Here is a 55,418-nt window from a genome sequence, read left to right on the forward strand (position 1 = left end):
CCCTGATCGACAATTCCGCCGGCCTGATCCGCATGGCCCGCCGCGAGCCGGCCCTGGCCCCGCGCTACGCCGAGCTGCAGCGCGCGGCGGCCGTCCGGGCCCTGGGCGGCGCGCGGCACGGCGGTTCGCGCCTGGAGGGCCAGGCCCTGACCGATTTCCTGGACCGCCAGGGCCAGCGCTTCGGCGCGGCCGACAGCGCCTCGGCCCTGGACGAGGAAACCCGGACGGTCCGTTCCTTGGGCGACCTGATGAAGGTCGCCGTCAAATGGCATCAGTGGAGACTGGAGATGACCCGTGAACGTCGCTGAGGTGCAGGCGCTCGCCGGCAGGATCCGCGCCCAGACGGCCAAGGCCGTCGTGGGCCAGAACGACACCATCGACCTGATGCTGACGGCCCTGTTCGCCGGCGGTCACGTGCTGCTGGAAGGCCCGCCCGGCACGGCCAAGACCTTCCTGGCCCAGTGCTTCGCCCAGGCGGTGAACCTGGCGTTCGGCCGCATCCAGTTCACGCCCGACCTGATGCCGGGCGACATCCTGGGCGCCAACCTGTTCAACTTCCAGACCAGCGCCTTCACCCTGGTCAAGGGGCCGATCTTCTGCGAGCTGCTGCTGGCCGACGAGATCAACCGCACCCCGCCAAAGACCCAGGCGGCCCTGCTGGAAGCCATGCAGGAGCGCAACGTCACCCTGGACGGCGAGCGCCACGCGCTCAGCGACCGGTTCATGGTGGTGGCCACCCAGAACCCCCTGGAGCAGCAGGGCACCTATCCGCTGCCCGAGGCCCAGCTGGACCGCTTCCTGTTCAAGCACGTGCTGGCCTATCCCAGCCTGGCCGAGGAGACCGCCATCGTCGCCAGCCACGGCGGCCGCACCGGCCAGCCGTCGCCCGAAGCGTTCGGCGTCGAGACGGCCGGCGACACGGCCACGATCGGCGAAGCCGTGGCCGCGGTGGCCTCCGTGCGCCTGACCGACGACATCGTCCGCTACATCGTCGGCGTGGTGCGGGCCACCCGCGACACCGGCGAGCTGTCGGGCGGGGCCTCGCCGCGCTGCGCGGCCATGCTGGCCGTCGCCGCCCGGGCCCGCGCCGCCCTGGAAGGCCGCGACTACGTGATCCCCGACGACGTCAAGGCGCTGGCCCTGCCGGCCCTGCGCCACCGGGTGATCCTGTCGCCGGCCGCCGAGATCGAGGGCCGCAAGGTCGACGACGTGGTGCGCGGCCTGGTCGACCAGGTCGAGGCCCCGCGATGAACCCCGTGGCGAACTGGGCGGGCTAGGGGCGGAACGTGCGGATCTATCCCACGGCCAGAGCGATCTTCCTGATGGTCCTGGGCGCGCCCCTGGCCCTGGCGGCGGCGCTCGTCTCGGCGCGGCTGTGGCTGGTGGGGCCGGCCTGGATCGCCCTGGTCGCGGCCCTGCTGTTCGTCGACGCCCTGCTGGCGCCCGGCCGCCGCCGGATGCAGCTGAGCCTGACAGCCCCCGGCTCGATGGCCAGCGGCGCGACCAAACCGGCCCTGCTGCAGGCCTCGTTCCCGCGCGGCGTCGCGCCGGGGAGCGTGGAGTTCGCCATCGACCTGGACGACCGGCTGTCGGCCGAGCCGGCCCATGGCCGCGCTCGCACCCGCGAGCGCCAGGCCGCCCTGCCGCTGAGTCTGACCGCCGTCCGGCGCGGGGAGGGCAGGGTGCACCGCGTCTCGGCCCGCTGGCGCGGTCCGCTGGGCCTGACCTGGAAGCAGCGCGACGACGCCCTGGACAAGGTGATCCCCGTCACCTTGGACATCGCCGCCGTCAAGGAGGAGGCCCTGCGGCTGTTCTCGCGCGACCCGTCGGTCGGCCATCGCCTGCAGCTGGACATTGGGGGCGGCAGCGACTTCCACGCCCTGACCGATTTCCGCCCCGGCATGAACCGCCGGGCCATCGACTGGAAGCAGTCGGCCCGCCACGGCGCGCTGCTGGCCAAGGAGTTCCACGTCGAGCGCAACCACCACATCGTGGCGGCCATCGACACCGGCCGGCTGATGAGCCAGTCGCTGCTGGGCCGGCCGCGCCTGGACCACGCCTTGAACGCCACCCTGCTGCTGGCCTATGTGGGCCTGAAGATGGGCGACAAGGTCGGGCTGTTCGGCTTCGACGCCCGCCCCAATGTCTCCAGCGGCGTCACCTCGGGCCCCAACGCCTTCGGCGCCCTGCAGCGCCTGGCCTCGAAGATCGACTATTCGACCGAGGAGACTAACTACACCCTGGGCCTGACCCAGCTGTCGGGCCAGCTGTCGCGGCGCTCGCTGATCGTGGTGTTCACCGACATCGCCGACTCCACCAGCGCCGAGCTGATGCTCGAGAACGTCGGCCGCCTGCTGCGCCAGCACCTGGTGCTGTTCGTGATGATGCGCGACGAGGAGCTGGAGGCCATCGAGCGCAAGGCCCCCGAGAGCGCCGACGACGTCTCGCGCGCCGTGGTCGCCGCCTCGCTGCTGCGCGAGCGCGACGTGGTGGTGACCCGCCTGCGCCGCATGGGCGTGGAGATCGTCGAGGCGCCGGCCGACCAGGTCGGGCCGGCCCTGCTGGCGAGCTATCTGGACCTCAAGCGCCGGGACCTGCTCTGATGGCCGAGCTGCACCTGAAGAGCTACCGCTTCCGGGCCGAGCGCGAGGACGACTGGCGGCGGCTGGAGAAGCTGCTGACCAAGGTCGGCAAGGGCTCGGCCAAGGCGCTCAGCGACGAGGAACTGCTGGCCCTGCCGGTGCTGTACCGCCAGGCCCTGTCCTCGCTGTCGGTGGCCCGCGCCACCTCGCTGGACCAGGGGCTGGTCGACTATCTGGAGAGCCTGAGCACCCGGGCCTATTTCCTGGTCTACGGCACGCGGTCCAACTTCGTCGAGCGGTTGGGCGGCTTCTTCGGCCATGCCTGGCCGGACGCCGCCAAGGCGCTGTGGCGCGAGACCCTGGCCAGCTTCCTGCTGACCCTGGTCGGGGTGCTGGCGGCCTATTTCCTGACCCTGCACGATCCCGACTGGTTCAGCGCCTTCGTGCCGGGCGACCTGGCGGGCGGGCGCGGGCCGACGGCCTCTGTCGAGGCCATGCGGGCCACGCTCTACGACCACGGCGAGCACAAGGGCCTGTCGGTGTTCGCCGCCTTCCTGTTCACCCACAATTCCGGCGTGGCGATCTTCGCCTTCGCCCTGGGCTTCGCCTTCTGCCTGCCGACCTCGATGCTGATGGCCTACAACGGCGCGATGCTGGGGGCCTTCCTGGCGGCGTTCGGCATGAAGGGCCTGGGTTTCGAGGCTGGCGGCTGGCTGGCGATCCACGGGGTGACCGAGATCTCGGCGGTGATCCTGGCCGGGGCGGCGGGCCTGCGGATCGGCTGGACCCTGGCCTTCCCGGGCGACCTCAGCCGGCCGGCGGCCATGGCCCAGGCGGGACTGCAGTCGGCCACCCTGATGGGCGGGGTCGTGGTCATGCTGTTCTGCGCCGGGATTCTGGAGGGCGTCGGACGGCAGGTGATCCAGAACGACTTCGCCCGCTACGGGATCGGCCTGGCCACCCTGGTCGCCTGGCCCGCCTACCTCTACCTGCCGCGCCGCCGGAGCGTCGTCGGATGAAGGCGGCGCGGAAGAAACCCAAGACCGTCGCGACGGTGGCGACCGGCGACCCGACGACCGGCGACGACCGCCGGGCCCGTTCGCTGGTCACGCCCGAGGGCGTCGACCTGAAGCTGCGCCTGGGCGACGCGGGCGAGCGCGCTTCGGCCCTGCTGATCGACCTGCTGATCATGGTGGCCGCGCTGATCGCCTTCGCCCTGCTGGCGGGGCTGGCGATGATCGGCTCCAAGGGCAAGGGCGGGGAGGTGATCGGCACGGTGGCGGTGCTGGTCTTCTTCGTGCTGCGCAACCTCTATTTCGTGCTGTTCGAACTGACGCCCGGCGCGGCCACGCCGGGCAAGCGGGCCATGGGCCTGCGCGTGGCGGCCCGCAACGGCGGCCGCCTGACCGCCGACGCCATCTTCGCCCGCAACGCCATGCGCGAGATCGAGCTCTACCTGCCCATCAGCTTCCTGGCCGTGCAGGGCGACCAGGTCGGGGCGTGGATCAGCCTGGCCGGCCTGACGTGGTGCGCGGTCTTCATGCTGTTCCCGCTGTTCAACCGCGACCGCCTGCGGGTGGGCGACCTGGTGGCCGGCACCTGGGTGGTCAAGGCCCCGACCCGCAAGTTGGCGCCGGACCTGGTGGAGACCTCGCGGCCTTCGGTCGGACGCTTCAAGTTCACCATGGCCCAGCTCGACGCCTATGGAGTCAAGGAACTGCACGTGCTGGAGGACGTGCTGCGCCGCTACGAGACCAAGACGATCGCCCTGGTCGCCGCCCGCATCCGCCTGAAGATCGGCTGGAGCGCCGCGCCCGACGAGTCGGACGGCGACTTCCTGGCCGCCTACTACGCCGCCCTGCGCGGCCGCCTGGAGTCGCGGCTGCTGCTGGGCAAGCGGCGCAAGGACAAGTTCGACAAGAGCTAGGCGAAGACTTCGGCCAGGCTTTCGGCCGGCGTGCCTTCCTTGCTCCAGCGCAGTTCGTAATAGATCGAGACAGCGAGGAGCGCGTTGACGATGCTTAACAGGGCCTGCATCGTCGGCTCCGCGATCGCGTCGACGACGGGGTTTCCGACCGCGCTGGCTGCGAGTTGGATAAGCCAGGCAAAGACGAACCAGACCAGGCCGACCGCCAGCGACAGTCCGAAGATCGCGCCGCGCCGCTCACCCGTCAGCCTGTTGCTGCGTCGGATCGCGTCCCATACGCCCAGGCGTTCGGTCACCATGGCCGGAACCACCACCATCCACGCCAGGGAGAGGATGACGCCGGGAATGACCAGCAGGACGAATCCTCCCAGGATTCCCAGGCTGGTGACGACGCCGAGCGCCAGCAGGGTCAGGTAGTCGCGGGGGCCGCCGAACGACGCGGCGCCGGCCGCGTGGGGGCCTTCCAGCCCGCTCAGGGCGCTGCGAGAGATCGCCGCCTGCAAGGCGACCGAGCCGAGCATGGACACCAGCAGGCTGACTAAGAGCATGATCCAGGTATTCGGGGCGGCGTAGCCTGTCTCGGGCCTGCTGAAGACCCCGGTCAGGGCGTTCATGCCCCGGTCGGGCAGGGCGACGAAAAGCGCTGAAAACAGCATGATCTTGAAAGCGTCGCGCCGGAAGATCGTCGTGGCGTGCTTCAACACGCGCGCGGCTTCGAAGCCCCTTTGCACTGCGGCGTCGGTCATGTCTGGAAAGCCCCCGATCTAGGCCGCGATTCAGCCATGCGATGAACCCGGTGTCCATGGTTCGCGCGTCTATCCCCGCGATCATCGAAACAACATCGAAAAAAATCAAAGCCTTGGAGGAAAACGCACGTTTCCGATCCTTGGGTTTCCAGCCTGTCCCATAATGCTCCCACCTGAAGGCACGGGGAGGGCGCACGTACGGCGACCGATGCGGCTTTCAGGGGTGGACGAGCGGGAAGGCCTTGTCCGCCGTGCTTCTTCGGAAGCGTCCAGGCTGGTTCGGAGCAGGTTCGCCTCAGTCGCGACGAAACTCCGGCGCCCGGATAGGCGGATCTGGCCAGCAGGCATGGGCTGAAATCGCCCGTGCGGTCCGGAGCACGCCAATGCTCCGCCCGTCGGGGGCCTCCATCGGAGCGGGTTAAAAATCCGCGACCCGAAGGCTTCCGGATAACGGCTCCACGCGAAGCGCCTGAACTTCGTCGAAACGGTACAAACATCAAAGCTATTCCGGGCGAGGCCCGGGCGCTTCGCACCCTTCCCATTAGCTCAGCGGGGTTCCGCGTGAGATCACACCCACTTGCTCCCACCTGACCGCTGCGCGGTCTGTCCGCCCCCAGAGGGGGCGGAGCGCTCTTCCCCCTCTGGGGGGAAGACGACCGCGAAGCGGTCCGTAGGGGGCAAGTGATCGCCGCACGGCTTTGCCTCCACAGTTTTTCTGTCCTCCCCCCTCGACGATCTCAATTGACCCGACTGGCCGTGTAGGGATTTAAGCCGCCCAGCTTCACAGCGCCTTTCGCCATTTGGCGGCTTGGCGCGTTCCTGTTTTCATGGCTCCTTCCAGGGGCCCGACGCGGATGCTGGACGACGATCACCCGATGACCGCCGAAACGATCTCCGCACCGCCCTCTTCGGCGAACAAGACGCCCGCCCCGCGCCGGCCGCTGTTTCGCCGGCGCTCGGCGATTCCGGGCTTCGGCCTGACGTTGGGCGTGACCCTGACGATCCTGTCGCTGATCGTGCTGATCCCGCTGTCGGCGGTGGCCATCAAGGCCTCGGCCCTGTCGCCGGCCCAGTTCGTCGCCGCCGCCTTCTCGGAACGGGCGATGGCGGCCTATCGGCTGACCTTCGGCGCGGCCTTCGTGGCGGCGGTGATCAACGGGGTGTTCGGGGTGCTGACCACCTGGGCCCTGGTGCGCTACGAGTTCCCCGGCAAGGCCGTGGTCAACGCCCTGGTCGATCTGCCGTTCGCCCTGCCCACGGCCGTGGCCGGCATCGCCCTGGCCACGCTGTACGCCCCCAACGGCTGGGTGGGGCAATACCTGACCCCGCTGGGGATCAAGGCGGCCTATAACCCGATCGGCGTCACCATCGCCCTGATCTTCATCGGCCTGCCGTTCGTGGTCCGCACCCTGGAGCCGGTGATGCGCGACCTCTCGGCCGACGTCGAGGAAGCCGCCGCCAGCCTGGGCGCGGGCCGCTTCGCCACCATCGGCCGGATCATCCTGCCGGCCCTGGGCCCGGCCTGGCTGACCGGCTTCGCCCTGGCCTTCGCCCGCGGGGTCGGCGAGTACGGCTCGGTGATCTTCATCGCCGGCAACATGCCCTACAAGTCCGAGATCGCGCCGCTGCTGATCATCATCCAGCTGGAGCAATTCGAATACGCCAACGCCGCGGCCATCGCCCTGGTCATGCTGGGCGTCTCGTTCCTGATGCTGCTGGTGATCAACGCCATCCAGGCCTGGTCGCGGAGGTTCGTCTGATGGCCGTCCCGACCAGGGCCAACTTCCGCCATCCGACCGACGATCCGCTGTGGGCCAAGATCGTGGTCGTCGGCCTAGTCCTGCTCTTCCTGGGCCTGGTCCTGATCCTGCCTCTGGTCGCGGTGTTCGCCGAGGCCCTGCGCAAGGGCCTGGGGCCGGCGCTGGACGCGATCACCACGCCCGACGCCTGGGCCGCGATCAAGCTGACCCTGATCACGGCGGGGATCACCGTGCCGTTCAACGCCCTGTTCGGCCTGTGCGCCGCCTGGGCCATCGCCAAGCACGACTTTCCCGGCAAGCCCCTGCTGATCACCCTGATCGACCTGCCGTTCTCGGTGTCGCCGGTGGTGGCGGGCTTGATCTACGTGCTGGTCTTCGGCCTGCAGGGCTGGTTCGGCGAGCACCTGATCGACCACGACATCAAGATCATCTTCGCCGTGCCCGGCATCGTGCTGGCGACGATCTTCGTGACCTTCCCATTCATCGCCCGCGAGCTGATCCCGCTGATGCAGGAGCAGGGCGTGTCGGAGGAGGAGGCCGCCGTCTCGATGGGGGCCTCCGGCCTCTACACCTTCTGGCGGGTGACCGCCCCCAACGTGCGCTGGGGCCTGCTGTACGGCGTGCTGCTGTGCAACGCCCGGGCCATGGGCGAGTTCGGCGCGGTCTCGGTGGTCAGCGGTCACATCCGCGGCCTGACCAACACCATGCCGCTGCACGTGGAGATCCTGTACAACGAGTACGACTTCGTCGCCGCCTTCGCCGTCGCCGCCTTGCTCTGCCTGCTGGCGATCGTGACCCTGGTGCTCAAGAGCCTGCTCGAGATCGCCCAACCCGACGTCAAGCGCGGCGGCGGCCACTAGATGACCGGAACGAAGACGCTCCCATGACCATTTCCATCCGTTCCGTCGAAAAGAAGTTCGGGCGCTATCCGGCCCTGAACAGCGTCGACCTGGAGATCGCCGACGGCGAGCTCGTGGCGCTGCTGGGCCCGTCGGGCTCGGGCAAGACGACCCTGCTGCGCACCATCGCCGGCCTGGAGTTCCCCGACGCCGGCCAGGTGCTGTTCGCGGGCCAGGACGTGACCTTCGCCTCGGCGGCCGCCCGCCGCGTCGGCTTCGTGTTCCAGCAGTACGCGCTGTTCAAGCACATGACCGTGGCCCGCAACATCGCCTTCGGCCTGGACGTGCGAAAGGGCCGGGACAAGCCGCCCAAGGCCGAGATCGCCCGGCGGGTCGACGAGCTGCTGAAGCTGGTCGAGCTGGAGGGGCTGGGCAAGCGCTACCCCTCGCAGCTGTCGGGCGGCCAGCGCCAGCGCGTGGCCCTGTCGCGCGCCCTGGCCGTGCAGCCCAGCGTGCTGCTGCTGGACGAGCCGTTCGGCGCCCTGGACGCAACCGTCCGCAAGTCGCTGCGCAAGGAACTGCGCCGGGTGCACGACGCCACCGGCGTCACCACCATCTTCGTCACCCACGACCAGGAAGAGGCGCTGGAGCTGGCCGATCGCGTGGCGATCCTCAACGCCGGCCGCATCGAGCAGATCGGCACGCCGCACGAGGTGCACGACAATCCGGCCACGCCGTTCGTCTGCGGCTTCGTGGGCGAGGCCAACCGCTTCGAGGGAGCCGTTTCGGGCAAGCGCTTCACCGCTGGAACCGTCGTGCTGCCGGCCCCGGACGCCGCCGACGGCGCGGCCATCGCCTTCGTGCGGCCGCATGACCTGGTGCTGGACGCCGGGGGCTTCGCGGCCAAGGTCGAGCGGGTGGTGATCCAGGGACCGCTGGCCAATGTCGATGCCGCCTTGCCCGACGGCCGCCGGATCGAGATCTGCGCCGCCCGCGACGAGGCCGCCGAGTTCAGCGGCGAGATCAAGCTCTCGGCCCGCCGCACCCACGTCTTCGCGGCTTAAGAGGCGGGTCCTTACTGCTGCTGCTGCTGGCGTTGCTGCTGTTCGCGGATGGCGTCGGCGCTGGCCCGGCGGCGGTTGGCCGAGCCGAACGGGGCCGAGGGACGGGGCAGGCGCAGGAATTCCGGCTCTGCCACCGCCGCCCGGGCCCGGCGCACCGAGACGCCGACCGCCAGGTGGCTCTCCGAATCCCCCTTGTAGACGCCGCGCGACGGGGTGACGTCGCCGTAGTCCCGGCCCACGGCCACGGCCACGTGGCGCTCGCCGGCCATGACATTGTTGGTCGGGTCGAAGCCCACCCAGCGGTAGCTGGGCAGGAACACCTCGACCCAGGCGTGGGTGGCGTCGGGGTCGGAACGGTCGCCGGCCTCACGGTCGGTGAACAGATAGCCGGAGACGTAGCGGGCCGGGATGCCCCAGGCGCGGCAGACAGCCAGCATGATGTGGGCGAAGTCCTGGCAGACCCCGCGGCCGGCGCTCAGCGCCAGGTCGATCGGGCTGTCGGCGTCGGTGACTCCCGGCTGGTACTCGAAGGCCTTATAGATCGTGTCGCACAGGGCCTGGACCGCCGAGAACGGGTCGCGCCGGCGCAGGGCGTCCAGGTCGTGCTCGGCGATGAAGGTCTCCAGGGCGGGCGTCAGGTGCACGAAGCCATGCGGCTGCAGGTAATCGAAGCACTCGCCCTTCACGAAGGCGCTCTTCAGCCGCTCCCATTCACCCATGTCCAATGGTTGGGGCCATTCGTGCACCGGTTCGGTCTCAACGGCCGAGCGGGCGATGATCGTCAGGCCGTCGTGCGGCTGAGGCACGTCGAAATGGTAGACGGCGTTACCGAAGCTGTCGGCGTAGGAGAAGATCTGGGCGGCGGGCTCGATGTCCAGCTCGAAGCTGACCAGCCGCTGGCGCGCGCCTTTCTGGGGCTGCATCCACAGCTCCATCAGGCTTTCGCGGACGGGCCGCTCGTAATGGTACTGGGTGACGTGGCGGATCTCGAGAAGCACAGGCGTTCGTCCTAAGCAGGCAGGCGCATTTCAAGGGGGTAGGCGACGAAGGTCTCGTAGATCGCCAGGTGGATGCGGGCGCATTCGTTGGCGACGGTGGTCAGCAATTCGCCGGCGCCCTGGCTCTCCAGCTCGCCGACATCGGCGAACTCCAGCCGCGCCTTCAGCCGGCCGGCCAGCCGTTCGGGCGCCGCGCGGCCGGTGGCCTCGACGTGCCGGGCCAGCTCGCTGAGGTGCTTTTCGATCTGGCTGGTGGCGAAACGGATCGAGCGGGGGAAGTCCTCGTCGAAGACCATGAACTCCAGGATGTGCCGCGGCTCGATCTCGGCGGTGTAGACCCGCAGATAGGGCTCCAGCGCGCAGCCCATCCGCAGCAGGCTGACCAGGGCGAGGTGATCGTTGACCTTGGGGCTGTCCTCAGCGAAGCAAGCCTCCAGCAGGCCGGCGATCAGCTGGGCCCGCTCCAGGTACATGCCCACCATCATGAAGCGCCAGCTCTCGCCATGGCTCATGGTGGTGTCGGCCGCGCCCTTGAACAGGTGCACGTCGGCGATGATGTCGTGCAGGAAGGTCACCGAATTGTCGGCGAACTCGCGGCCGGCGTTGCGGTCGATGACCTTCAGGTACAGAAGGTTCAGCCGCTCCCAGGTCTCGGTGGTGATCTGGTCGCGGACCTGGCGGGCGTTCTCCCGGGCCCGCGACAGCGACGAGACCACCGAGTTGGGATCCGAGCGGTCCAGGACCAGGCCCTTGGCCGCCTCGAACGCGCCGGCGGTCAGGTCGGTCTCGCCAACCGCCGACAAGGCGATGCGCACGGCCTCGGCCCCGGTGTCGGTCTGGTCGAGCGTGGCGTTGAGCATCACCGTCGACAGGCGCGACAGGTGTTCGGCCCGCTCGATGTAGCGGCCCAGCCAGTAGAGGCTGTCGGCGACCCGAGCGAGCATCATGCGAGCGACTCCTTGTCAAAGAAGGGCGCGAGCATCATTGGCCGGCTCCCTTTTCGTGGCCGTTGTGGCCATTGCCGTTGTGACCGTTCTCCTCGGCCAGCACCCAGGTGTCCTTGCTGCCGCCGCCCTGGCTGGAATTGACCACCAGCGAGCCGCGCTTCAGCGCCACGCGGGTCAGGGCGCCGGGCGTGACCACGGTCTTCTCGCCCGACAGGATGAAAGGGCGCAGGTCGACGTGGCGCGGCTCGATGCGGCCGTCCACCAGGCAGGGCGCGGTCGACAGCTGGATGGTCGGCTGGGCGATGTAGTTGGCCGGATCGGCCTTCAGGGCGTCGGCGAACTCCGAGCGTTCGCGGGCCGAGGCGTGGGGCCCCACCAGCATGCCGTAGCCGCCCGAGGCGCCCACCGCCTTGACCACCAGCTTGTCGAGATTGTTCAGGACATGGCTCAACTGGGCCGGTTCGCGGCACAGGAAGGTTTCGATGTTCGGCAGGATGGCGTCCTCGCCGAGGTAATAGCGGATGATGTCTGGCACGAAGGCGTAGACGGCCTTGTCGTCGGCGACGCCGGTGCCTGGCGCGTTGCACATCACCACGTTGCCGGCCCGGTAGGCGTTGAACAGGCCCGCCGCGCCCAGCGAGGAGTCGCGCCGGAAGGTGAGGGGGTCGATGAAGTCGTCGTCCACCCGGCGATAGATCACGTCCACCCGGCGCAGGCCCGTGGTGGTGCGCATGTAGACCATGTTGTCATGGACCACGAGGTCGCGGCCCTCGACCAGCGGCACGCCCATCAGCCGCGCCAGATAGGCGTGCTCGTAATAGGCCGAGTTGTAGACGCCGGGGGTCAACACCACGACCTGCGGATTGGGCCGCCAGTCTGCGCTCATGCTCTTCAGCGTCGCCAGCAGCAGGTCGGGATAGCGCTCGACCGGCCGCACGCCCGCCTCGCGATAGGCGCCGGGGAAGGTCCGCTTGGAGGCGTCGCGGTTGGCCAGCATGTAGGACACGCCGGACGGCACCCGCAGATTGTCCTCCAGCACGGCGAACTCGCCGTCCTGGCCGCGAATCAGGTCGCTGCCGCAGACGTTGGCGTAGGCCTTGTGCGGCACATAGAGGTTCTGCATCTCGCGACGGTACGAGGGCGCGCCCAGCACCAGTTCGCGCGGCACCACCCCGTCCATCAGGATCTGCTGCTCGCCGTAGATGTCGGCCAGGAACATGTTCAGCGCCTGCAGGCGCTGGGTCAGGCCGGCCTCGATCTTGGCCCATTCCTGGGCCGGCAGGATGCGCGGGAACAGGTCGGTCGGGATGATCCGCTCGGTGGCGCTGTCGGCCCCATAGACGGTGAAGGTGATGCCTTGCAGCAGGAACGAACGTTCCAGCATCCGCTGGCGGTCGGCCAGTTCGCCGGCGCCGAGGGTGGAGATCCGGCTCTGCAGGGCCGCGTAATGGGCCCGCACGTCGCCGCCGGGGGCGATCATCTCGTCATAGGCCGCGCCGGGCAGATAGGCCGCCCCGGTCATCGGCAAGGTGGGAGTATCGTCGATGTCCTGGATTTTCGCCGCCACGCCCGTGTCCACTTTGTCCGCCCTTCGCGCCGCAGTGAGGCGGCGCGTCCCGATCCAGCCTAGAACGCGCGAAGGGCGCAAGCGGTGCTTTTCTTGCCGCGATGACGAAATGTGCGGCCCTGCCCAACATTTGGGCGCCGCTCTGACGCGCGTCGGATCATGGCCGGGAGCGTTTGGTTACATTTCACCGCGTGACAGCCGGCGGGGGGGCGATTACAGGGGGTTCGGGGCGCTGCGCGGGAACTGGAAGGCTTGGTGCGTAAGAGATTTGCCCTTGGCATGACCGCCGCGACCTTGATGGTCGCTGGCCATGCCAATGCGGCCGAGCCCGCGGCCACCATCACCGGCGTCGAGGACCGTGCGCTGCGCGAGGCGATCCAGCGCGCCATGACCGAGGCCAAGCAACCCGCGCGCAGCCGCTCCGAAGCCCGCCGCCGGGCCCGGGACGCCGGAGACGAGGCGGTCGCCGTGCTGCGCTCGGAAGGCTACTACGGCTATGTCGTCGAACCCGACGTCTCCGAAGCCGATCCGCCCCGCGCGATTCTCAAGATCACCCCCGGTCCGGTCTTCGTGATCGCCGATCCCAGGCTGGCCTGGAGCGGGGCTCCGCCGGACGAAGGCGTCGCTCAGCGGGCGCAGAGCGTGATCCGGTTGACGCCGGGCGCGCCGGGCCGGGCCGCCGACGTGCTGGCGGCCGAGGGGCGCGTGATCTCCCAGGTGCAGCAGCTGGGCTATGCCGACGCCGCGGCCGAACCGCGCGAAGTGGTCGTCGACCACGCCGACCACACGCTGCGCCCGACCTTTCACATCGCGGCCGGCGACCTGACCCATGTCGACGGCATCCAGGTCGTGACGCAGGGCCGGTCCAAACCCGCCTGGGTGCAGCACCTGGCGCCCTGGAAGTCGGGCGACATCTACGAGCCCGACGACATCGCCGAGCTGGAGCGCCGGCTGCGCGACACCGGCGTCTACGACACGGTCTCGGTCTCGCTGGCCCCCAAGGACAAGGCGCTGGCCGATGGCCTGCGGCCGGTGATCGTCACCCTGGCCGACCGCAAGGCCAAGACGATCGAACTGGGCGCCAGCTATTCCAGCACCGACGGACCGGGCGTCGACGCCAAGTGGATCCGCTACAATCGCCTTCACCGGGCCGACACCACCACCCTGACGGCGCGGCTGGCCAAGCTGGACAGCCGGCTGGAGGCCGAGCTGGCCCTGCCGCACTGGCGACGCAGCCAGCAGACCCTGAAGCTCAACACCGCCATCTTCCGCGACAACACCGACGCCTATACCGAAACCGGCGCCCATATCGGCGCGGACCTGACCCGGCGGCTCCAGCCGACCATCTACCGTACCTACGGCGTCTCGCTGGACGTCTCGCAGATCGATTCGCCGACCACCACCAACGGTGTGACCGCCGACGTCAGGCAGAACTTCGCCACCTTCACCCTGCTGGGAGCCCAGGCCTGGGACCGGTCCGACAGCGTGCTGGACCCCACCAAGGGCTGGCGGCTGGACGTGCGGGCCGAGCCCACCGCGATCACCGGCGACCTGACCATGGCCTTCATGAAGGTCCAGGCCCAGAGCACGGCCTATCTGCCGTTCGGCGACGGCGCGCGCACCGTGCTGGCAGGCCGGATCAAGGCCGGGCAGATCCTGGGCGGCACCATGCCGGAGGTGCCGGCCTCCAGGCGCTTCTACGCCGGCGGCGGCGGGTCTGTGCGCGGCTTTTCCTATCAAGCCATCGGGCCGAGGATCGATAACACCAGCACGCCGCAAGGCGGCCTGTCGCTGCTGGAAAGCTCGCTCGAGCTGCGCCACAAGTTCACCAACACTTGGGGGGCGGTGGCCTTCATCGACGCCGGCGCCGTCGGGGTCGACAAGTGGCCCAACGGCGACGATTTCGGGGTCGGCGTAGGCGTGGGCGTCCGCTACGACCTGGGTTTCGGACCGATCCGGGCCGACATCGCCATGCCGGTCAGCCGGCGATCGGGCGATCCGGCGTTCCAGGTCTATATCAGCATCGGGCAGGCCTTTTGACCGACGCCCAAAAACCGCCTGGCGGGCCACCGCCCGAGGACATTCCGGAAGCCGTCGCCGAGACCGCGACCAAGGTCGCGCGCAGGATCGGCTGGCCGGGCCTGATCATCATTGTCTCGGTCAGCCTGGTGGTGCTGGTCGCGGTGTTGCTGGGCGGCGTGCGGTTCGGGGCCATTACCCCGCAGGGCCGCGCCTTCCTGGAGGCGCGCACCAGCGGGCTGAAGCTGGGGCGCATGGGCCGGCTGAAGATCGAAGGCCTGACCGGCGACATCTGGAGCGCGTTCGGCGTTCGCCGCCTGACGATCAGCGACGAGAAGGGCGTCTGGCTTGACGCCGCCGACCTCTATGTCGATTGGCGCCCGGCCGAGCTATTCTACCGTCGCTTCCATGCCGATGAGATCACGGCCCGCCAGGTCGTGGTCCTGCGCCGTCCGACCCTGACACCGAAAGGCAAGTCCAGCGCCGCGCCGCTGTCGGTGGACCTGGATCGCGTGGCCCTGCGGCTGGTCACCCGTCCGGAGTTCAGCCGTCAGGCCGGCGACTTCGACCTGAGCGGCGACTATGAGTCCGAGCGGCAGGGCGGCCAGAAGGGCGCCCTGCGAGCCTCGAGCCGCACGCATGTCGGCGATCACCTGAAGCTGGTCTTCGACCTGGGACGCGACCAGACCCTGCTGCTCGACGCCGAGGCCCAGGAAGCCAACGGCGGGGCTCTGGCCGGGGCGATGGGCCTGTCACCCGACCGGCCCTTCGACCTGAACGCCAAGGCGCACGGCACCACGAGCCAGGGCGCCTTCACCGTCCTGGCGCGGTCCGGCGACGCCACGCCGCTGAAGGCCGGCGGGGCCTGGACGCCGCAAGGCGGTTCGGCGACGGGCCATGTCGACCTGGCCGCTTCCACCCTGACCGACCGCGAGGAGAAGATGTTCGGGGCCGACGCCCGCTTCTCGATCGTCGGGCGCAAGGCCGGGGCGTTCAGCGATCTCGACCTGAAGATCGACAGCCAGAACCTCAGCTTGACCGCCCACGGACCGGCCGACCTGGGCAAGCGGATCACCGCGCCGGCCGGCCTGGCCTTCAGCGCCAAGGTCGGCAACCTCTCGCGCCTGACGCCGCTGCCGACCATGGGGGCCGGCGTTGCGGACGGGGTCCTGCACCTGACCGGCGACGGCCTGCTGATCGACGGTCGCGTGGACGTTCGAGACATCTCTCTGCTGGGCTACCGCCTCGCCCGGGTCAGGGGACCGGTTACCGTTGGCTGGAAACGAGGTGAACTGAGCCTCAAGGGCGCGGCCACCAGCGAAGGCGGCGGCGGGCAGGGGCTTCTGGCCGTGCTGGGTCGCGCGCCGTCGGCCCAGTTCGAGGGCGCGAAGCTGAAGGACGGCCGCTTCCTGATCCGCTCAGCCAAGGTCCAGGCCCCGAACCTGACCGTCGTGGCGGAGGGCGAACGGGGCGTCCTGGGCGATCTGTCGTTCAAGGGCGAGGCGAAGGTCGCCTCCCTGGCCCCGGTGCGCGCCGGCATGGCTGGGCAGGCGACCGCCAAATGGTCGGCCAGCCAGGGCGTCGACAAGCCGTGGATACTGACCGTCGATGCGCGCGGGGGCAATTTCGCCACGGGTCTGCCCGAGTTGGATCGCCTGCTGGGCAAGACCCCGCGGCTGAACGCCCGGGCGTCCTGGGCCAACGAGCGGCTGTCGGTCGCCGACGCCAAGCTGGACGGGACGGCCGCGTCTGTGCACGCCTCGGGCGTGCTCGGTCCCGCGGCGGCTTTGGGCTTCAAGCTGGACTGGACGGCCACCGGCCCATTCATCGCCGGCCCCGTCGAGGTCGCCGGCAAGGCCAAGGGCACGGGCGCGGTGACCGGGACGCTGACGGCCCCGAAGGCCGACCTGATCGCCGACTTTGACTCGATCGACGTGCCGCGCCTGCCGTTGAAGGACGCCCATGTGGTGCTGTCCTTCGCCAAGCGACCGGACGGCGGCGACGGCGTGGCCTCGATCGCGGCCGGCAGCCAGTACGGTCCAACCAAGGGGCGCGCGGCCTTCAGTTTCGCGCCGGGCGGGCTGGAGCTGTCCGACCTCGATGTCGACGCCGGTGGCGCCAAGGCTAAGGGCGCGGTGTCGCTGCGCAGCGGCCGGCCGGCCACCGCCGACCTGGTGGTGGCCGTCGGGCCCGGGGCCTTCCTGACCCAGGGTCGCGTCGCCGGCACGGCCAAGATCACCGACGGCCCGGCGGGGCCCGTGGCCCAGCTCGATTTGGCCGCCGACGACATCGTCGGCGGGGCGTGGAAGGTCCGGCACGCGGCCGTCAAGGCCGCGGGTCCGATGGCCCGCCTGCCGCTGACGATCGACGCACGAGGCGAGGCCCCCTCGGGGCGCTGGAAGCTCAACGGCTCGGGCGTGCTGACACAGTCGGACGCGGAATACCTGCTGGCGCTCGACGCGGCCGGCGCGATGGCGAGGACCGAGATCAAGACCCGCGAGACCGCCCAGATCCGGTTCGGTGGACCGCGGACCAACGCCCGCCTGCGCCTTTCGGTCGGCGACGGCGCGGCCGATCTCGACGCCGACGTCGGCGGCGACCTGGCCACGCTGCGCGCCCAGCTGACCGGGGTCAGCCTCACCGCGATCAATCCCGACATGGCCGGCAAGGTCGACGCGCACCTGTCGCTCAGCGGCTCGGGCCCCACCCTGACCGGCGACTTCGACGCCAACCTGATCGGGGCCCGCGAGCGAGGCCCTCGCACCGACCGCGCGCTGAACGCGCAGATCCGCGGCGTGCTGCGCGACAACACCATGACCATCAACGCCAGCAGCACGACCACCCAGGGCCTGCAGGCCAAGGCCGAGGTCACGCTGCCGACCGAGGCCTCGGCCAAGCCGTTCCACCTGGCGATCAATCGCCAGCGTGCGGTGCGCGGCCAGTTCACCGCCCAGGGCGAGATCAAGCCGTTGTGGGACCTGCTGGGCAGTTCCGAACGCAGCGTGTCGGGCAAGATCGACGCCGAGGGCGAACTGGCCGGGACCCTGGCCGATCCGCGCCTGACCGGCCGGGCCAGCCTGGAGGGCGGCCGAGTCGACGACGGCCAGACGGGCCTGAGCCTGCGCGACGTGATCGTGCGCCTGGCCCTGGCCGACAACGCCATCGACGTCAGCCAGGTCTCGGCCAACGACGGCCAGGGTGGCGCGATGTCGGGCTCGGGCCGGATCAGCCTGGCCCGAGGTGGCCTGGGCAGCTTCAAGCTGGACCTGAAGGGCTTCCGGGTCATCGACAACGAACTGGCCTCGGCCACGGCCAGCGGCCAGACCACGGTCAATCGCGGCGCCGACGGCAAGGTCAAGATGGCGGGCGCCCTGGTCATCGACCGCGCCGACGTCTCGGCCCAGACCAAGACGCCGGCCGGCGTGGTCTCGATGGATGTCATCGAACGCAACCGGCCGGACGAGATGGACCAGGGCGTCGAAGCCCGAAAGGTCGTTCCGGGCAGCGGCATGCTGCTGGACGTCACCCTGACCGCGCCGCGCCGGATCTTCGTGCGCGGCCGGGGGCTGGACGTCGAACTGTCGCTGAACGCCCATGTCGGCGGCTCCACCAACAGCCCGGTCCTGGACGGCGAGGCGCGGATGGTGCGCGGCGAGTACGATTTCGCCGGCAAGCGCTTCGAGTTCGACCAGAACGGCACGGTGCGCCTGGCCACCCAGCTGGACCGCATCCGCCTGGACCTGACCGCCACCCGCGAAGACCCGGCCCTGACGGCCGTGGTCAGGGTGCAGGGCACCGCCGCCAAGCCGGAGATCACCCTGACCTCCAAGCCCGAACTGCCGCAGGACGAGGTGCTGTCGCAGGTGCTGTTCGGCTCGTCGGCCGCCAACCTGACCCCGATCGAGGCGGCGCAGCTGGCCTCGGCCCTGGCCGCCCTGGCCGGCGGCGGCGGCTTCGACGTGATCGGCAACCTGCGCAGCCTGGCCGGGCTGGACCGCCTGTCGTTCGCCGAGAGCGCCACGGGCATGACCGTCTCCGGCGGCAAGTACGTGACTGACGACGTCTATGTCGAGATCATCGGTGGCGGACGCGAAGGCACCTCGGCCCAGGTCGAATGGCGCGTGCGCCGGGCCCTGTCTCTGGTGTCCAAGATCGGCAGCCAGGGCGACGCCCAGCTTTCGGTCCGCTGGAGAAAGGACTACAACTAGGCCGCTCCGCCAGCGGCCTTCGGATCCCGGAGGCGGACGCACGCGGCGACCGATCCGGATCCCGACCCAGGCTTGGCCGCGGGGCGGACCTTGTTCGGAGCAAGGCTGTTGCGCGGGCGACCGGTTTCCGGGTTCGAGGAAGCACGAATTGTCCGCGGCCCTTGGTTTAGTTTGAACTGAGGGAGACAGTGGATTCATGCGACTCAACGACGAGGATCGCGCCGTTCTGCGACATCTGGCTGGCCAGGGCCCGCTGATCATCGATCGCGCGGTCGCCTGGTGCGCCATCAACTCGGGAAGCCGGCACCTGGCCGGCCTCGAGCGCCAGCGGCAAGTCTTGCTCGACGCCTTCGGAAACCTGCCGGCCGCGCCGACCGACATCCCGCTGGGCGCCTCGCCCGAGGTCGGGGCCGACGGTCGCGTCGGCGAGCAGGCGCATCCGGCGGCGATCGCCGTGGTCGTGCGGCCCGAAGCGCCGGTCCAGGTCGTGCTGACCGGCCACTACGACACCGTTTATCCCGAGACCTCCGGCTTCCAGACGGTCACGACGCGCCCCGACGGCGCGCTGCACGGTCCGGGGATCGCCGACATGAAGGGCGGGATCTCGGTGATGCTGGCGGCGCTGGAGGCCTTCGAGCGCCATCCGCTGGCCCACAAGCTCGGCTATCGCGTGCTGCTGTCGCCGGACGAGGAGATCGGCTCGGTCGCCTCGGCCCCGATCCTGGCGCAGTTCGCCCACCTTGGGCATGTGGGCCTGACCTACGAACCGGCCCTGGCCGACGGCGCCCTGGCCAGCGCCCGCAAGGGTTCGGGCAATTTCCATATCGTCGTCCACGGCAAGGCCGCCCACGCCGGGCGCGACTTCGCCGCCGGTCGTAACGCTGTGATGGAGGCCGCCCGGATCGCTCAGGCCCTGCACGCCCTGAACGGCCTGCGCGAAGGGGTGACCTGCAACATCGCCAAGATCGACGGCGGTTCGCCGCTGAACATGGTGCCTGACGTGGCCGTGGTGCGGTTCAATGTCCGCTTTCCCGCCGCCGAGGACGCCGCCTGGTTCGAACGCGAGGTCGAGAGGATCGTCGCCGCGACCGGCGACGGGCTGCACGCCCACCTCCATGGCCGGATCACTCGCGGCGCCAAGCCGTTCAACGCCGCCCAGCAACGCCTGTTCGGGGCGGTGAAGGACGTAGGCGCGCTGCTGGGCCAGGACATCGCCTGGAAGCCATCCGGCGGGGTCTGCGAGGGCAACAACCTGTTCGCCTCGGGCCTGCCCAATGTCGACACCCTGGGCGTGCGCGGCGGCGACATCCACAGCGAGGCCGAGCACGCCTGGCCCGACAGCTTCGTCGAGCGCGCCCAGCTGTCGGCCCTGATCCTGATGAAACTGGCCAGCGGCGAGATCGACGGTCTGGCCCTGCGCGCCGCCATGACCGACCTCGCGGAGACCGTCTAAGCATGCTCGTCGTCCGTCCCGCGCTGCCCGCCGATTTCGACAACCTGATGGAGTTGGCCGTACTGTCGGGCCGTGGCTTCACCAGCCTGCCGGCCGACGAGCAGACCCTGCGCTCGCGCCTGGCCCTGTCCCAGGCCAGCTTCCATTCCGAGGTCGCCGCGCCCGAGGCCTGGTACACTCTGATGCTCGAGGATCTCGAGGCCGGCGACATCGTCGGGGTGGCCGGGATCAAGGCGGGGGTCGGCCTGAAGCGGCCGCACTTCTCGTTCCGGGTCGTGACCCTGGCCCAGTCCTCGCCCACCCTGGACAAGCGCTTCGACCACCGGGCCCTGGTGCTGGTCAACGAATGCGCCGGCTGGTCGGAGGTGGGTTCGCTGTTCCTCAAGCCCGAGCGCCGCAAGGGCGGGGCGGGGCGACTGCTGGCCCAGTCGCGCTACATGCTGATCGGCCTGGAGCCGCAGCGCTTCGCTGAGATGGTGCTGGCCGAGCTGCGTGGCTGGTTCGACGAGGATGGCGGCTGTCCGTTCTGGGACCATGTGGCCAGCAAGTTCTTCCGCTTGGAGTTCGACGAGGCCGACCGGATGAGCGCCTCCACCGACGGCCAGTTCATCCTCGACCTGGCGCCACGCCACCCCATCTATGTCGAACTGCTGCCGTCGGCCGCGTCGGAGACCCTGGGCCGGGTGCACCGCGAGGGCGAGGCGGCCCGAGCCATGCTGGAGGCCGAGGGCTTCCGGTTCTCGGGCCTGGTCGACATCTTCGACGCCGGTCCGACCGTGGCGGCGCGGCGCGACGACATCAAGACCGTGCGCGAGGGGCGGCGATTGCGCGTGCGGCTGGGCGAGGACGCCTATGGCGAGGAGGCCCTGATCTCCTCGGGCGCGGTCGCCAGCTTCCGGGCGGTGCGGGCCCCGGTGCTGATCGACGGCGAGACGGCGATCATCGGCCGCGACGCGGCGGCGGCCCTGGGCGTGAGCGAAGGCGAGATGGTGCGGGTGAAGGCATGAGCGGCGGCGTGTTCATCGACGGGGTCTGGCGCGTCGGCGCCGGAGCGGAAGCGGTTTCGGTCGATCCGGCCACCGGCGAGGTCATCTGGCACCAGGCCGCGGCCGGTCCGGCCGACGTGGCGGCGGCGGTCGCGGCGGCCCGCAAGGCGTTCCCGGCCTGGGCCGACCTGCCGCGCGAAGAGCGGATCGCGGTCCTGCGCCGCTACAAAGATGTGCTGGTCGCCCGCACGACGACCTTCGCCGAGGCCCTGAGCCGCGAGACCGGTAAGGCGCTGTGGGAGACCAAGGCCGAGTTGGGCTCGATGGCGGGCAAGGTCGACGCCTCGATCAAGGCCTATGAGGAACGCACCGGCGAGCACGAAAACGCCATGGTCTTCGGCCGGGCGGTGCTGCGCCACCGGCCGCACGGGGTGATGGCGGTGCTGGGGCCGTTCAACTTCCCGGGCCACCTGCCCAACGGCCATATCGTGCCGGCCCTGCTGGCCGGCGACACGGTGGTGTTCAAGCCGTCGGAGGAGACGCCCCTGGCCGGCCAGCTACTGGTCGAGGCGCTGGAGGCGGCCGGCGTTCCGCCCGGCGTCGTCAACCTGGTCCAGGGCGGGCGCGAGGTCGGTCAGGTCCTGATCGACCAGGAGATCGACGGCCTGCTGTTCACCGGTTCGGCCGCCGCCGGCGCCGTCTTCCGCCGCCATTTCGCCGACCGGCCGGACGTGATCCTGGCCCTGGAGCTGGGCGGCAACAATCCGCTGGTGGTCTGGGACGCCGGCGACGCCGAGGCCGTGGCGGCCCTGGTCGTGCAGTCGGCCTTCATCACCACCGGCCAGCGCTGCTCCTGCGCCCGGCGGGCGATCGTTTCGGACGACGCGGCGGGGCGGGCGGTGATCGACGCTGTGGCGGCCCTGTCCGAGCGCCTTGTGATCGGCCCATGGAATGGCGGCGAGGAGCCCTTCATGGGGCCACTGATCTCGAACCGGGCGGCCGCCATGGCTCTGGCCAGCGCCCGGGCCATGCCCGGCAAGGCGGTACGCGCCATGACGGCCGTAGACGGTCTGAGCGGGGCGTTCGTCTCGCCGGGCCTGGTCGACGTGACCGGTGAGACCGTGCCGGACGAGGAACTGTTCGCCCCCCTGCTGCAGGTGCGTCGCGTGGGCTCGTTCGACGAGGCGATCGCCGCCGCCAACGCCACGCGTTACGGCCTCTCGGCGGGGCTGATCTCCAATGAAACAGCCCATTGGGACCATTTCCTGAAGCGGATCCGGGCGGGGGTCGTCAACTGGAATCGCCCGACCACCGGCGCGGCCGGGACCATGCCGTTCGGGGGCCTGGGCAGCTCCGGCAACCACCGGCCCAGCGCCTACTACGCCGCCGACTACTGCGCCTATCCGGTGGCCAGTTTCGAGGCGCAGGGCGTGGCCAATACGCTGGGCGATATCAAGGGCCTGCGCGAATGACATCACGCGCGGTCGAGGCCAACTGCGACGGCCTGGTCGGGCCGACCCACTCCTATGTTGGTCTGTCGCCGGGCAACATTGCCAGCCAGGCCAACGCCGGCGAGGTCTCCAATCCGCGCGCCGCGGTGCTGGAGGGCCTGACCAAGATGCGCAAGCTGGCCGACTGGGGCGTGCCGCAGTTCGTGCTGCCGCCGCACGAACGGCCGGATCTGGCCCTGCTGCGGTCGATCGGCTTCACCGGCTCCGACGCCCAGGTGCTGGAAACGGCCTGGAAGGACGCGCCGGCCCTGGCGGCGGCGGCCTGCTCGGCCTCGCCGATGTGGGCCGCCAACGCCGCGACGGTCACGCCCAGCGCCGACACGGGCGACGGCCGCATCCACTTCACCCCGGCCAACCTGCTGACCAACCTGCATCGCAGCCTCGAAGGGCCGCAGACCGCGCGCGGCCTTCGCCGACTGTTCCCGGACAAGGCCCGGTTCGCCGTGCACGACACGCTGCCGGCCCAGCCGCACTTCGCCGACGAGGGCGCGGCCAACCATGTGCGGCTGTGCGCCGACCATGGCGAGGCCGGCGTGAACCTGTTCGTCTGGGGGCGCGAGGCCTGGGAGCATTGGGACGGCCGCTATCCCGCCCGCCAGACCCGCGAGGCCTTCGAGGCGGTCGAGCGTCGACATGGCGCGGCGCGCGGCGTCTTCGCCCGCCAGGGCCGGGCGGCGATCGACGGCGGGGCGTTCCACAACGACGTGGTCTGCGTCGGCACGCGTGAGTGCCTGCTGTTCCACGAGCGCGCGTTCGAGGACCGCGCGGCGATGGAGGCCGACATCCGCCGCGCCGCCGACGGCCTGTTCGAACCGGTCTTCGTCGAGATCAGCGAGGCCGACCTGCCGATGGACGATCTGGTGAAGAGCTATCTGTTCAACTCCCAGCTCCTGGTCCTGCCGGGCGAGGACCGCTTGGTGCTGCTGGCGCCCGGCGAGACCCGCGACAACCCCCGCGCCCACGCCGCCGCCCAGGGGCTGGCCAGCTCGAACGGCCCGATCGGCCGGGTGGAGTATGTCGACGTCCGCCAGAGCATGCGCAACGGCGGCGGGCCGGCCTGCCTGCGGCTGCGGGTGGTGCTGACCGAGGCCGAACTGGCCGCGACCAATCCCGCCCAGCGCTTCGACGCCGTCCTGCATGGGCGCCTGAACGCTTGGGCCGAGCGTCGCTATCGCGACCGCCTGGCCCCGGCCGACCTGGCCGACCCGTCGCTGATCGTCGAAGGCCGCGAGGCGCTGGACGACCTGACGACGATCCTCGACCTTGGCGGCGACTTCTACCCGTTCCAGAGGGCCGCCTGACCATGAGCGACTTCACCATCCGACCCGCGACCCCCGCGGACGCGGCCGCCGTCCTGGCCCTGCACCGCAAGGTCGCCGCCCAGCCTGGCGGCCTGGCGCGGCAGCCCGAAGAGGTGACGGCCGACTATGTCGCCCACGCCCTGGCGGCCGCGGCGGACGGCGGCGTCAATCTGGTCGCGGTGGGCGCCGATGGGGCGCTGTGCGGCGAGCTGCATGTCGAGCGGATGAAGGTGGCGATCTTCGCCCATGTGCTGACCGACCTGACCGTGGCGGTCGACCCGGACTGGCAGGGCAGGGGCGTCGGCTCGGCCCTGTTTCGCGCCCTGATCGACACGGCGCGGACGATGACGCCGCCGGTCGGCCGGATCGAGCTGTGGACCGGCGCGGCCAATTCCGGCGCCCAGCGGCTCTACGAGCGGCTGGGGTTCAGGATCGAGGGCCGGATGATCGGGCGGGGGCGGCTGCCGGACGGCACGGTCGACGACGACATCGTCATGGGACTGTTGCTGGATTAGCCGCGCAGCGCCGTCAGCGCCTGCGGGAAGCGCCGCGACAGCGGCACCTCGACGCCGCCGAGCTCGATCGCATAGTCGCCCGAGCCTTCGGGGCGCAGGCCCGTCACCCGGCTGGGATTGACCAGCCAGGAGCGATGGGTGCGCACGAAGCCGTGCTCGGCCATGCCGGTCTCCAGGGCGCCGAGCGAGGTCCGCATCAGCGGTCGCCGGCCGTCGGCCAGCAGGAACTCGGCGTAGTTGCCGGCCGAGCGTACGGCCAGGATCTCGGCGACAGGCACGCGGACCAGGCGGGCGCCGTCGCGGATGTCGAAACTGGCGGCGGCTGTCGCCGTCGGGGCGTGGGCGGCGGCCTCGCGGGCGCTGCGTCTCAGCGACAGATAGAAGATGATTGAGGCCAGGCCGTAGGCCAGCAGGTCCTTGCGGAACTCGTAGGGGAATTCCGTCGACAGCGGTCCGAACCGGTACGGGCCGTCCATCAAGGCCAGATAGGTCAGCTTCCGCAGGGCGACGAAGCCGGAGACGTGCAGTACCGAATAGAGCACGACCGCCGCCAGGTGGACGGGCAGGGCGCGCCACCAGCGCGGCTCCGTCCGTGTGGTCCACACCGCCACGGCGGCGGGGAGCGTGAAGATCACCATCGTCACCAGGGCGCTGCTGGCTTCCCAGATCGCTGGGGCCAACGTGCCGAGGCGCGGTGCGTCATGGCGGACGGTCAGGACGTTGACCACGGCGATGCAGGAGACCAGGCCCGCGCCCAGCAGCCAGGCGCGCCAGACGCCCTGGCGTTCTTCGCCGCTCATCCCGAAAAGCGCGCCGCTCGTCCCTGGGCGTTTTCCGCTCGTCCCTGCCGGCGGCCGCCCGTCCCCCGGCGCTTGGCTGGCGTCGGTGGTCCGGGCCACGACGTTCGCATCGTTTTTCACGCCGGACGCCCCGTCATGCCCTTGACCGCTTCAATCCCTGACCGCCGCTACGACCTCGACTGGATTCGGGTCGGGGCGTTCTTCCTGCTGATTCTGTATCACGTCGGCATGTTCTACGTGCCGTGGGACTGGCACGTGAAGTCGCCGCATCCGGTCGAAAAACTGGAATTGGCGATGTTCCTGACCAATCCCTGGCGCCTGACGCTGCTGTTCCTGGTGTCGGGCGCGGCGACTCGGTTCATGGCCGACAAGGTCACGGTCGGGAAACTGACCAGGTCGCGGATCGCCCGCCTGCTGCCGCCGCTGCTGTTCGCGATGGTCGTGATCGTGCCGCCGCAGTCCTACTATCAGATCGTCGAATACGTGGCCGCCCATCCGGGGACCTCGTTGACGGTGGATAATTTCTGGGTCCGGTACATCACCGCCTCGGGCCACTGGTGCACCCCCGAAGGTTGCCTGATCACCCCGACCTGGAACCACATGTGGTTCGTGGCCTACCTGCTGTTCTACACCCTGGTGCTGGCGGGCCTGCTGCTGGTCTGGCGGCGGCTGGGCGCCCATCTGCAGGCCGCCGCCGAGGCGGCGCTGCGCGGCTCCGGCCTGATCCTGTGGCCGATCCTGTTCCTGGGCCTGCTGCGCGCCACCCTCTATCCGCGCTTCGGCGAGACCCACGCCCTGGTGGGCGACCACTATGTCCACGCGGTGTCGTTCTCGGCCTTCCTGCTGGGGTTCGGCCTGGCCAAGTCCGAAGCGCTGCGCCAGCGGCTGATCGCGGCGCGCTGGCCGGCCCTGGTCCTGGCGGTCGCGGGCTATCTGGGCTGGGCGACCTACGCCTATGTCTATCGCAACGACACGCCGATCCCGCCCGAGTGGCTGCGGCCGATCATGCGCTTCGTCCAGGCCACTGACGCCTGGTGCTCGATCGCCGCGATCCTGGGTTTCGGGGCCAAACATCTGAACCGGGGCGGACCCGTCCTGCGCTACCTGACGCTCGGCGTGTTCCCGTTCTACCTGGTGCACCAGACCCTGATCGTGGTGATGGCGCACCACCTGGCCAAGCTGGGCCTGCCCCAGTCACTGGAGGCGCTGATCCTGGTCGTCCTGACCTTCGCCGGCTGCTTCGCCACCTACGAGATCGTCCGGCGCGTCCCCGGAGTGCGGCTCCTGTTTGGCCTGAAGAGTCAGCCGCCCGCCGAGGCCAGCCGCCCGCCGGTCTTCGCATAGGCCTGGGTCCCGGCGGTGATCAGCCGGTCGGCGCCAGTGATCTCGGCGATGCCGAGGTCGCCGACGCCGACCAGGCGGTCATAGAGCGGGCCGAAGTCGCGCAGGGTCACCTCCTGCAGGGTCTGGATCGACGGGATGACGAAATAGACCTGCTGGAAGTCGTCGATCCGATAGGGCGTGCGCATCACCCGCTCCAGGTCGAAGCCGATGCGGTTGGGGGAGGGATCGTCGAGGGCGAAGATCGACTCGGCGCGGGAGGAGACGATGCCAGCGCCGTAGATGCGCAGGCCGGCCGGGGTCTCCATCAGTCCGAATTCGACGGTGTACCAGTAGAGCCGAGCCAGGTTGGCCAGCCGGCCCAGGCCCAAGGCCCGCTGCCCGCCCTGGCCGTAGGCCTGCATGTAGTCGGCGAACACCGGGTCGGTCAGCATCGGCACATGGCCGAACACGTCGTGGAAGACGTCCGGCTCCTGCAGATAGTCCAACTGGTCGGGCTTGCGGATGAACTGGCCGGCCGGGAAGCGGCGGTTGGCCAGGTGGTCGAAGAACACGTCGTCGGGCACCAGGCCGGGCACGGCCACCACGCTCCAACCGGTCAGGCGCTGGAGTTCCTCGTTGATCCGCCGGAAATCGGGAATGCCCGAGCGATGCAGGTCCAGGGCGTCGAGGCCGCGCAGGAAGGCGTCGCAGGCCCGGCCCGGCAGCAGGGCGGTCTGGCGCTCATAGAGGGTGATCCAGACCTCGTGCTCGGCCTGGGCGTAGGTCTCCCAGCCCTGGTCGATCGTCCAATCGGCGGCCGCGCCGGGAGGCGGGCCGCTGCCAAAACCGTCTGCGCTCATGAAGCGACGTTACGCCCGCCCGGCGGCAAATTCCGTTCGGATTTTGCGCGAGAACCGAGATCGCTCGGAGAGAGTTTGCGTCTAGTGCGAGATCCGGGGGCGAAGCTTGTAGGCGCCGTGGTCGAAGCTCTCGAAAATCACAGCCGCCTGGGGATGGCCCACCGGCTCGCCGGTTTCGTCGGCCAGCAGGTTCTGCTCGGAGACATAGGCGACATAGGTGTTGTCGTCATTCTCGGCCAGTAGGTGGTAGAATGGCTGGTCCTTGGTCGGCCGGATGTCCTCGGGGATGGAGTTCCACCATTCCTCGGTGTTGGCGAACACCGGGTCGACGTCGAACACCACGCCCCGGAACGGGAAGATCCGGTGCTTGACCACCTGGCCGATCGCGAATTTGGCAAGTCTCGAATTCATGTCGAGCAGCCTACACGAGTCTCCTGACTAGAACCTGAACGTAGACTTCCGTCATCGGATAACAAGGCGAGGCCTTCCGGCGCGGGAATCTCGCCGCTATGCTCGCTTCCGAAGTGAGGTGGTTCGGCATGAATCGCCTGCGAGACAAGGTGGAACGACCATGTCGGAGGCGCCGAGCGCGCCCGGCGCGCCTCAGCCTTCGGGCTCGGGCCGGCGCCGGCCGCCGGGCGAGCAGTCGTGCTATGCGGCGCTCGACCTGGGTACGAACAACTGCCGCCTGCTGGTGGCGACCCCTTCGCCGCGCGGCTTTCGCGTCGTCGAGGCCTATTCCCGCATCGTGCGTCTGGGCGAGGGGCTTTCCCAGACGGGTCAACTCTCGGACGAGGCCATGGACCGCTCCATGGCCGCCCTGAAGGTCTGCGCCGAGAAGATTCGCCGCCGCAAGGTCGTGCGCGTGAAGGCGGTGGCCACCCAGGCCTGCCGGGGTGCGACCAATGGTCCCGACTTCGTGCGCCGCGTGGCCGAGGAGACCGGCCTGCGGCTGCAGATCATCACCCCCAAGGAGGAGGCCCAGCTGTCGGTGGCCGGCTGCATGAGCCTGTTCGACCGCGACGCCGAGGCCGCCTTGGTCGTCGATGTCGGCGGCGGCTCGACCGAGCTGTCGTGGGTGGACCTCAAGGGCGGCGGGCTGGACAGCAAACCGCGCCAGTTCGCGGCCTGGAAGCTGCCGATCAAGGCCTGGCTGTCGATCCCGATCGGCGTGGTCACCCTGGCCGAGCGCTTTCCCGAGGGCGAGCGGGTGGAGGAGGGCTGGTTCCGGGCCATGGTCGACGCAGTCAAGGCGCGGATCGAGGCCTTTCCGCACGCCGAGCCGATGCGGCGGCTGTTCGAGAACGGCCGCGCCCACATGGTCGGCACGTCCGGCGCCATCACCAGCCTGGCGGGCCTGCACCTGGGCCTGCCGCGCTACGACCGCAACATCGTCGATGGCCTGTGGATGCAGCGCCACGAGTGCGAGGCGGCGGCCGATCGCCTGCTGACCCTGACCGCCCGGGAGCGGGCCCTGGAGCCTTGTATCGGCGCCGATCGCGCCGATCTGGTGCTGGCCGGAGCGGCGATCCTGCAGGCGGTTCAGGAGCTTTGGCCGTGTTCGCGCGTGCGTGTCGCCGATCGGGGGCTTAGAGAGGGGCTCCTGATGTCCCTGATGTCCGATCAACAGCAAAAGCCGCGCCGGCGTCGGCGAGGCGGCGCGGGTCGGGCGTCCCGCCCCTCGACGGTGAACGCATGAACGACGAACCTCCCCGCAAGCGCATGGTCAAGCCGCCGGCCGGCGGCAACGAGAGCGGCCGCGCCAAGCCGGCGCGCCTGAAGACCGCCTTTGGCCGCACACCCTCGCAGCAGGCCTGGCTGGAGCGCCAGATCAACGACCCGTTCTCGGCCAAGGCCCGCGCGCTGGGCTATCGCAGCCGCGCGGCGTTCAAGATCAGCGAGATCGACGACAAGCACCGGTTCTTCAAGAAGGGTGCGAAGGTCATCGACCTGGGCTGCGCGCCGGGCGGCTGGCTGCAGATGGCCACCGAGCGTGGGGTGACCGATATCGTCGGCGTCGACCTGCTGCCGGTCGATCCGGTGGCGCCGGCCCATATCCTGGAGATGGACTTCACCGACCCCGCCTGTCCGCCGAAGATGCTGGAGCTGCTGGGCGGCGCGCCGGACCTGGTGATGTCGGACATGGCCCCCAACACCGTCGGCCACCGAGAGACCGACCACCTGCGGATCGTCGGCCTGATCGAAATCGGCGCCGACTTCGCCATTGAGGTGCTCAAGCCCGGCGGGGCCTTCGTCGCCAAGGCCTTCCAGGGCGGCGAGACGGCGGCGGTGATCGCCCAGCTCAAGAAGCACTTCGACAAGGTCGTCCACTTCAAGCCCAAGGCCAGCCGCAGCGACAGCTCCGAGGTCTTCCTGGTGGCGACGGGGTTCAAGGGGCGGTAGAGCGCCCCAAGGAGTTCCCGATATTTCGAGCTGATAAAATAACGTCTAAATTGAATTCGCATATCCGGATCTCGCCCAAGAAGAGATCGGTTAGATTGCAGGGAAATTAAATCCTCCATTGGATGTGTTTTCCTTGTCTTTTTCCCACTGAAACTGACTGCGGGACGAAATTTGCATTTCGAACTCTTGTGGTGACGAGATTCTGCGCGTGACCATCGTTAGGCGTATTCGACGCGTCACCACGAGAGGCTGTTAGATGTCAAAATCGCTCTGTATCGCCATCGCTCTCGCCATTGGACTGGCGGCCTCCTCGCCGTCCGCCTTCGCCGCGCCCTGCAAGGACGCCAAGGGCAAGTTCACCAAGTGTCCGGCCGCCGCCCCGGCCAAGCCGGTCAAGTGCAAGGACGCCAAGGGCAAGTTCGCCAAGTGCTCCACGCCCGGCGCCAAGCCCATTCCCTGAGGCGATCCGGCGGCGTCGAGCTTCGTTCGACGCCGCCGACCCTGAACTTCCGGCCCCCTCGTCACCATTTATGCCGCCAAATCAGGTCGACACGACGGCCCTGCATAGGTATACGCGGCTCGCAAAATGGAGACTCCAATGGAGATTCGCGAAGGGCTCACCTTCGACGACGTTTTGCTCGAACCCGGTCCGTCAGACGTCATGCCTACCCAGGTGACGACCGAGACCAAGTTTACGCGTGAAATCAGTCTGAACATCCCGCTCGTGTCCGCCGCCATGGACACGGTCACCGAAAGCCGGCTCGCCATCGCCATGGCCCAGGCCGGCGGCATGGGCATCCTGCACCGCAACCTGACGGTCGAGGAACAAGCCGACCACGTGCGCGAAGTGAAGCGCTACGAAAGCGGCATGGTCATCAATCCGCTGACCATCAATCCCGAAACCACCCTGGCCGAGATCCGCGAGATCAAGGCCCGCCGGAAGATCTCGGGCTTCCCCGTGGTCGAGCCCAAGAGCGGCAAGCTGGTCGGCATCCTGACCAACCGCGACATGCGGTTCGAGGGCGACGACAAGGTGCCGGCCTCGGCCCTGATGACCCGCGAGAACCTGATCACGGTGTCTGAAGGCATCGATCACCGCGAGGCGCGCGAGTTGCTGCGCAAGCACAAGATCGAACGCCTGATCGTCGTCGACGAAGCCTATCGCGCCGTCGGCCTGATCACAGTCAAGGACATCGAGAAGGCTCAGGCCCACCCCCTGGCCGCCAAGGACGACAAGGGCAGGCTGCTGGTCGGCGCGGCCTCGACCGTCGGCGACGCGGGCTTCGAGCGCTCGATGGGCCTGGTCGACGCTGGCGTCGACGTGGTCGTCATCGACACCGCCCACGGCCACTCCAGCCAGGTCGCCCAGGCGGTCAGCCGCCTCAAGCGCGAAGCCAACCGCGTGCAGATCGTGGCCGGCAACATCGCCACCTACGACGCCGCCCGCGCCCTGATTGACGCCGGCGCCGACGCGGTGAAGGTGGGCATCGGTCCGGGCAGCATCTGCACCACTCGCATCGTCGCCGGCGTGGGCGTGCCGCAGCTGACCGCCATCGCCGAAGCCGTCCGCGCGGCCCGCGAGAGCGGCACCCCGGTCATAGCCGACGGGGGCATCAAATATTCGGGCGACCTGGCCAAGGCCATCGCGGCCGGGGCCTCGACCGCCATGATGGGCTCGATGTTCGCCGGCACCGAAGAGGCGCCCGGCGAGGTGTTCCTGTACCAGGGCCGCTCGTACAAGAGCTATCGCGGCATGGGGTCGGTGGGCGCCATGGCCCGCGGTTCGGCCGACCGCTACTTCCAGAAGGACATCACCGACAGCTTCAAGCTGGTGCCGGAAGGCATTGAAGGGCAAACGCCTTTCAAGGGCCCGATAGCCCCGGTGCTGCACCAGCTGGTCGGCGGCCTGCGGGCGGCGATGGGCTATGTCGGCGCGCCGGATATCCTGGAGTTCCAGAAGCGGGCCCGCTTCGTGCGGATCACCGGCGCTGGCCTGCGCGAAAGCCATGTCCACGACGTGATGATCACCCGGGAAGCGCCGAACTATCCGAGCGCGGTCTAGCCGGTGCGGATGGCTCTCGAACTTCAGATGCTGGGCTGGGCCGTCGTGATCGGCCTGGTCCACCTGCTCTGGGCGGCCGCGGCCGCCCAGCCGCAGCGCGGTCTGAAGTGGAACGTGGGCCCTCGCGACACGCCGGTGGTGCTGACGGGCATGGCGGGGCGCCTCGAGCGCGCCTTCGCCAATTTTCGCGAGACCTTTCCGCTCTTCGCCGCCGCCGTGCTGGTCGCCTATCTGGGCGGTCGGCTCGGCATGCTCGCGGCCCATGGAGCGGTGCTCTATGTCGGCGCGCGGGCGATCTACATCTTTCTCTATGCCTTCGGCGTGCCGGTCATCCGCTCGCTGGTCTGGCTGGCTTCCCTGATCGGCATCGGCCTGATCCTGGCGGCCTTGGTGATCTGAAAGCAAATATGCGCGACGGCGGCAGACTAGCAGCGGCGATCGAGGTCCTGACCGAGATCGAGACGCGTCATTTCCCCGTACGGATGGCGCTGAAGCGCTGGGGCGAGAGCGCCCGCTATGCGGGGTCCAAGGACCGCGCCTTCGTCTCGGGCCTGGCGCTGGACGCCCTGCGCCGCAAGCGCTCGCTGGGCTGGATGATGGGCGACGACAGCCCGCGCGGCGTGGTGCTGGGCGTGCTGGCCCAGGACTGGAAGTGGTCGCTGGACCGTATCGCCGAAGCCGCTGGCGAGGAGCACGGACCGGGCGTCCTGACCGAATTGGAGCGCGAGCGCCTGGTCTCGCCTCGGTCGCTGGCGGACGCGCCGGCTCCGGTGGCCGGCGACTACGCTGACTGGCTGCAGCCGCACCTGGCGCGCGCCCTGGGCGCCGACCACGGGGCCGAGATGGCCGCCCTGGCCGAGCGCGCGCCCGTCGACCTGCGCATCAACCTCCTGAAGACCGATGTCGAGCGCGGCGGCAAGGCGGTGGCCCTGATCGGGGCCGAGCCGGCCGGTGTGCTGGACACCGCCTTCCGCATCCCCGCGCCGGGCGCCGCCGACCGTACGCCCTCGGTCGAGGCCGTGCCGGCCTTCTCCAAAGGCTGGTTCGAGGTTCAGGATCTCGGCTCGCAGATCGCCGCCGCCACGGCCGGGTTGATCAAGGGCAAGCAGGTGCTGGATTTCTGCGCTGGGGGCGGGGGCAAGACCCTGGCCCTGGCCGCGGCCATGGGCAACAGCGGCCAGATCTACGCCCACGACAGCGATGCCCGTCGCCTGGCCGACACCATCCGCCGCGGCCAGAGGGCAGGGGTCCGTAACCTGCAGATCCGCTCGCCGATCGAGGGCGAGCCGCTGAAGGGTCTCGAAGGCAAGCTGGACCTGGTGTTCGTCGACGCCCCGTGCACCGGCTCGGGCACCTGGCGACGCCACCCTGACGCCAAGTGGCGGCTGTCGCCCGACCAACTGGCCAAGCGCCAGATCGAGCAGGACGCGGTGCTGGCCGACGCCGCCGACTTCGTGAAGCCGGGCGGCCGCCTAATCTATGTCACCTGCTCGCTGCTGGCCGAGGAGAACGAGGACCGCGTGGCCGCCTTCGTCGAGCGCCATCCGGGCTTTTCGGTCAAGCCGATCACACTGGCGGGCGTCGAACGGCACCTGACGACGGAAGGCTATCTGCGCTTGACCCCGCATCGCGCCGGCACCGACGGCTTCTTCGCCGCGGTGATCGAGCGCGGGTCCTACGTGCCCTAGAGCCCGCCCGACCGCTCACGGTTGGGACGAAAGGGCTCGCAAAGAACGATATTGCTCCCGACAGGGAGACCGAACCGAAACAATGACGCTGGAGAGCTGCCGCCCATGACCGCCGAACCCCACCACCAGCGCGTCCTGATCGTCGACTTCGGCAGCCAGGTGACCCAGCTGATCGCGCGCCGGGTGCGCGAGGCCGGCGTCTATTGCGAAATCCATCCGTTCGACAAGGCCGAGGCGGTCGTCGACGACTACGCCCCCAGCGCCATCATCCTGTCGGGCGGTCCGGCCAGCGTGCTGGAAGAGGACAGCCCCCGCATCGGCCGTAAGCTCTTTGACCTGGGCGTGCCGATGCTGGCCATCTGCTACGGCCAGCAGCTGCTGTGCGACCTGCTGGGCGGCAAGGTCGAGGGCGGCCATGCAGGTGAGTTCGGCCGCGCCGAGCTGACCATCGGCAAGCCGAGCCCGCTGTTCCAGGGGCTGGCCGGCGTCGGCGAACTGGAAACCGTCTGGATGAGCCATGGCGATCGCGTCACCGCCATCCCCGAAGGTTTCGAAGTCATCGCCACCTCGACCGGCGCGCCGTTCGCCGCCATCGCCAATGACGTCAAGAAGATCTACGCCGTCCAGTTCCACCCCGAGGTGGTGCACACGGTCAACGGCTCGCGGATCTACAAGAACTTCCTGGCCCTGGCCGGCCTGAAGGGCGACTGGACGATGGCGGCGTTCCGCCAGGAGATGGTCCAGAAGATCCGCGATCAGGTCGGCGACGGCAAGGTGATCTGCGGCCTGTCCGGCGGCGTCGACAGTTCGGTGGCGGCCGTCCTGATCCACGAGGCGATCGGCGACCAACTGACCTGCGTGTTCGTCGACACCGGCCTACTGCGCAAGAACGAGGCCGATCAGGTCGTCACCCTGTTCCGCGACCATTACAACATCCCGCTGATCCACGTGGACGCCGGCGACCTGTTCCTGGGCGAGCTGGCCGGGGTCAGCGATCCCGAAACCAAGCGCAAGACCATCGGCCGGCTGTTCATCGACGTCTTCGACAAGGAGGCGGCCAAGATCGAGGGCGCGGCGCTCCTGGCCCAGGGCACGCTCTATCCCGACGTGGTCGAGAGCGTCTCGGCCCGCGGCGGCCCCTCGGCGGTGATCAAGAGCCACCACAATGTCGGCGGCCTGCCCGACTTCATGAAACTGAAGCTGGTCGAGCCGCTGCGCGAGCTGTTCAAGGACGAGGTCCGCGCCCTGGGCGTCGAGCTGGGCCTGGCGCCGGCCTTCGTCGGCCGCCACCCGTTCCCGGGCCCCGGCCTGGCCATCCGCATCCCCGGCGAGATCACGCCCGAGAAGGTCAAGGTCCTGCAGGACGCCGACGCCATTTACCTCGAAGAGATCCGCAACGCCGGCCTCTACGACAAGATCTGGCAGGCCTTCGCCGTGCTCCTCCCGGTCAAGACGGTGGGAGTCATGGGCGACGCCCGCACCTACGAGAACGTCCTGGCCCTGCGCGCGGTCACCTCGACCGACGGCATGACGGCTGACTTCTTCGAGTTCCCCTGGGACGTGCTGGGCAAGACCGCCACCCGGATCATCAACGAGGTCCGCGGCGTCAACCGGGTCGTCTACGACGTCACGTCCAAGCCGCCCGGCACGATCGAGTGGGAGTGAAAGGGGCGTCATTTTGGGGCTATCGGGCGCTATCGAAAATAGCACCTAAGCCACTGAAACAAAACGTGTTTTTGTTCAAGGGGGAGCGCTGGCAATCGCCGGCGCTCTTTTCGTTTGACGGTATGGCTGACGGCAAGCCGCCGATCTTGCCCAATTGACCTTTGGCGATATACCGTCAGAAAAATACGTCATGACGGCATTTTTCGACCTTAAGTCCCTGAAATCGCAATCGAAAACGTGAAATCATCGGGCCATTTTTGGCTGACGTATCTTCGCGCGGCTTTCGGCTGGTTTCGGGCTAGCCGGAGACCGTCCATGCTCAATGACAGCGAGCTTAAAAGCTTGAAACTACAGGGTAAAATCTACAAGGTCGCTGACCGTGACGACATATAGGTCACGGTGTTTCCGACCGGCTCCATCACCTTCCGTCTCGACTACCGTCTTAACGGCCGGCGCGAGAGCCTGACGCTTGTTCGCTACGGCCCCGACGACCACACTGTTCCGGGCTCGCGAACTGGGGATGGAAGCCCGAAAGGAGGTCAGGGAAGGGCGCTCGCCCATGATCGATAAGCAGCGCTCCAAGGCCAAGCTTCAAGCCGCTAGGACCTTTGGCGAGTTTGCCGAGGAGTAACTTGAGAACGGACGAATGGCCGACGGCACGCGGGCCATGCGTCGGAGCATCTATGAGCGCGATGTCGCCGCACCTTTTCAGAACCGGCTGCTGACCGAGTTCGAACCAACCGACATCCGCAACCTCTGCCAGAAGATCAAAGACCGCGACGCTCCGGCCACAGCCCTCTAGCAGGTTCCTATCGAATGTCCTGCCCTTGGACACTAGCTCGGCTATTGGAGCATATCCAGAACACTGAAGTTGGGTGCGCAATCGTTTATGCGAGCGCTAGCCGGATCACCCATGGGGTTTTGGGCGCGGCCACATGACGTTGATCCGGGTGTCGAGGCAGATCGACGAGCGCGACGTCGCCGCGGTCTTCCAAATCCGTCTGCTCACGAAGATCGAACCGGTCGACCAGGCCAGCGCCGCGGCACGCTGGCCGCAGAGGGAATGTCGAGCCGTTTGATCTGGCGCAGGACGGCCCCGCCAGTCTGAGCCAGAGTGAGGTTTGGCCTCTCAAGCGAACGAGGACTGGGTGTGGCGGCGGAACCTTTCGAGCGGCTTGGGCTGGCCTTGGCGATCGGCTTCCTAATCGGAATTGAGCGTGGCTGGCGCGCGCGCGACGTCGCCGAAGGGGGGCGTGCCGCCGGACTGCGGACCTACGCCCTGTCGGGTCTGCTCGGCGGGGTCTCGGGGATGCTGAGCCAGATCCTGGGCGGCTGGGCCATGTTGACGCTTGGCTTGCCGTTCGCGGCGGCCTTCATCCTCTTCAAGCAGCGGGAACAGCGCGATGACAACGACCATTCGGCCACCGCCATCGTCGCGGGCCTGTTGACCTTCGGCCTTGGGGCCTTGGCGGTGATTGGCGATGAGCGCGTCGCCGCCGCCGCCGCCGTGGCGGTCGCGGGCCTGCTGGCGGGCAAGGAGGTGCTGCACACCTGGCTCAAACGCCTGACTTGGCCCGAACTCCGAGACGCGCTGGTCTTGCTCGCCATGACCTTCGTGGCCTTGCCGCTTTTGCCAAACCGCCCCTTTGGCCCCTACGGCCTGGTCAACTTCGCAGAACTCTGGGTGCTGACCATCGCCATGGCGGCGATTTCCTTTGTCGCCTACGCCGCGATCAAGGTGTGGGGGCCGGCGCGGGGCGCCTTGCTGGCCAGCGCGGCTGGAGCGCTGGTCTCGTCGACAGCGGTGACCTTCTACCTGGCTCGACTGCAAAAAGAGGTCCCCAACCCCTTCGCCCTGGCGGGCGCGGCCCTGGTCGCCAGCGCCATCATGGCGATCCGGCTGGGGGCCATCACCTTGGCGCTCTGGCCGCCTTTGTTCTGGTCGCTGTCGGCGCCGCTGGGCGTGTTCGCCGCGCTCTCAACGGTCCTTGGCTTGGGGGCGACCGCCTTGGCGTCGACCGGCGAGGCCGCGCCGTCGCCGTCCTCGGCCAAGAACCCCTTTGAACTGGGGCTGGTGCTGAAATTCGCTCTGGTGCTCGGCGTCATCATGGCGGCGTCAAGGGTCGCCGCCGGCCTTTACGGTCCGTCCGGCCTTCTGCCGGTGGCGGCGCTCGGCGGCCTGGTCGACGCTGACGCGGTCACCCTGTCGGTCGCCCGCATGAGCGCGGGGGGCATGGCCATCGGCGTCCCCGGCCAGGCGGTGCTGCTGGCCGCCACGGTCGACAGCTGTTCGAAGATGGTCATCGCTTGGGGGGTGGGCGGCTCGCGCTTTGGCGCCTTCTATGCGGCGGGAACCCTGTTGGCGCTGGCCGCAGCGGCCGGCGTCTGGGCGTGGCTCTGAAGCCTCTCGTCGCGACTGGCCCGGGGCGCGGCGGTGTCTCGCGGCCCAAAGTGATCGAGATCAAATCCGCGATCGGCGCTGTCGCCATATTACGCAGAGCGTCTTTCCAACCCGTCTTATGGGGGTTCGGCTCTGTGGATTGATGGCGAATGGAGCCTGTCGTGTCGAAGCCGTGGATAAAGCCGCTTGGCCGTACCGATCCGCCGCCGCCTGGCGCGCCCGCCGAACCGGCCGGTTTTGACAAGGTGCGTTTCATCAACGGCGCGGCGCAGGACGATCCGGTTTGGCCGTTCGGTGGCCTGCGGCCCCGCGACCAGGCGGCGGCGATGAAAGACCTCAACGTTCTGGCGCTTTCTGGCGGCGGGGCCGGCGGGGCGTTCGGGGCCGGAGCCCTGGTCGGTCTCACCGAGACAGGGACGCGTCCGGTCTTCGACCTGGTGACGGGGGTCAGCACCGGCGCTTTTATTGCGCCCTTCGCCTTTCTTGGACCAACCTGGGATCATCGCCTGACCGAGGCTTATTGCGACGGCCACGCCGCCGACCTCCTGGCGCTCAAGGGCCTGAGGCCGGGCGCGAGCCTTTTCGGCGCCGAACCGCTCACGGCGCTTGTCGGACGCTACATCGACGCGCCGCTGCTGGCGGCGGTCGGGGCGGCCCATCAGGCTGGGCGGCGGCTCTTTGTCGCCACCGCCAATCTGGACACCGAGGCCACATCGATCTGGGACATGGGTGCGATCGCCAGCCGGGGCGGCCAGGCGGGGCTGGCCCTCTTTCGCGACATTCTCGTGGCTTCGGCCAGTCTTCCAGGGTTGTTTCCGCCCAAGATGATCGCGGTGGTGAGCCAAGGTCGGCGCTACGAAGAAATGCATGTGGATGGCGGGACGATCAGTCCGCTGTTCGTGGCGCCCGAGCCCCTGGCGTTCACGCGGCCGCCCGGGCGGCCGGGCCGCGGCGTCGAGGTCTACGCCCTGGTCAACACAACGCTCGATGGCGGGGCGGCGACGACGTCCATGAGCGTGATCCCCATCCTGATGCGTAGCTTCGAACTGATGCTCAAGACCTCCTATCGCAATGCTCTGCGGACCGTGGCCGCCTTCTGCGAGATCAATGGATTCGCGCTCCACACCGCCTGCGTGCCCGCTGAACTTGGCGGCGTCAGCATGCTGCGCTTTGAAGGCCCGGCCATGACCGACATGTTCGATCGTGGCGTTCGCGCCGCCCGAGACGGCCGGTTATGGTCGACCGTGACCGCGCCAGCCGATCGCGCCGCGTCGGCGGCGGCTTCCTGATCGCGCCATTCTACGCTGACGCCTGTGTCTCGACGCAAGGTGCGCGGAACTGGCCGTTGGCGTCGGTTCGACGATTGTTGATCACCATCAAGTCGGAGGCGGCGGTGAGGGAGAAGATGATAGGCGCGCCAGTCGCGCGCCTTCATCCCGATGGAGCTTCACCCATGAGCGCTCGAGCCGACAAACCTGTCTCGCCGGTCTTCACCCGGCCCCGCGACGTCGATGGCGACGCCATCACGGCCGCGTTTCAAGACGGCGCCTCGCCAAGGACTGCCGGGCCTGAGGGCAAGGCCATCGCTGCCGAGCCTTCCTGCTTCCGGGCCGAGGCCTAATGTTGGCGATGGTTCTGGAGGGCGGCCGCTTGACACCCGCCCTGCGTCACACGCCAAGGCCCAGCGCCGGTGAGGTTCTGCTGCGCGTGCGGTGCTGCGGTGTCTGCCGCACGGATCTTCATCTTTTGGACGGCGATCTGCCCGTCCGGAACGGCGTCGTTCCAGGACACGAGATCGTCGGCGTGGTGGAAGCGCTCGGGCAGGGCGTCACGAGCCTGGCCTTGGGACAACGCGTCGGCGTTCCGTGGCTCGGCGGCGCCTGTGGGCGTTGCCGCTTCTGTCGCCAGGGTGCGGAAAACCTCTGCGATCTCGCGCGGTTCACCGGCTGGACGCGCGATGGCGGCTATGCGGAAATGACGGTCGCGGACGCGCGCTTCTGCTTCGTCCTACCCGACGGGCTCGACGATCTCGAGGCCGCGCCGCTGCTCTGCGCCGGCCTGATCGGTTTTCGTGCCTGGCGCATGGCGATGCAGGGACGGGTCGTCGATCGGCTGGGGCTCTATGGCTTTGGCGCCGCCGCCCACCTCCTGGCTCAATTGGCGATCGCCGAGGGGCAGAAAGTCTACGCCTTCACCAAGCCCGGCGACCTGGCCGCCCAGGACCTCGCGCTTGAACTGGGCTGCCTGTGGGCGGGCGCGTCGGACGCCGCGCCGCCCGAACCGCTGGACGCCGCCATCCTGTTCGCGCCGATCGGCGCGCTCGTGCCGCTCGCCTTGCGGGCGGTCCGCAAGGGCGGCGGCGTGGTGTGCGCGGGGATCCATATGAGCCAGATCCCGGCCCTCGACTATGCCGACCTGTGGGGCGAGCGAACCCTGGTCTCAGTGGCCAATCTCACCCGCGCCGACGCCCAGGACTACCTGCCGCGCGCCGCCGCTGCGGGCGTCCGCCCTCACGTCAAGGTCTACGGTCTGCGCCAGGCCGCCCAGGCGCTGGCAGACTTGCGCGCCGGCGCCTTCACGGGGGCGGCGGTGTTGCGGATCGATCCGCCCCTATGATCGGACAAGCCGTTGGATGACGTCGTCGGCGTGCGACCGAGCCTATGTTGCGGTTGCGGTTGCGGTTGCGGTTGCGGCTGCGGCTGCGGTGTCGGCGAAGGCGAAGAGCGAAAGATCGGCGCCGTCGACCATCCCGTGCTCGACGAAGGCGTCGAAATTGATCACCGATCGCCAGTAGGCTTCGTCGACCAGCCCGACCGACTGGGTTCAAGCGGTTCTCCCAGGCGGATGGCTCGTCCACCCGCAAGCATGGCGGCACGGGCCTGGGCCTGGCGATCTGCAAGGGTCTTGTCGACGCCATGGGCGGTCGGATCGGCGTTTCCAGCAAGGCCGGACAAGGGGCCAGCTTCTGGTTCGAGGCACCGGCCGCCAGGAGCACGCGTGGGACTGTCGAGAGCGACCGCAGCGCGATCTCCATCCCCGATGGGATGCCGCTTTCTGGTCGTCGATGACAATGCGGTCAGTCGCGACCTAGAGCATAGCGCGGAAAAGTGGACACCGGTTTTCTGCAAAAGCGACGCGAAAACAAAAGTCTAGAGCAAGCGGCGCGATTCCTATATCGCGCGGCTTGCTCTAGGCCCGGGCGCAGGACGGCGCGGTTAAGCTGACAACACCTATCGGGCCGACCCATGTTTCACGCGCGCGGTGGCCAGGGCTTTGGCTACGGTCGTCTTGAACCGCACCTGTGGTGGCCGCAGGCCGTGCATCAGCAGAACCCGGCGTACAGAACGCCCGGCGCCGGCGAAGTAGACATCGACGCCGTGACGGCGGACCTTGTGGACGAAGGCTTCGAGCGTGGCCGCTGCGGTGGAGTCGAGCACGGGCACGACGGAAACGTCGATGACATAGGCTTTGGGATGCTCGCCGATGCTGTCGAGCGCCGCCGCGACCGCTGCCGCCGCCCCGAAGAAGAACGCGCCCGACAGCCTGAAGACGACGATGTCCGGATCGGTCGTCACGGCCGCATCATAGGGCTCGCGGAGATCATTGGCCGCATCGGGCAAATCCGGCTGAAGGAGCGGCCGCACGGCCTCGACCTCGACGGCCTGGGCCATGCGATGCAGGAACAAGAGCGCCCCGATCGCGAAACCGATGAGGATGCCCTCGGTCAGGCCACGGAACATCACCAGCAGGAAGGTGACCACCACCACCACGGCGTCACCGCGCGAGGCGCGAACGAGGGTCGCGAAGGCATGCCGTTCGGCCATGTTCCAGGCCACAACGCCGAGCACGGCCGCAAGGGCGGCGAGCGGAATGTAGCTGGCCAAGGGCGCGGCCACGAGCATGAACAGCAGCAGGAAAGCAGCGTGCAACATGCCGGCGATCGGGCTGCGCGCCCCGGCCCGGACATTGGTGGCGGTGCGGGCGATCGTGCCGGTGACGCAGATACCGCCAAACAGCGCCGCGCCGATGTTCGCCGCGCCCTGGGCCACCAGTTCGCAGTTGGAGCGGTGACGCCGGCCGCTCATGCTGTCAGCGACCACGGCCGAGAGCAGGCTTTCGATGCCGCCAAGCAGGGCAAAGGATAGCGCGGCCGGCAAGACCTCGATGATCTTGGCCGCCGAAGCGGCCGGCAGATGCGGCGCGGGCAACGCGCGCGGGATGCCGCCAAATACGCTGCCGATCGTATCGATCGGCAGATGCAGGACCTGGGTCAGGCCAGCCGCCAGTACGACCGCGATCAGGAAAGCCGGCCAGTGGGGACGCAGTCGCCGCACGGCGAGGATGACGATGATCGAGGTCAGCGCCACGGATGCCGCCGCCAGGTTGAGGGTGGGCAGCGCCACGCCCAGGGCCGCCAGCTTGTCCAGCAGCGGCCCCGGTTCCTTGCCCACCAGGCGCAGACCCAGGAGATCCTTGATCTGACTGGCGAAGATGATCACCGCGATCCCGGCGGTGAAGCCGACCGTGACCGGATAGGGAATGTACTTGATGAAGGCGCCCAGCCGCAGGACGCCGACAGCGAGCAGGATCACCCCAGACAAGGCGGTGGTCAGCACCAGGCCGTCGATTCCATGCTGCTGCACCGTGGCGCTGACCAGGACGATGAACGCCCCGGCCGGTCCGCCGATCTGGAACCGGCTGCCGCCCAGCGCCGAAACGATGAAACCGCCGATGATCGCCGTGTAGAGCCCGCGGTCGGGAGTCACACCGGACGCGATGGCGATGGCCATGGAGAGCGGCAAGGCGACGATCGCCACGGTAAGGCCTGCCACGACGTCGGCCTTGAAGTCCCGCACGCCATAGCCCTCGCCCAGCACGGTGAGGAGCTTGGGCGTGTAGAGGTCGACGACGGTAGGAGCCTGGGCGACCATTGAAATCCGCTCCATCGGCTGGCGACCTTGACGGTCGTCGGCCCACGATCACGCTCTTCTGATGTATCTCACATCACCATAGATCGCACCGCGATCACCGGTCTACAGATGAAGACCCCGTTCTTGGTCGGCCAGAGGCGTCAATCCTTGGCGGCGGCGGCCCGACGGCCCACGACAAGGGTGTTGCCGACATCGCCGTCTAGCACGGAGATTAGGACGACATCGAAACCCGACCGGCGAAGCGCTCTGGCGATCCATTGCGTCGACCACGACAGCGGCGCGTCGGCGACGTTCCAGACGATCAGACCACCCGGAGCCAGGACGTTGGCCAGCAGATCCCCGATGCCGCTGACCAGGATAGCAGCGGGGATTTTGGGGCCGCGAAAGACGTCGATGGCCACGGCGTCCCACTGGCGCGTCGTCGATAGCAAATAGGTCACCGCGTCGGCGTGGACGCACTCGACGGCCTCGGGCAGATGAAACCATCGGCGGGCGATCTCGAAGGCCGGCGCCCAGTCGTCGATGGCGGTCACCTGTCCGCCGCGCCGAGCGATCCGGGTGGCGAGCGCTCCGCCGGCGGTGCCCAGCAGCAGGACGTTCTCCGCCGCGCCCAGCGCCTGCTCCATCGCCGTGATGTAGTCGAGGCAGTTGTCGCCGTTGCTGTCGACGTGGGTATAGAGCACTTGGCCGTCGAAATAGAGCCTCCCGCCATCTCGCCGAAGCTCGACCACCCGGACGCTGCGCGCTCCATCGTCGTGTCTATGCAGAACTATCATTAGTCATAACGATCTAAATTTGTTCAAGAACGATGGGCCAAGAGGGCCATGCCCGATCATTCCTGGTTGTTCTTCGCAATGGCGCTACAGAAGCCGCGGACTCGATCGCGCACGACATCGCGCATGAGGCGAAATGCGCCGAGCATCGCGCGTTCCGGCAGAGTGGTGTCGATCGGCGTGTAGATCGCCCAATCTACCCGGCTTGCTTTGCGATAGGCCGAAGGGAAATCCAGATCGGGTTCGAGTACGACAAGATGATCGATGTCGTCCGCGTCGATCGAGAGCAGCGATTTGCTGAAGTGACCGGTGATGCCGATGCCGGATTCGACCATTACCCGAATGGCCCAGGGACTGAGCAGATGGGGCGCAACGCCTGCGCTACTGACGCGACAATTATCAGGCAAGAGATCGCGCGCGAAGCCTTCGGCGATCTGCGACAGCACGTCATTGCGGCGATCGGCAAAGAGGACGCCGCAGGGGCGCTCCACCAGATGCCCCGCGGCCGCCATGGCGCCGGGCTCAGGTGCGGCCGGCGAGCCAAGACGCTCCGAACCACTCACGCCGACGCTCAGGCCGGGATTTCCGGACAAGCAAAATGCCTCCCCCTGTTGGCGAGCCGCCATTGAACCCTCCTCTGCGGATGTAACCGAACCGAAAATCACCCGGTCGCCAGTCGCCGACCACGGTTAATCACCTCGATTATGATGTTTGAAGTGTCTATATAGCTGCTCCAGAGCGCACGCGACCAAGAATGCGCCGCCACGCAAATGCAATGCCGACGCCCAAGGGCAGTTGACCGGACGATCAAGGCGAGCCGATCGGGTCAAGGCTTCAAACTCCGAACAAAGAACCAGGGCGATCGCCGCGCCGAACCCGCCAAGGGTCGTGATCATGGCCCAGTCCCACGTCGTCGGGATGGCGTACCGACGGTGACGCCTCGGCCGTCGTTTGAGGACGCTCATTGGATATCTAGGCTCGGGTCTTGTGGAGGCGCCGCCAGCCTTATCTGGGCCTCTGTTGGTAGCTGCGCGCGCCCTTCGGCGGGCTTGGCGATCGCCCACAGCACGCCCACGACCGCACCCTTGACGATCGGCAACAACACCAGTGAAAGTACGACCAAGCTTGGGATGAGGATCGCGACCACGACCGCCGCCGGCCATTGCCAGATGAACGGGAATGCGAGCAAGGGGGCCACGACCAGGTGGCCGACGATCAGGATCGTGAAGTAGGGCGGAGCGTCGTCGGCGGGATACTGGCCGTTGTTGTGTCCGCAAACCTCACAGGTTGGCCGGATCTTCAGATAAGCGGTGAACAGTCGCCCTTCTCCGCAATCAGGGCATCGGCCGCGGGCGCCGCGCTTGAGACCCATCAACGCAGGGCGACGGTGACCCCGTGGGACGACGCTCGCTTCCGAGGGAACTGGCGGGTGTTGAATCTCACGCACCGTAGGAGACCAGCAGGCGATGGCCACAGGCGAGTTCGTCGCCCAGGGCAATCCAATCCAGGTCCGCCGCGGCGAGGGTTCGCTGAAACGCGCTCCAGTCGGCGCCCAGGCGCAGCCAATTGGAGACCTTGATCACTACGAGACCTTGATCACTCAGCAATCCGATCGTTTCGCGCCAAAAGGCCTCGGAAAGGTAGGCCGCCGGCGTGGCCTCGGAATCCTGGAAGTCGACCACCACCGCGCGGAAGGACCTCTCGGGCGCGGCCGCGACATAGGCGGCGGCGTCGCTGTTGACGACCTTCAAGCACGGCGGGGCCCCAAAGAACAGTTGAGCCAGACGTTTGGCCCGGGGATCGATATCCACGGCGATGACGTCGATGCCCTTGCGATGCAGCATCGTGGCGACTACGCCGCCGCCATGTCCCAGGACCAGGACCCTTTCAGCTCGCTCCTGTGCGAGGACATCGACGACGGCGTCGAAACTCGGCATCAGATTGCGGCCGCGATTGTCGACAAGCGACTGAAGCTCGCCGTTCCGGCGATAGCACACCGCGCGGTCCCGACGCCGCAGGGCGACCGAGATCTCCCCCAAACCGCCCTTGGATCGGTGTAGTTCGATCATCCGCCGACCGTTTCGTCGATCCAGGCGGGCAGGACGCCCCGGTAATGCGTCGTCATTGCGGGCCTCCAAAGTGCGATCATGAATCGTGATGCGATCTTCGCGCCAGGCCAAGGTGCGGGGTGTCGTATGGTTTCGCCTAGCTTAAGTGATGTGAAATATATCATTACCAATCTGAAAACAATCAACTGTGACGCCTTGACGCCCGGTAGCGGTAAGCAGTAGCCAACGCGCCAGACGAGCCTTGCGGCCAAAGCCGACGACCGACCGCCAGTTTGACCAGTCGGCCAAGACCCGTCGCGAGAGAGGGCGCGCAACTTTTCGCGCGCGGTTGCGCGGTTGAGGGCGCCAGGAGAGCGACATGCGAGATTCCGCTGATTTGGCTACCCTGCGGCAGGACGTGATCCTGCTCTCAGGCGAGATCGTGCTTGAGGGCTGGGCCGCCAAGCGCAAGGACTCGCACGGTCAGGTCAGCGGCTTGGTCCTGGTCACCAGCGAGCGCCTGTTGTTTGTCGGGGCCGATGGTCACGACTTGGCCTTGCCCATCTTCAAGATCGATACCTTGGAGGTCATCGCGCCAGACACGTTCGCCGTGGTGATCTGGTTCGGTCGCCTGCAGTTGGCGTTTGACAACCCAGCGGCCGCTGGCGCGGCGTTGAATGTTCTGCGCCAGGACAACCGCTGGGCGGCCACCGAGATGACCACGCTTCCGGTTTGTTCCGACATGGGCTCCGACGCGATTGCTGAAGCGGCCTAAACCCGTCCGCCGAGGGCAGGCCGCCTTCGAACATCATGACTTGATGATGGTCAGAACGTCACTATAGATACCCAAATGATCACCGGCGCACAAATGAAGGCTGCTCGGGCGCTCCTTGGCATTGACCAGAAGGAGCTTGCTCGCCTCTCGGGCGTCTCCGTGCCGACGATCCAGCGCATGGAAGCCAGCGACGGCATCGTCAGAGCGGTTGTAGATAGCCTCGAAAAAGTGGTCAACGCCATCAATGCGGCGGGGGTCGAGCTGATCGCGGCCGGCGCGCGCAGCGAGGGCTCAGGACGCGGCGTCCGCCTGCTGGAGCGACAATAGGGTTTCACGGAGCGTCAGAGCCGAGACGGCTGTTGATGACCGACTATCAGGGTGTTGTCACCGTCGGTGTCCAGCACGGGCGTCAGCGCCGTCTTGAAGCCGGCCCGCTTCAAGGCGGCGACGACACGCTCGGACGGCCAGGACAGGGGATGGTCGGCGACGTTCCACACCGCCACGCCGCCCGGCCGCAAAACCTTCGCAAGCAAGAGGCCAATGTCACCGGCGAACATGGCCGAGGGGATTTCACCGCCCCGGAACACGTCGATGGCGACGCCATCCCATTGCCGCGCGGTCGTGCGCAAGAAGTCCAGGGCGTCGGCGTGAACACACTCGACCTCGTCGGGAAGCTGGAACCATCGCCGGGCGACATCGAAGGCGCCGTCCCAGCAATCCACGGCGGTGACCTGTCCACCGCGGCGGCTGATTTTGGTCGCCAGCGCGCCGCCGGCCGTGCCGAGCATGAGCACGTCATGCCGTTCGGCCAACAACTCACCCATCATCGTGATGTACTTCAGTCGATTTTTTCCGTTGCCGTCGACCTGGGTGTAAAGCGCGCTTCCCTCGTAATAAAATCGCGCCCCGTCGAGGGTGGATTGATAGACGCGAACCTTTCGCGCGCCATCGTCGTGTTTATGCAAAATTCTCATGAACAGGACCGCTGCTACGATGTCGTCCCAAACGCCGAGCGGACTGATGCGTCGCCAACGGGCTAGAATCCCGGCGCGATTCACGACGGCGATGGAGATGCAAGACATCATCAGCGATATTCTGAATATCACAATGGCGACTTGCCTTGCGGCGATCGATAAACTAGCTGAAGACGCCGCCGTTCACAGCAGGCAACCGCGCCAGCATGGGGAAGGGTCGAATTTCGCAGGGTAGCGCGACCTCGTGACTCGCTATGGCTTCAAGATCCGGGCCTTGGCCATCTGCTTTGCCGGGCTGGCCGGCTACGTGGACGCGCTGGGCTTCATGAAGCTTGGTGGTTTCTTCGTGTCCTTCATGACTGGCAATTCGACGCGTCTGGCGGTCGGCCTGTCGACCAACCTGGGCAACGCCGCCATGGCGGCGTCGCTGATCCTGACGTTTCTCTTCGGGGTCATTCTCGGATCGCTTGTCGCTCAAGCCTCCAGACACCATCGGCGCGCCGCGGTGATGTTCTTCGTGTCGGCCCTGCTCCTGGTCGCCGCCGTGCTCAACGCCCTGGGCTTCGAGCACGGCGCCATCGTCGCCATGGGCCTGGCCATGGGCGCCGAAAACGCGGTCTTCGAGCGCAACGGCGAAGTGAGCATCGGCTTGACCTACATGACCGGAACCCTTGTCAAGCTCGGCCAACACTTGGCGATGGCGTTCATGGGGGGCAGCAAGACGGCATGGGCGCCGTACTTTCTGCTCTGGAGCGGCCTCGTCGCGGGAGCGGTCCTCGGAGCTCTGGCGTATGGCCATTTTGGCTTGAACGGGCTTTGGTTGGCTGCCGTCGGCGCCATGCTCCTGGCCTTCGCGACGGCGCATCTCGGACGGGTCGAGACCTCCTGATCAACATCGCTGCTGGCCGCGCGAACGGAGGGGGACCGGCTGCGCGGCGAGGTCATCGAGCGGCTGCTGTGCGATCTGGCCGTCGATCTGGACGTCGTCGCCGCCCGACACGGGCGCGACCTTGGCGCCTTCGCCGCAGACCTCGAGCGCCTGGAGGGGCTTGAGGCCGACGGCATGGTGCGCCGCCAGGGCGCACGGTTGGTCATGACCGAGCTTGGGCGGCCGTTCGTCCGCGTCGTCGCCCAAATCTTCGACCGGCACTCCAATGTCGAGCAGTCGTTCTCCCGCGTCGTATAGTTTTCGCGGCGTATGATACAGGTCAAATTTGGACAGATTGGCACAGCGTAAGAAAAAAATATCAAGACGGGTCAAGAAAAACGCTCGTTCGGAGAAAATGGTAGAAGATGAAAGCAGTTATGATGGCGGCGTTGATAGCTGTCAGTCTTGGCGTGGGCGTAGCCCAGGCGCAGGACTTTCAACCTAAGGCTAAGGGCGACCTGATTGTCCATCTGCGACTGACCGATGTGGCGTCCGGCAAGGATTCGGCCATCCTCACCGCTGCGGGCGCCGCCACCGGCCTGAAGACCCATGTCGGCGACGACGGGATGCCGACCTCGGGCCTTATCTACTTCCTGACCGGCAAGGTCGCGGTCGAGGCGATCCTGGGCACGACCGAGCACAGCATCCGCGCCCAGGGAGCCGGAACCGACGTCCTGGTGCACAAGACCTGGATGCTGCCGCCGGTGGTCACCCTGCAATACCACCCGCTGCCGGCCGGCCGGGTCAGTCCCTACGGCGCGGCACGGTGGAGCAGTGGGGTTGAGCGAGACGGCCTGCCGGCTGTTGTCGGGTGGAGCCATGCCAGGCGTCACGCCAGGCCGGAGCCGAAGAGATCGTCCAGACGCACGCGCACCTGGTCCAGCACGTCGACGACGGACTCGGCGCTGATGTTGGAGACGATGGAGCCAAAGTGCTTGTGGTCCAGGACCCGCAAGCCGCAGACGCCCGACAGGTGCAGGTCGAACACCGTCATCAGGGCCTTCAGGGCCCCGGTGGTGTTGACCCAATCCTCGGGCGCGCCGGAGGTCGAAAAGCTGAGCAGGGTCTTGTCGTCGAGCAGCGATTCCGTGCCGCCAGCGCCCGGCGCATAGCCAAAGCCCATGCTGAACACCCGATCGACATAGCCCTTGAGAATGGCGGGAGGCGCGTTGAACCAGAAGGGATAGACGAAGATGAAGCTGTCGATCTCGCTGATCAGCCGCCGTTCGGCGACCACGTCCGCGGCCGGATGCGCGCCCGATGGGGAGGGCAGTTCCTCGGCCTTCAGGCGCGGGTCGAAGTCCAACCCATAGAGGTCGCGCAGGACCACGTCATGGCTGGTCGCGCGCAGGTGCTCGACGCAGGTGCGAGCGATGGCCGCGCAAAAGCTTGTGGGCTTGGGGTGGGCGAGAATGACGGCGTGTTTCATGGGGGGCGGTTCCCAGGCAGCGAGCTTGCTGATGGCGCAGACTAGTCGCGCAGGCGGGGGGCAATTTGATCCAGATCAGGGAAAGGGGCGCCGCCTGGCCGATCCTGTCGGCTGCAGGAGGCGACGATGATCACGGATGGACGAACCTTGGTGGTGGCGGCCGACGGCGGACGGGCCCGGCTGTTCGAGGAGCCGCGCCGCGGCGGGCCCCTGACCGAACATCCCGACTGGCTGGCTGGCCTGGCGCCGCAGGTCTTTCCGCATCCCGGCTCGGGCGCGGTCCATGACCGGATGGGCTATGCGACCCACGGCGTCGCCACCGTCACCGCCGCCGACAAGAGCGCGCGCGACTTCCTGGCGCAGCTTGTGGCGCGACTGGAAGGTCTTGTCGCCGAACATCGCTTCGATCACCTGATTGTCTTCGCGCCGCCCCGCGCCCTGGGCATGCTGCGTGGGGCGCTGCCCCAAGCCCTGCGCCGGCGCCTGGCGCTCGACCAGGCCCACGACCGGGTCGATGCGGACGCCGAGGCCCTGCGCGGGGCCGTGCGCGCGCTGCGGCGTGGCGCGCCGTGAGCCCCATTCCCTTTGGCGCGGTTCAGTCGCGCCGCGTCCGACCTAGCCCATCTCCGCGAGATTCCATCATGACTCCGATCCTGTCCCTCCACGGCGCCGCCGGCTGCGTCACCGGCTCGTGCGCGCGCCTGCAGACGCAGGAAGCCACGATCCTGGTCGACTGCGGCATGTTCCAGGGATCAAAAACCCTCAAGGCGCTGAACTATGGCGAATTTCCCTTTGATCCGCGTCAGGTCGACGCCGTCCTCCTCACCCACGCCCATGTCGACCATTGCGGCCTGCTTCCCAAGCTGATGCTTGCGGGCTTCGAGGGGCCGATCTATGCGACGGCGGCGACGCGCGATCTCTGCGCGGTGATGCTGGCCGACGCCGGCGGTATCCAGGAAGGGGAGGTGGCGGCGCTCAACCGCCGCAATCAGAGACGAGGCCTGGCCCCGGTAGAGCCGATCTACACCGAGGCCGACGCGGCCCGGGTCATGAAGCAGTTTCGGAAGGTCAAGCTGGGCGAGCCGGTGGCGGTCGCGCCCGGACTCTCGGCGGTCTATTGGGAGGCGGGTCACATCCTGGGCTCGGTCTCGATCGAGGTTCTTGTCGGCCCGGCCGGCGCCGAAAAACGCTTGCTGTTCTCGGGCGACCTCGGTTCGGGCGGCAGCGATTTCGTGGCCGACCCGCAAGGTCCCAAGGGCGTCGACCACCTGATCGTCGAATCCACCTATGGCGACCGCGAGCGCGTGGCCGCCAGCGGCGCCGCGCGTCGCGCGGCCCTGGCTGAGGAACTCAAGGCGGCTCACGCCGCGGGCGGGCCGCTGCTCATCCCCGCCTTCGCCCTGGAGCGAAGCCAGGAACTGCTGGTCGACCTGCTGCAGCTGATGGAGGACGGGGACGCGCCGCGCGGCGACATCTTTCTGGATTCGCCTCTGGCCATCGAAGCCTCCAAGGTGTTCCTCGATCGGGGCTGGAACCCCGCCCTCCAGCGCAATCCGTTCGAGCCGGTGCGGCCATCCGAACATCTGCGCTTCCTGGACAAGCCCTGGGATAGCGACGGCCTGGAGCGCCTTTCCGGCTGGCATGTGATCCTGGCGGCCAGCGGCATGTGCGACGCCGGGCGCGTGCGCAAACACCTCAAGAGGCTGCTGTGGCGCAAGGAGGCGACGGTGCTGCTGTGCGGATTCCAAGCCGCTGGCACGCTGGGCCGGCTCCTCGCCGACGGGGCGCCGCGGGTTAGCATCCAGGGCGATGAGGTGCGGGTTCGCGCGCGGGTGCGCAAGCTCGACGCCTATTCAGCCCATGCCGACGCGGTGGCCTTGACCCGCTGGGTGCGCGATCGCTCGCCCATCGCAGGGTCGATCCTGCTGGCCCATGGCGAGCCGGACGCCGCCGCCGGACTGCGCGACCGATTGATCGCCGCCGGTTTCGACGCGAACGCCATCTTGATACCGGACCTGGACGACGGCTTTGACCTGACCGAGGGCGGCGCGATCCCAAGACAGCCGTCGCCGGCCCGGCTGCCGCCCCACGCCGCGACCAAACTCGACTGGCACAATCACCGGGTCGCCTTTCAGATGGCGCTCAACGCCGCCCTGGAAGGGGCGCATGACGATGCCGCCCGCGAGGCGCTGCTGCGCCGCCTCAATGCGGTCGTCGATGGCCAATTCGGCGATGAGGGCCCCTGGGCGCGGGCCAAGATCCATTTGCGCGAACTTGACCCAGGTCAACAGCCAGCGTCGCAAGAAGGCGTGCTCTAGGCCGTCACCCACCCTTCTTCGCAAGGCAAAACAATGTCAGCTCGCAAGATCAAGACGCTCACCCGCGACGGCCGCGACGCCTTTGAAAACGTCACCGATCACCTCAAGGCCATGGTCGATCACCTGGGGCAGGACACCAGCGACGCGGTCTCGGTGAGCGCGGTGGCTCTGGGCCATGCGGCCATCGAACTGGTCGGCGATGTCCAGACCAAACTTGATCGGCTCGAGACGGCGGCGGAGCGACAGATCCGGCGCCATCCCAGTGAAGCCGTGGCCGCCACCGCAACCGCTGCGGCTCTGGTCGCCGCGGCGGCCGCCAGCCTCATCACCTATGCGGTGACCCATCGCTCCCGCGCCGCATAGCCTGGTCGCATCCCATGTCCTGGTGAGGCGCAGAAGCCCATGACGGATCGCTCCAAGGGCTTGGACGAGGGCGAGGCGACGCGTCGCCTCGCCCTCGTCGGTCCCAATCAGATCGATCCGCCGCGCACGCGTTCGGTGGCGCAGATCGTCCTGGCGACCATCCGCGAACCGATGTTTGGCCTGCTCTTGGCGGCTTCAGGTCTATACTTGGCGCTTGGCGATCTGGCCGAAGGCCTGCTGCTGACCCTGGCGGCCGTCGCCACCATCGTTCAGGTCGTGTTCCAGGAAGCGCGTAGCGAACGGGCGCTTCAGGCGCTGCGCGACTTGGCAGAGCCCATGGTGCGACTGGTTCGCGACGGGGTCGAGCGCCTGTCGCCAGCGCGTTCGCTCGTGCCTGGCGATGTCGTCCTGGTGGGCGAGGGGCAGCGCGTGCCCGCCGATGGTCGACTGATCGACGGCGAACTCCTGACCATCGACGAGGCCGCCCTGACGGGCGAATCCGTTCCGGTCCAGCGCGCGCCAAGCTTGGCGCGCGACCGGTCCGGCGCGATCTTCGCCGGTACGCTTGTCGTCTCGGGCCAGGGGGTGGCCGAGGTGACCGCCACGGGACCGCGAACCGCCATCGGCAAGATCGGCGTGGCCCTGGCGACACTGGAGACAGCTCCAGCGCCGTTGCAGAAGGCCATCACGCGGCTGGTAAGGTGGCTCGGTCTGGCCGCCGGACTGTTCTGCCTATTGGTCATCGTCACCTACGGTTTGATGCGCGGCGACTGGCTGGAGGCCGCCTTGGCCGGCATCACGGTTGCGATCGCGATGATCCCCGAAGAGTTTCCGATGGTCTTGGCCGTCTTCCTGGCCCTGGGCGCGTGGCGACTTGGCCGTCACAAGGTGTTGGTTCGCCGCGGCGCGGTGATCGAGACTCTCGGCGGCGCCACCGTCCTCTGCGTCGACAAGACCGGAACCCTGACCGAGAACCGCATGAGCGTCGCCGCGCTCTGGGCGCAGGGCGTGCGGTGCGCGCCTTCGGCCAAGGGGGCGTCCGATCCGCACCCGCTGTTGGTCGCCGCCAGCCTGGCCTGCGCCGCGCGGCCGGTCGATCCGATGGATCGCGCGCTCAGCGCCCTGGCCGGGCCACCCGCCGATGCGCGCCTGGAACGCGTCTGGCCCTTGCGGACAGAGCGCCTGGCCGTGGTCCAGGCCTGGCGGCGCGCCGACCAGAGTCTGTTGCTGGCCGCCAAGGGCGCGCCGGAAGCGATTTTTGCCCTATGTCGTCTCGCACCCGAAGAGATGGTGTCCGTCCGCGCGGCGCTTGAAGTCCTGGCGCTCGAAGGCCTGCGCGTGCTGGCCGTCGCCGAGGCGCTTGGCGTTGTCGACGCACCGGAGGAGCCAGAGGCCGCCAGGTTCGTCTTTGGCGGTCTGGTCGGGTTCGCCGACCCGCTGCGCGCTGACGCGGCCGACGCCGTTCGCGAGGCGCGGACGGCCGGCGTCAAGGTGATGATGATCACCGGTGACTATCCGGCCACGGCTCTGAACATCGCGCGCCGGGCCGGCCTTGACGTGGAGGCTGGCGTCCTGACCGGCGATGACATTGCTCGGCTCGACCAGGCGGCGCTGCGGACTCGCCTGGCGAGCGTTCGGGTCTTCGCGCGCGTGCGACCTGAGCAGAAGCTGGCCTTGGTCGAAGCCCTCAGGGCCAACGGCGAGATCGTCGCCATGACCGGTGATGGCGTCAATGACGCGCCGGCCCTGGAGGCGGCCCATATCGGCATCGCCATGGGGCGGCGCGGGACGGACGTGGCCCGAGAAGCCGCCGACCTGATCCTGCTGGACGATAGCCTGGCCTCGATCGTCGGCGGCGTCCGGCTGGGCCGTCGAATCTATGACAATCTGCGGCGCGCCCTGACCTATGTCACCGCCATCCACGTACCGATCGCCGGCCTGGCCCTGGCGCCGGTGCTGCTGGGCGCGCCGCCGATGCTGTTTCCGGTGCAGGTGGTGTTTCTCGAATTGGTCATCGACCCGGTCTGCTCCCTGGTCTTCGAAGGCGAACCCAGTGATCGCGACAGCATGAAGCGACCGCCGCGCTCGCCCCGGGCGAGCCTGTTTGGCGCGCGGCAGATCGCCCATGGGGCCCTGCAGGGGATGGTCATCTTGGCCGCGGTGCTGGCCCTCTATCTCTGGGGCCTGACCTGGATGTCCGCCGCCCAAGCGCGGGCCGGCGCCTTCGCGGCTCTGGTGGTCGGCAACCTGACCCTGGCCATTACCACCGCTACAGGGCGCGACGGCCGGCTGCTGGATGCGCGACACTGGGTATTCTGGACGATCGCCGCGGTGGCCGGGGCCATCCTGCTCCTGGTGTTGTTGACGCCGGGGCTGGCGGCGCTGTTTCGGATGGCGGCGCCATCGCCGGGGTTCGTGGCGATTTGCGTTGTGGCGGGCAGCGCGGCGGCCGGCTGGGCCTGGCTGCCGAGGATGGTGCGGCGGACCTGATCCAGATCAAGGCCGGGGGAGGCGGCGAGGTCCGAAATGGCGGCCGAAAGGGAGCCTCCTGATGGCGTACAAGGACTTTCTCCTCCAGCTGGACAGCTATCCGGAGCCGACCTCGCCGGCCGTGATCGAACGCGGCGTCTGGTGGGCGCGGCACCTGGGCGCGACTCTGACGGCCTTGGCTGTCGATATCCAGATCCCGGTCCACAGCAACAGGATCGCCGACTATCTGATCGGGCTGACCGACTTGGCGCGGGCCGAGGAAGCCAAGTCCCATCGCCAGGGACAGGATGTCTTGGAGCATGCCGCCGCTTGCGCCCTGCGCGCCGAGGTCGAGTTCCTCGCCCAGACCCATCGGGCTCACCTGTTCGACGTTGGCGAGCATATCGCCAGGATGGCGCGGACCCGCGACCTGTGCATCGTGCCCATCAGCGGGCGGTTCGACGAGCAGCAGGGCGTGGTCAGGGCCGTGGTCTTCGGCTCGGGCCGTCCGACTCTGATCCTCGACGAAGCCATCGTCGAAGCGCGCACCAGCGGCTGCGCGCGGGTGGTGATCGCCTGGGACGGCGGCGCGAGCGCCGCGCGCGCCCTGGCCGACAGTCTGCCGGTCCTGGCCAAGGCCGACGCGGTCACGGTGCTGACCATTAGCGGCGACAAGCCCGGGGTCGATGACCAGGCGGGCCTGGACGTCGTGCGCCACCTGCGCAGCCACGGGATCGCCGCCCATGCCAAGGCGCTGGCGTCCGACCACGGCTCCGCCGGGGCGA

54 protein-coding genes and 1 pseudogene (2 of these 55 only partly in view) are annotated in these 55,418 nt (G+C 68.4%); 39 read left to right on the plus strand and 16 right to left on the minus strand.

What is annotated here, in order from left to right; genetic code table 11:
• The 5 genes in view from ACSQ2G_RS12235 to ACSQ2G_RS12255 are tightly spaced (at most 35 nt apart) and all read left to right on the plus strand, a layout consistent with a single transcriptional unit that may run on beyond the window.
• Positions 1-308: the 3' portion of a hypothetical protein gene (locus ACSQ2G_RS12235; protein ID WP_436031174.1), read on the plus strand. 997 nt of this gene lie to the left of the window's left edge; only the last 308 of its 1,305 coding nucleotides appear in the window; its start codon lies beyond the left edge, outside the window; it ends in the stop codon at positions 306-308.
• Complete coding sequence (locus ACSQ2G_RS12240) at positions 295-1,251, plus strand: AAA family ATPase (protein ID WP_436031176.1); 957 nt, start codon at positions 295-297, stop codon at positions 1,249-1,251. Before ACSQ2G_RS12235 ends, ACSQ2G_RS12240 begins: the two co-directional genes overlap by 14 nt.
• 35 nt (positions 1,252-1,286) lie before the next feature.
• Positions 1,287-2,603, plus strand: coding sequence for a DUF58 domain-containing protein (locus ACSQ2G_RS12245; RefSeq protein WP_436031178.1), 1,317 nt, complete (start codon positions 1,287-1,289; stop codon positions 2,601-2,603).
• Complete coding sequence (locus tag ACSQ2G_RS12250; protein ID WP_436031180.1) at positions 2,603-3,601, plus strand: stage II sporulation protein M; 999 nt, start codon at positions 2,603-2,605, stop codon at positions 3,599-3,601. The genes ACSQ2G_RS12245 and ACSQ2G_RS12250 overlap by 1 nt, the downstream gene beginning before the upstream one ends.
• Positions 3,598-4,509 (plus strand): RDD family protein, encoded by a 912-nt coding sequence (locus ACSQ2G_RS12255; RefSeq protein WP_436031181.1) that lies wholly within the window; start codon positions 3,598-3,600, stop codon positions 4,507-4,509. Before ACSQ2G_RS12250 ends, ACSQ2G_RS12255 begins: the two co-directional genes overlap by 4 nt.
• Here ACSQ2G_RS12255 and ACSQ2G_RS12260 read toward each other — a convergent pair.
• Positions 4,506-5,255 carry a hypothetical protein gene (locus tag ACSQ2G_RS12260; protein ID WP_436031183.1) on the minus strand — a complete coding sequence of 250 codons (750 nt, stop codon included), beginning with the start codon at positions 5,253-5,255 and terminating at the stop codon, positions 4,506-4,508. The two genes, ACSQ2G_RS12255 and ACSQ2G_RS12260, sit on opposite strands and share 4 nt — an antisense overlap.
• 875 nt (positions 5,256-6,130) lie before the next feature.
• On the opposite strand from ACSQ2G_RS12260, the gene cysT reads away from it, so the two are divergent.
• From cysT to ACSQ2G_RS12275, 3 genes are read left to right on the plus strand one after another with little or no spacing between them, the layout of a single operon-like run.
• Positions 6,131-7,015 carry a sulfate ABC transporter permease subunit CysT gene (gene cysT / locus ACSQ2G_RS12265; protein WP_436031960.1) on the plus strand — a complete coding sequence of 295 codons (885 nt, stop codon included), beginning with the start codon at positions 6,131-6,133 and terminating at the stop codon, positions 7,013-7,015.
• Positions 7,015-7,875 (plus strand): sulfate ABC transporter permease subunit CysW, encoded by an 861-nt coding sequence (cysW, locus tag ACSQ2G_RS12270; protein WP_436031185.1) that lies wholly within the window; start codon positions 7,015-7,017, stop codon positions 7,873-7,875. Before cysT ends, cysW begins: the two co-directional genes overlap by 1 nt.
• A 23-nt stretch (positions 7,876-7,898) precedes the next feature.
• Positions 7,899-8,918, plus strand: coding sequence for a sulfate/molybdate ABC transporter ATP-binding protein (locus ACSQ2G_RS12275; protein ID WP_436031187.1), 1,020 nt, complete (start codon positions 7,899-7,901; stop codon positions 8,916-8,918).
• A gap of 11 nt (positions 8,919-8,929) precedes the next feature.
• Here ACSQ2G_RS12275 and ACSQ2G_RS12280 read toward each other — a convergent pair whose 3' ends face one another.
• The 3 genes from ACSQ2G_RS12280 to ACSQ2G_RS12290 are packed head-to-tail and all read right to left on the minus strand — an operon-like array spanning position 8,930 to position 12,430.
• Complete coding sequence (locus ACSQ2G_RS12280; RefSeq protein ID WP_436031190.1) at positions 8,930-9,916, minus strand: transglutaminase family protein; 987 nt, start codon at positions 9,914-9,916, stop codon at positions 8,930-8,932.
• A gap of 11 nt (positions 9,917-9,927) precedes the next feature.
• Positions 9,928-10,863 (minus strand): alpha-E domain-containing protein, encoded by a 936-nt coding sequence (locus ACSQ2G_RS12285; RefSeq protein ID WP_310079032.1) that lies wholly within the window; start codon positions 10,861-10,863, stop codon positions 9,928-9,930.
• A 34-nt stretch (positions 10,864-10,897) separates the two neighbouring features.
• On the minus strand, positions 10,898-12,430 hold the full coding sequence (locus tag ACSQ2G_RS12290) for a circularly permuted type 2 ATP-grasp protein (protein ID WP_436031192.1): 1,533 nt from the start codon (positions 12,428-12,430) through the stop codon (positions 10,898-10,900).
• A gap of 279 nt (positions 12,431-12,709) precedes the next feature.
• Here ACSQ2G_RS12290 and ACSQ2G_RS12295 point away from each other — a divergent pair, with 279 nt between their 5' ends.
• The 7 genes from ACSQ2G_RS12295 (at position 12,710) to ACSQ2G_RS12325 (ending at position 24,423) form a co-directional block, all read left to right on the plus strand.
• A complete protein-coding gene (locus ACSQ2G_RS12295) occupies positions 12,710-14,470 on the plus strand; it encodes an autotransporter assembly complex protein TamA (RefSeq protein ID WP_436031194.1) in 1,761 nt (586 codons plus the stop codon).
• On the plus strand, positions 14,467-18,657 hold the full coding sequence (locus ACSQ2G_RS12300) for a translocation/assembly module TamB domain-containing protein (RefSeq protein WP_436031196.1): 4,191 nt from the start codon (positions 14,467-14,469) through the stop codon (positions 18,655-18,657). The genes ACSQ2G_RS12295 and ACSQ2G_RS12300 overlap by 4 nt, the downstream gene beginning before the upstream one ends.
• Positions 18,658-18,853: 196 nt before the next feature.
• Entirely contained in the window at positions 18,854-20,110 is a 1,257-nt protein-coding gene (locus ACSQ2G_RS12305) for a hydrolase (RefSeq protein ID WP_436031198.1), read from the plus strand.
• 2 nt (positions 20,111-20,112) lie between these two features.
• Positions 20,113-21,117, plus strand: a complete 1,005-nt coding sequence (locus tag ACSQ2G_RS12310; protein ID WP_436031200.1) for an arginine N-succinyltransferase — start codon at positions 20,113-20,115, stop codon at positions 21,115-21,117.
• On the plus strand, positions 21,114-22,568 hold the full coding sequence (astD, locus tag ACSQ2G_RS12315) for a succinylglutamate-semialdehyde dehydrogenase (RefSeq protein WP_436031201.1): 1,455 nt from the start codon (positions 21,114-21,116) through the stop codon (positions 22,566-22,568). The genes ACSQ2G_RS12310 and astD overlap by 4 nt, the downstream gene beginning before the upstream one ends.
• The gene (astB, locus tag ACSQ2G_RS12320; protein WP_436031203.1) at positions 22,565-23,908 is read left to right on the plus strand and encodes an N-succinylarginine dihydrolase; all 1,344 of its coding nucleotides are present in this window, start codon (positions 22,565-22,567) and stop codon (positions 23,906-23,908) included. The genes astD and astB overlap by 4 nt, the downstream gene beginning before the upstream one ends.
• 2 nt (positions 23,909-23,910) lie before the next feature.
• A complete protein-coding gene (locus ACSQ2G_RS12325; RefSeq protein ID WP_436031204.1) occupies positions 23,911-24,423 on the plus strand; it encodes an N-acetyltransferase family protein in 513 nt (170 codons plus the stop codon).
• Here the strand turns inward: ACSQ2G_RS12325 and ACSQ2G_RS12330 are convergent.
• Positions 24,420-25,223, minus strand: a complete 804-nt coding sequence (locus tag ACSQ2G_RS12330; RefSeq protein WP_436031206.1) for a LytTR family DNA-binding domain-containing protein — start codon at positions 25,221-25,223, stop codon at positions 24,420-24,422. The genes ACSQ2G_RS12325 and ACSQ2G_RS12330 overlap by 4 nt on opposite strands.
• Before the next feature lie 135 nt (positions 25,224-25,358).
• On the opposite strand from ACSQ2G_RS12330, the gene ACSQ2G_RS12335 reads away from it, so the two are divergent.
• Positions 25,359-26,567: an acyltransferase family protein gene (locus ACSQ2G_RS12335; RefSeq protein ID WP_436031207.1), complete on the plus strand. Its 1,209-nt coding sequence runs from the start codon at positions 25,359-25,361 to the stop codon at positions 26,565-26,567.
• Here the strand turns inward: ACSQ2G_RS12335 and phhA are convergent.
• The gene (gene phhA / locus ACSQ2G_RS12340) at positions 26,525-27,406 is read right to left on the minus strand and encodes a phenylalanine 4-monooxygenase (RefSeq protein ID WP_436031209.1); all 882 of its coding nucleotides are present in this window, start codon (positions 27,404-27,406) and stop codon (positions 26,525-26,527) included. The two genes, ACSQ2G_RS12335 and phhA, sit on opposite strands and share 43 nt — an antisense overlap.
• Before the next feature lie 81 nt (positions 27,407-27,487).
• On the minus strand, positions 27,488-27,817 hold the full coding sequence (hspQ, locus tag ACSQ2G_RS12345; RefSeq protein WP_145687186.1) for a heat shock protein HspQ: 330 nt from the start codon (positions 27,815-27,817) through the stop codon (positions 27,488-27,490).
• A gap of 160 nt (positions 27,818-27,977) precedes the next feature.
• Here hspQ and ACSQ2G_RS12350 point away from each other — a divergent pair, with 160 nt between their 5' ends.
• The 13 genes from ACSQ2G_RS12350 (at position 27,978) to ACSQ2G_RS12410 (ending at position 40,241) form a co-directional block, all read left to right on the plus strand.
• Positions 27,978-29,105, plus strand: a complete 1,128-nt coding sequence (locus ACSQ2G_RS12350; RefSeq protein ID WP_436031211.1) for a Ppx/GppA phosphatase family protein — start codon at positions 27,978-27,980, stop codon at positions 29,103-29,105.
• The gene (locus ACSQ2G_RS12355; protein WP_436031213.1) at positions 29,102-29,809 is read left to right on the plus strand and encodes an RlmE family RNA methyltransferase; all 708 of its coding nucleotides are present in this window, start codon (positions 29,102-29,104) and stop codon (positions 29,807-29,809) included. The genes ACSQ2G_RS12350 and ACSQ2G_RS12355 overlap by 4 nt, the downstream gene beginning before the upstream one ends.
• A gap of 256 nt (positions 29,810-30,065) precedes the next feature.
• Positions 30,066-30,269 carry a hypothetical protein gene (locus ACSQ2G_RS12360; protein ID WP_436031215.1) on the plus strand — a complete coding sequence of 68 codons (204 nt, stop codon included), beginning with the start codon at positions 30,066-30,068 and terminating at the stop codon, positions 30,267-30,269.
• Between the two features lie 138 nt (positions 30,270-30,407).
• Positions 30,408-31,871, plus strand: a complete 1,464-nt coding sequence (gene guaB / locus ACSQ2G_RS12365) for an IMP dehydrogenase (protein ID WP_436031217.1) — start codon at positions 30,408-30,410, stop codon at positions 31,869-31,871.
• Between the two features lie 3 nt (positions 31,872-31,874).
• Complete coding sequence (locus tag ACSQ2G_RS12370) at positions 31,875-32,270, plus strand: MAPEG family protein (protein ID WP_436031219.1); 396 nt, start codon at positions 31,875-31,877, stop codon at positions 32,268-32,270.
• 8 nt (positions 32,271-32,278) lie between these two features.
• Positions 32,279-33,559: an RsmB/NOP family class I SAM-dependent RNA methyltransferase gene (locus ACSQ2G_RS12375; protein WP_436031221.1), complete on the plus strand. Its 1,281-nt coding sequence runs from the start codon at positions 32,279-32,281 to the stop codon at positions 33,557-33,559.
• 105 nt (positions 33,560-33,664) lie between these two features.
• Entirely contained in the window at positions 33,665-35,224 is a 1,560-nt protein-coding gene (gene guaA, locus ACSQ2G_RS12380) for a glutamine-hydrolyzing GMP synthase (protein ID WP_436031223.1), read from the plus strand.
• Between the two features lie 646 nt (positions 35,225-35,870).
• Positions 35,871-36,026, plus strand: a complete 156-nt coding sequence (locus ACSQ2G_RS12385; protein ID WP_436031225.1) for a hypothetical protein — start codon at positions 35,871-35,873, stop codon at positions 36,024-36,026.
• 133 nt (positions 36,027-36,159) lie between these two features.
• Positions 36,160-36,303 (plus strand): hypothetical protein, encoded by a 144-nt coding sequence (locus tag ACSQ2G_RS12390; protein WP_436031227.1) that lies wholly within the window; start codon positions 36,160-36,162, stop codon positions 36,301-36,303.
• Between the two features lie 71 nt (positions 36,304-36,374).
• Positions 36,375-37,625 carry an MgtC/SapB family protein gene (locus ACSQ2G_RS12395; RefSeq protein ID WP_436031229.1) on the plus strand — a complete coding sequence of 417 codons (1,251 nt, stop codon included), beginning with the start codon at positions 36,375-36,377 and terminating at the stop codon, positions 37,623-37,625.
• Positions 37,626-37,786: 161 nt separating this feature from the next.
• Positions 37,787-38,914, plus strand: a complete 1,128-nt coding sequence (locus tag ACSQ2G_RS12400) for a patatin-like phospholipase family protein (RefSeq protein ID WP_436031231.1) — start codon at positions 37,787-37,789, stop codon at positions 38,912-38,914.
• 164 nt (positions 38,915-39,078) lie between these two features.
• Positions 39,079-39,246: a hypothetical protein gene (locus tag ACSQ2G_RS12405; protein WP_436031233.1), complete on the plus strand. Its 168-nt coding sequence runs from the start codon at positions 39,079-39,081 to the stop codon at positions 39,244-39,246.
• Between the two features lie 29 nt (positions 39,247-39,275).
• Positions 39,276-40,241 (plus strand): zinc-dependent alcohol dehydrogenase family protein, encoded by a 966-nt coding sequence (locus tag ACSQ2G_RS12410; RefSeq protein ID WP_436031235.1) that lies wholly within the window; start codon positions 39,276-39,278, stop codon positions 40,239-40,241.
• 42 nt (positions 40,242-40,283) lie between these two features.
• On the opposite strand, the gene ACSQ2G_RS12415 is transcribed toward ACSQ2G_RS12410, so the two are convergent.
• Positions 40,284-40,406, minus strand: a complete 123-nt coding sequence (locus tag ACSQ2G_RS12415; protein ID WP_436031237.1) for a hypothetical protein — start codon at positions 40,404-40,406, stop codon at positions 40,284-40,286.
• Between the two features lie 2 nt (positions 40,407-40,408).
• On the opposite strand from ACSQ2G_RS12415, the gene ACSQ2G_RS12420 reads away from it, so the two are divergent.
• Positions 40,409-40,693 carry an ATP-binding protein gene (locus ACSQ2G_RS12420; RefSeq protein ID WP_436031962.1) on the plus strand — a complete coding sequence of 95 codons (285 nt, stop codon included), beginning with the start codon at positions 40,409-40,411 and terminating at the stop codon, positions 40,691-40,693.
• 162 nt (positions 40,694-40,855) lie between these two features.
• Here the strand turns inward: ACSQ2G_RS12420 and ACSQ2G_RS12425 are convergent, their stop codons facing one another.
• From ACSQ2G_RS12425 to ACSQ2G_RS12445, 5 genes are all read right to left on the minus strand, one after another.
• Positions 40,856-42,556 carry a SulP family inorganic anion transporter gene (locus ACSQ2G_RS12425; RefSeq protein ID WP_436031239.1) on the minus strand — a complete coding sequence of 567 codons (1,701 nt, stop codon included), beginning with the start codon at positions 42,554-42,556 and terminating at the stop codon, positions 40,856-40,858.
• A 140-nt stretch (positions 42,557-42,696) separates the two neighbouring features.
• Positions 42,697-43,332 carry a hypothetical protein gene (locus ACSQ2G_RS12430; protein WP_436031241.1) on the minus strand — a complete coding sequence of 212 codons (636 nt, stop codon included), beginning with the start codon at positions 43,330-43,332 and terminating at the stop codon, positions 42,697-42,699.
• Positions 43,333-43,388: 56 nt separating this feature from the next.
• Positions 43,389-43,955 carry a hypothetical protein gene (locus ACSQ2G_RS12435; RefSeq protein ID WP_436031243.1) on the minus strand — a complete coding sequence of 189 codons (567 nt, stop codon included), beginning with the start codon at positions 43,953-43,955 and terminating at the stop codon, positions 43,389-43,391.
• A gap of 335 nt (positions 43,956-44,290) precedes the next feature.
• Positions 44,291-44,701, minus strand: a complete 411-nt coding sequence (locus ACSQ2G_RS12440) for a DUF983 domain-containing protein (protein ID WP_436031245.1) — start codon at positions 44,699-44,701, stop codon at positions 44,291-44,293.
• 67 nt (positions 44,702-44,768) lie between these two features.
• The gene (locus ACSQ2G_RS12445; RefSeq protein ID WP_436031247.1) at positions 44,769-45,509 is read right to left on the minus strand and encodes a hypothetical protein; all 741 of its coding nucleotides are present in this window, start codon (positions 45,507-45,509) and stop codon (positions 44,769-44,771) included.
• 247 nt (positions 45,510-45,756) lie between these two features.
• Between ACSQ2G_RS12445 and ACSQ2G_RS12450 the strand changes: the two genes are divergently transcribed.
• Together ACSQ2G_RS12450 and ACSQ2G_RS12455 are read left to right on the plus strand one after the other, a co-directional pair.
• Positions 45,757-46,152, plus strand: coding sequence for a hypothetical protein (locus ACSQ2G_RS12450; RefSeq protein ID WP_436031249.1), 396 nt, complete (start codon positions 45,757-45,759; stop codon positions 46,150-46,152).
• Positions 46,153-46,227: 75 nt separating this feature from the next.
• Positions 46,228-46,479 (plus strand): helix-turn-helix domain-containing protein, encoded by a 252-nt coding sequence (locus ACSQ2G_RS12455; RefSeq protein ID WP_436031250.1) that lies wholly within the window; start codon positions 46,228-46,230, stop codon positions 46,477-46,479.
• Between the two features lie 14 nt (positions 46,480-46,493).
• Here the strand turns inward: ACSQ2G_RS12455 and ACSQ2G_RS12460 are convergent, their stop codons facing one another.
• A complete protein-coding gene (locus ACSQ2G_RS12460; RefSeq protein ID WP_436031252.1) occupies positions 46,494-47,237 on the minus strand; it encodes a spermidine synthase in 744 nt (247 codons plus the stop codon).
• Between the two features lie 133 nt (positions 47,238-47,370).
• Here ACSQ2G_RS12460 and ACSQ2G_RS12465 point away from each other — a divergent pair, with 133 nt between their 5' ends.
• Positions 47,371-48,015, plus strand: a complete 645-nt coding sequence (locus ACSQ2G_RS12465) for a YoaK family protein (RefSeq protein ID WP_436031253.1) — start codon at positions 47,371-47,373, stop codon at positions 48,013-48,015.
• Here ACSQ2G_RS12465 and ACSQ2G_RS12470 read toward each other — a convergent pair whose 3' ends face one another.
• Positions 48,016-48,387, minus strand: a complete 372-nt coding sequence (locus tag ACSQ2G_RS12470) for a hypothetical protein (RefSeq protein ID WP_436031254.1) — start codon at positions 48,385-48,387, stop codon at positions 48,016-48,018.
• A gap of 32 nt (positions 48,388-48,419) precedes the next feature.
• Between ACSQ2G_RS12470 and ACSQ2G_RS12475 the strand changes: the two are divergent.
• Positions 48,420-48,818 (plus strand): annotated as a pseudogene (locus tag ACSQ2G_RS12475) (OmpW family outer membrane protein); the annotation flags it as partial.
• Positions 48,819-48,883: 65 nt separating this feature from the next.
• Here the strand turns inward: ACSQ2G_RS12475 and ACSQ2G_RS12480 are convergent.
• Positions 48,884-49,483, minus strand: a complete 600-nt coding sequence (locus ACSQ2G_RS12480; RefSeq protein WP_436031256.1) for an NAD(P)H-dependent oxidoreductase — start codon at positions 49,481-49,483, stop codon at positions 48,884-48,886.
• A 126-nt stretch (positions 49,484-49,609) separates the two neighbouring features.
• On the opposite strand from ACSQ2G_RS12480, the gene ACSQ2G_RS12485 reads away from it, so the two are divergent.
• The 5 genes from ACSQ2G_RS12485 to ACSQ2G_RS12505 all read left to right on the plus strand — a co-directional run.
• Positions 49,610-50,056: a host attachment protein gene (locus ACSQ2G_RS12485; protein ID WP_436031257.1), complete on the plus strand. Its 447-nt coding sequence runs from the start codon at positions 49,610-49,612 to the stop codon at positions 50,054-50,056.
• Positions 50,057-50,124: 68 nt separating this feature from the next.
• Positions 50,125-51,801: an MBL fold metallo-hydrolase gene (locus ACSQ2G_RS12490; RefSeq protein WP_436031258.1), complete on the plus strand. Its 1,677-nt coding sequence runs from the start codon at positions 50,125-50,127 to the stop codon at positions 51,799-51,801.
• Between the two features lie 33 nt (positions 51,802-51,834).
• The gene (locus ACSQ2G_RS12495; RefSeq protein ID WP_436031260.1) at positions 51,835-52,164 is read left to right on the plus strand and encodes a hypothetical protein; all 330 of its coding nucleotides are present in this window, start codon (positions 51,835-51,837) and stop codon (positions 52,162-52,164) included.
• A 39-nt stretch (positions 52,165-52,203) separates the two neighbouring features.
• The gene (locus tag ACSQ2G_RS12500) at positions 52,204-54,654 is read left to right on the plus strand and encodes a cation-translocating P-type ATPase (protein WP_436031262.1); all 2,451 of its coding nucleotides are present in this window, start codon (positions 52,204-52,206) and stop codon (positions 54,652-54,654) included.
• Positions 54,655-54,715: 61 nt separating this feature from the next.
• Positions 54,716-55,418: the 5' portion of a universal stress protein gene (locus ACSQ2G_RS12505; protein WP_436031264.1), read on the plus strand. The gene runs 149 nt beyond the window's last position; 703 of the gene's 852 nt are visible here — the first part of the coding sequence; its start codon is at positions 54,716-54,718; the stop codon falls past the right edge of the window.

The sequence above is a fragment of the Caulobacter sp. LjRoot300 genome (assembly GCF_964253875.1).
Classification (GTDB): Bacteria; Pseudomonadota; Alphaproteobacteria; order Caulobacterales; family Caulobacteraceae; genus Caulobacter.

Excerpts from the sequence above, each read along its gene's own strand:
- ACSQ2G_RS12250 (WP_436031180.1), top strand. The coding sequence starts at position 2,603 with ATGGCCGAGCTGCACCTGAAGAGCTACCGCTTCCGGGCCGAGCGCGAG.
- ACSQ2G_RS12255 (WP_436031181.1), top strand. The coding sequence starts at position 3,598 with ATGAAGGCGGCGCGGAAGAAACCCAAGACCGTCGCGACGGTGGCGACC.
- ACSQ2G_RS12260 (WP_436031183.1), bottom strand. The coding sequence starts at position 5,255 with ATGACCGACGCCGCAGTGCAAAGGGGCTTCGAAGCCGCGCGCGTGTTG.
- cysT (WP_436031960.1), top strand. The coding sequence starts at position 6,131 with ATGACCGCCGAAACGATCTCCGCACCGCCCTCTTCGGCGAACAAGACG.
- cysW (WP_436031185.1), top strand. The coding sequence starts at position 7,015 with ATGGCCGTCCCGACCAGGGCCAACTTCCGCCATCCGACCGACGATCCG.
- ACSQ2G_RS12275 (WP_436031187.1), top strand. The coding sequence starts at position 7,899 with ATGACCATTTCCATCCGTTCCGTCGAAAAGAAGTTCGGGCGCTATCCG.
- ACSQ2G_RS12285 (WP_310079032.1), bottom strand. The coding sequence starts at position 10,863 with ATGATGCTCGCTCGGGTCGCCGACAGCCTCTACTGGCTGGGCCGCTAC.
- ACSQ2G_RS12295 (WP_436031194.1), top strand. The coding sequence starts at position 12,710 with ATGACCGCCGCGACCTTGATGGTCGCTGGCCATGCCAATGCGGCCGAG.
- ACSQ2G_RS12305 (WP_436031198.1), top strand. The coding sequence starts at position 18,854 with ATGCGACTCAACGACGAGGATCGCGCCGTTCTGCGACATCTGGCTGGC.
- ACSQ2G_RS12310 (WP_436031200.1), top strand. The coding sequence starts at position 20,113 with ATGCTCGTCGTCCGTCCCGCGCTGCCCGCCGATTTCGACAACCTGATG.
- astD (WP_436031201.1), top strand. The coding sequence starts at position 21,114 with ATGAGCGGCGGCGTGTTCATCGACGGGGTCTGGCGCGTCGGCGCCGGA.
- astB (WP_436031203.1), top strand. The coding sequence starts at position 22,565 with ATGACATCACGCGCGGTCGAGGCCAACTGCGACGGCCTGGTCGGGCCG.
- ACSQ2G_RS12325 (WP_436031204.1), top strand. The coding sequence starts at position 23,911 with ATGAGCGACTTCACCATCCGACCCGCGACCCCCGCGGACGCGGCCGCC.
- ACSQ2G_RS12330 (WP_436031206.1), bottom strand. The coding sequence starts at position 25,223 with ATGAGCGGCGAAGAACGCCAGGGCGTCTGGCGCGCCTGGCTGCTGGGC.
- ACSQ2G_RS12335 (WP_436031207.1), top strand. The coding sequence starts at position 25,359 with ATGCCCTTGACCGCTTCAATCCCTGACCGCCGCTACGACCTCGACTGG.
- phhA (WP_436031209.1), bottom strand. The coding sequence starts at position 27,406 with ATGAGCGCAGACGGTTTTGGCAGCGGCCCGCCTCCCGGCGCGGCCGCC.
- hspQ (WP_145687186.1), bottom strand. The coding sequence starts at position 27,817 with ATGAATTCGAGACTTGCCAAATTCGCGATCGGCCAGGTGGTCAAGCAC.
- ACSQ2G_RS12350 (WP_436031211.1), top strand. The coding sequence starts at position 27,978 with ATGTCGGAGGCGCCGAGCGCGCCCGGCGCGCCTCAGCCTTCGGGCTCG.
- ACSQ2G_RS12355 (WP_436031213.1), top strand. The coding sequence starts at position 29,102 with ATGAACGACGAACCTCCCCGCAAGCGCATGGTCAAGCCGCCGGCCGGC.
- ACSQ2G_RS12360 (WP_436031215.1), top strand. The coding sequence starts at position 30,066 with ATGTCAAAATCGCTCTGTATCGCCATCGCTCTCGCCATTGGACTGGCG.
- guaB (WP_436031217.1), top strand. The coding sequence starts at position 30,408 with ATGGAGATTCGCGAAGGGCTCACCTTCGACGACGTTTTGCTCGAACCC.
- ACSQ2G_RS12375 (WP_436031221.1), top strand. The coding sequence starts at position 32,279 with ATGCGCGACGGCGGCAGACTAGCAGCGGCGATCGAGGTCCTGACCGAG.
- guaA (WP_436031223.1), top strand. The coding sequence starts at position 33,665 with ATGACCGCCGAACCCCACCACCAGCGCGTCCTGATCGTCGACTTCGGC.
- ACSQ2G_RS12385 (WP_436031225.1), top strand. The coding sequence starts at position 35,871 with ATGGCCGACGGCACGCGGGCCATGCGTCGGAGCATCTATGAGCGCGAT.
- ACSQ2G_RS12390 (WP_436031227.1), top strand. The coding sequence starts at position 36,160 with ATGACGTTGATCCGGGTGTCGAGGCAGATCGACGAGCGCGACGTCGCC.
- ACSQ2G_RS12405 (WP_436031233.1), top strand. The coding sequence starts at position 39,079 with ATGAGCGCTCGAGCCGACAAACCTGTCTCGCCGGTCTTCACCCGGCCC.
- ACSQ2G_RS12425 (WP_436031239.1), bottom strand. The coding sequence starts at position 42,556 with ATGGTCGCCCAGGCTCCTACCGTCGTCGACCTCTACACGCCCAAGCTC.
- ACSQ2G_RS12430 (WP_436031241.1), bottom strand. The coding sequence starts at position 43,332 with ATGATAGTTCTGCATAGACACGACGATGGAGCGCGCAGCGTCCGGGTG.
- ACSQ2G_RS12435 (WP_436031243.1), bottom strand. The coding sequence starts at position 43,955 with ATGGCGGCTCGCCAACAGGGGGAGGCATTTTGCTTGTCCGGAAATCCC.
- ACSQ2G_RS12440 (WP_436031245.1), bottom strand. The coding sequence starts at position 44,701 with ATGGGTCTCAAGCGCGGCGCCCGCGGCCGATGCCCTGATTGCGGAGAA.
- ACSQ2G_RS12450 (WP_436031249.1), top strand. The coding sequence starts at position 45,757 with ATGCGAGATTCCGCTGATTTGGCTACCCTGCGGCAGGACGTGATCCTG.
- ACSQ2G_RS12455 (WP_436031250.1), top strand. The coding sequence starts at position 46,228 with ATGATCACCGGCGCACAAATGAAGGCTGCTCGGGCGCTCCTTGGCATT.
- ACSQ2G_RS12460 (WP_436031252.1), bottom strand. The coding sequence starts at position 47,237 with ATGATGTCTTGCATCTCCATCGCCGTCGTGAATCGCGCCGGGATTCTA.
- ACSQ2G_RS12480 (WP_436031256.1), bottom strand. The coding sequence starts at position 49,483 with ATGAAACACGCCGTCATTCTCGCCCACCCCAAGCCCACAAGCTTTTGC.
- ACSQ2G_RS12485 (WP_436031257.1), top strand. The coding sequence starts at position 49,610 with ATGATCACGGATGGACGAACCTTGGTGGTGGCGGCCGACGGCGGACGG.
- ACSQ2G_RS12490 (WP_436031258.1), top strand. The coding sequence starts at position 50,125 with ATGACTCCGATCCTGTCCCTCCACGGCGCCGCCGGCTGCGTCACCGGC.
- ACSQ2G_RS12495 (WP_436031260.1), top strand. The coding sequence starts at position 51,835 with ATGTCAGCTCGCAAGATCAAGACGCTCACCCGCGACGGCCGCGACGCC.
- ACSQ2G_RS12500 (WP_436031262.1), top strand. The coding sequence starts at position 52,204 with ATGACGGATCGCTCCAAGGGCTTGGACGAGGGCGAGGCGACGCGTCGC.